The following is a 57,671-nucleotide window of genomic DNA, read 5'->3' on the forward strand; positions in this document are numbered from 1 at the left end:
AAAACTGAATTGAAGCAATATTTTGGCTGTTCTAGAATTCGTATTTCATGAATTAGAATTCGTGCATTTTTAGTGCAATTCCTATTTTAACGGATTGATTTCAGCATTTAAAAGTTTAGTTGCATTTATGACTTGATTCCAGCATTTAATACTAATTCTGCCTTGAAATTACTATACAATAAAATGAAAACAAATCTAAAACAGAAAAATCCGCTTTAAAACGGATTTTTAAAATCGATATTCGTAAAAAAAATTACGTTAAATTAGTCTTTTATACGATTGTTTGTGTAGTTGTTGTATTGTCTGCTAAACCACATGAATGTGAAGTGCTTCTACAAGAAGAAAGACAAATAATGCCTAGAATACAAACTAGTATAAATAATAATTTTTTCATGCTATTTTTATTTAAAATTTAATTTTATAAATTTTTGATGAAATCTCCTGAATTTCTCTTCTCATTGATAACGTTAAATTTTATCATTTTATTTTGAATGCGAGTAATTAAGTTTTTAGTGATAGGAGAACCATCATTCCATTCCGTAATTTTTAACCAGTCTTGAATGTCTTCTAATTGTTGCTTGTATCTCTTTGCCAATGTTTTATCAATAGCATCAATTTTTTTAAAGTCTTCTGTTTCACTATTTATAATCGCTAAAACTTTTTTTATTTCATCAGAATTATTTTCTAAAACTTCATTTCTAACAGCAATTACAAAACAAGGCCAAGGAGTTGGACAATCATCAATCCTTCTAAAAGTACCATTATCTACAAACGGTTTTGTTGTAAAATGTTCCCACATAAAATAGTCTGCCTCCCCATTTGTAAGTGCATCAATTCCTCCTTGCAAATTGCCAATGACTTTAAATTTTAATGCATCAATATCCCACCCTTGATTGTGTGCGTTTACGATTGCCATTAAATGAGAGCCCGAACCAAATCTACTAATTGCAATCGTGGCATCCTCTAAATCTTCAATTTTTTTGAAAGTAGATGATGCGTTTACATGGATTCCCCAAATTAGAGGAGTTTTTACATACGTTTGTACAATTTTAGACGGATTTCCATCAGCAATATCTTTAATAATTCCCTCTGTTAAAACAATCGCGATATCAACAGAACCATTTCTTAACGCTTTGCACATTTGTCCGGTGCCCCCATGATAATCTTGCCAACGAAGATTGATATCGTGTTTATGATACTCTTTATTTTTAAGGGTAATGTACCAAGGATAGTTAAAATGTTCTGGAACACCACCCACTTTAAGGTTCGTCATTTATTCAACTAATTTTTGCAATGTATATTCAATTAAATCTATAACAATTTTACCAGGGTTCTCACTAAAAGTACCATTTGCTCTATTCGCAATAATTGCATTCATAGAAACAGCATTGTGCCCCAATAATTTACACAAGCCATAAATTGCAGAAGTTTCCATCTCTAGATTCGTAATTTTATTTCCATTAAAATTAAAACTATCAATTTTATGATTTAAATTCGGATCTTGAATTGCTAACCTTAAAACCCTACCTTGAGGGCCATAAAAACCACCTGCAGTAGCGGTAATTCCTTGATATACTTTTTTTGATGCCATCTTATTTGCTAATGTATCACCATTAGAAATTACTATAGGATAACTTTTTTTAGAACTCCAATTGGTATGTTTTACAAAAGCAGCTTCAATTTCAGGATTAGAAATTTCATCTATTTGATAAGAATGAAGCAATCCATTTAAATCTAAACCATGAGAACTTAACAGAAAAGAATTAATAGGAATTTCTTTTTGGAGAGAGCCAGAGGTTCCGATTCGTATAATATTTAAGGAGGTATGATTTTTCTTGATTTCTCTAGTTTCTAAATTAATATTCACCAAAGCATCTAATTCATTTACAACAATGTCTATATTATCAGGACCAATACCCGTAGAAATTACCGTTAATCTTTTTCCTTTATAGTGGCCTGTAGCTGTTTTAAACTCTCTTTTTTGAGTTGTAAATTCAATAGAATCAAAATATTGTGTAATTTTATCCACACGATCTTGATCTCCTACAAAAATAATAGTCGAAGCAATATGCGCTGGTTTTATATTTAAATGATAAACACTTTCATCAGGATTTAATATTAATTCAGATTGTTTTATCGGCATTTATGAAGTAATTTGTAAAAGTTTTTTGGATTCGTTTTGGTATAAGAAACTATATTTTTTTGAGCCTCCTAGATAAGAAATATCATTTCTTATTTGTCCATAAAAATTAAGCTGATTTTCTAAAACTTCTTTTCCTTTTTGCGAAAGCTTTACCGGATTAAAGGAAGAAAAAAGTTTACCTAAATCATTGATGCTATGCTCATATTGAATATCACCAAAACCAAAAACGTTTTTTTGTTTTGTTAAAATAGAAATGAATTGTTTTTTTGAAGTAATTTTTTGATTATCTGCAGTTTTTAAAATAGTGTTTTCAATAGTATTCAGTCCGTTTTTGATAGATGGAAACCGTTGTAAGTGAGCCTCTATTGCCGATGCTAAATATTGAAAAGGTGACATCGGATTAAATTTATAAACCGTTTCTAAGCGCAAAGGAGAATCAGAACAATATAATTGCCAAATATAATCTGCATATGCAATGTCATCTTTTGTAAGCTCAATTCTATTTTTAAAATGACTTTGTATTTGTTTTTCATTCAGTTCAGATAAACCAAACATTTTTTTTGAATTTCCAACTTTTCCGCTGCAAACTAAAGAAATATGATATCCTTCTCGGTAGCGTTTTAGCCAACTAATTATGGCTAGCATGTTTATTTGACAAAACAAGTCATACTCAAACCACAAAACAATTTCTTTTGGATTCTTTTTCTTACAAAGGCTTCTATATTCTTTTAAAGTATAATCTATAAATTTTTGTTTACTAACTTTATAAGTAGTTTTAAAAAAATCGAACCTATTTCTCCAAAAATCTTCACTTCCAACATCACTAGTTGTTTTTCCTTCGCAAAGCATTTCTCTCCAAGTAATAAAGTCTCCTGAAAACTTTAATTTCTTAAGATAATTGGTTGTACTATCTCCGTTTGTTATGTGCAAAATTGAACTCTTCATAATCTAAAAATAATGATTGTACTATTATACTGATATGTATTGCTGATCATCAGCCACCAACACGTTTTACTTTAAAGCCTTTATCCTTTAATAGGGTCATTATTTGATCCCTAAAATCACCTTGAATAATTATTTTATCATCTTTAAAACTACCACCAACAGAAAATTTTGTTTTAATTTCTTTTGCTAATATTTTAAAGTCTGAAGTTGCCCCCGTATATCCTTCTATAATAGTAATCGGTTTTCCTTTACGTTTTTCATACTTGCAAAGAATTGGGTCGTCTTGTAACCATATTGTTGATTTTTCGACTTCTGGTTCAATCGTTTCCTCATGATCTGGAAATAAATTTTTTAACTGATCTTTGAAATCCATAATAGCTATTTTAGTTTCCTCGAAGGAAAAAAATCATAATATAGTACTCATAATTTAAATGAGATTATTGTCTTTATTTTTATTGTAAACCTACGTGTTCCTTTGCTCGCTGAGAAAAAGTTAGGATGGTCGTAAACCTAATTCTTTTAAACGTTCCTCTAAAAATTCTCCTGCAGTTATATCATCAAACTGTTTCGGATTTTTTTTATCAATACAATTCTCTAAAACATCTAGTTTCATTTCAGAAACAGGATGCATAAAAAACGGAATAGAGTACCGCGAGGTTCCCCACATTTCTTTTGGCGGATTCACCACTCTATGAATCGTAGATTTTAATTTATTGTTACTATGTCGAGATAACATATCTCCCACATTAATCATCAACTCATCGGGCGCTGCCATAGCATCAATCCAATCTCCTTCAAGATTCTGAACTTGCAATCCTTTTCCTTGGGCGCCCATTAATAAAGTTATTAAATTAATATCTCCATGCGCTGCTGCTCTTTCGGCACCTTTTGGCGCTGTTTTTATAGGCGGATAATGAATAGGTCTTAAAATACTATTGCCGTTTTTAATATACGTATCAAAGTAAGTTTCTTCTAAGCCTAAATGCAATGCCAAAGAACGCAAAACAAACTTGGCTGTTTTTTCTAACATTTGATAGGTTTCTTTGCCAACTTTATTAAAATTTTGTAATTCTTTTACCTGAACATTTTCAGGATATTCTTCTGAATATTTAGATTCCGAGTCTACATACTGACCAAAGTGCCAGAATTCTTTTAAATCACCCTCTTTTTTTCCTTTTGCAGATTCTTTTCCGAAAGAAACATAGCCTCTTTGCCCTCCAATTCCTGGAATTTCATATTTTTCTTTTATTGAAGTTGGTAAATCAAAAAATTGCTTAATTTCTGAATATAAACTTTCAACCAATTCATCATTTAAAAAATGACCTTTTAAAGCTACAAAGCCAATGGTTTCATACGCATGACCAATTTGGTCTATAAATTTTTGTTTTCTGCTTTGATCATCCGATAAAAAATCGGCCAAATTAACGCTAGGTATTTTGTTCATTCTAGTTTAAATTTTGAAAACCTTAAAGTTACAAAAAAAAATGATTTTTAAATTTATAAATATAATAAAGCTCTTAATATGTTTTTATTTTGAAAAATTTAGAGATTTTCTTGGGTATTATTTTTTTGTAAACGGAATTAAATAACTTAAAGTGTAATTAAAACCAAAGCCCGTTCCACTTTCAAAAATTCTATTAAAGCCAGGGGAATACAAGGTTTTAAAGTTTTCAGGTTCTTTTACACTCATTAAAATTTTATATGAAACACTGATACTTACAAATAAATTATGATAAGTTTCTACTTTAAGACCTACTAAAAATTCTGACCATTGTGCATTTAATGCAGATGCTGTGGTGGGCGTTAAAATTGTATTTGCAGGAAAATAATTGGTGTTTACATTTGGGGTATAACTGTTTAAAGTCTGATCAAAAAGACCAATCCCGTAACGATAACCCGTAAAAATTTCGTTATTCATATCTAACCAATTCTCATAGGCATTGTAGTTAAACCCTACCCGAAAGTAATTTCCTTTTGCGGTTGAATTTGTATAATCTTCAATAGATGTTTTTTCCTCAAAACCAAATTCTGCAGCAATATAAAATTTTTTAGAAATACGATAATCACCAACAATTTCCAAACCATCATAAGCACTGGAGATACTCCCTAATATGGGTTTACTAATATCAATTCCTAAACGAATTCCGTAAGGAGATTTATAAATAATAGAATCTTTAGGGATGGGTAATGTTTCTTTTTTTTGTGCTTGCCCCATTACATTAACAACCACAAAAAGAAAGAGAATACTAATGAAATATTTGTACATGAGCTTCATTTTGCTGGTCTATTGTTGTTAAAGTTTCTGGAGTAAAATCGGTAATCCAAGTGTTATCCGATGAAAACCTCAAATCATTAAAAATCACTTTAAAACCACAAGAGCGAGAAACATATTCCTCTTGAGGAGTATATTGTACTGTAAACTGATTCACAACATTATTTTTAGAGAAATTATAAATAGTTTCTGTTGCCAATCCATTTAAAGGAATTACCAAAGAATCTGTGCTTATATCACTAAAAATACTGTCTTTTCCTTCTGCCCAAACATAAAAAGTATTCACCTCTTTTAATGTTTCTCTATTGCTTGCATCATAAAAACGAACAATTAATTTGGGAGTAATCGGATTTTGAATACAAAAATCATCTTTTTCACAAGCTGAAAAAATGATAAAAATTAGGAATATAAAAAGCAGAATTTTTTTCATAAGATTAGTCTTCCTCTTCAACTTCTACAATTAGATTAATGGCCTCCGCTAGTTTAAAATCTAATTCGGTTACACCATTGGCATCATGCGTAGTTAAAGTAATGTCTAAGGTATTGTAAATGTTTGTCCATTCCGGATGATGATTTAAAGCTTCACATTCAAAGGCAATTCTGTTCATAGCAGACATACAATCTTTAAAGTTGTCAAACTCAAAATCGGTATGCAAAGCATCATCATAATACTCCCAATCTATAAGATTTTCTAATTTTTTGTTTATTTCGAATTCTGTAAGTTTTTTCATTTTTAATAAATTTTTATTTGATTGGCTATTTAATGATACCTTTAATGATTCTATATTTTTATTTGTTTCCTTTTGAATTTCTTGACAAATTTACAAATTTGATTAGTTTTCTAATTTTTTATCTTCCTAAAGTGTCATGATTTTAAGAAATAAACCTTAATCCTTTTTAAATTATAATGTCATTTAACACTTCTTAAACAAAACCACCGTTTCTATATGACTTGTATGCGGAAATTGATCTACCAAACTTATTTTTTTAATTTGATATCCCGCTTCTCGCAATAGCTCTGTATTTCTAGCTTGCGTTGCTGGGTTGCAAGAAACATACACCATTCTTTCTGCATATAAATTGATGATTTTTTGCAACGTTTTTGGTGCAATTCCTGCTCTCGCAGGATCTAAAATAATCGTTTTTATTTTATTTTTAAATGTTTTGGCATATCTCTACTTCCATGCAATACTCTAATAATTATTAAATTATTGATGTCTATTTTATAAAAGATAATATGTTTTTTAATAGGGATACTAAATACGTTTTCTTTAATGTCATTTCTTAATCTTCCTAAATTTGGTTGTTTGCATAACTTCAAAAATAGATCTTCAATATTTAATAAATATACTATCGCTTGTTCTTGGTTATGCCTTTGTTCTGTATAATCAAAGATATCTTCTAAATCAGCATCCGTTTCATTTGTTAACTCATAATTTTTGATAATAGGCATACTATTTATTACGTTTCGAATCTATAATATCCTGAACAGTACGTTTACTTATTCCACTTTCAAACCCTTTGTCAATAGCTGCTTTTAAATCGTTGATAACTTTATTTCTATAAATTGTATGAAGACGTAATGCATCTCTAATAACTTCACTGTTATTTTGATACTCTCCAGATTTTACTTGAGTAGTTATGTATTCTTCTTGTTGCTTTGTAAAACTAATATTCATAATGTTAACTTATTTGAGCTATAAAAATAGGAATAATATCTATATTTAGCAAATATGGATATTTTTTCGATTTAAAATTTTATTTCTAAACCAATAAACATTTAACACTTCTCAAACAATACTACAGTTTCTATATGACTTGTATGCGGAAATTGATCTACCAAACTTATTTTTTTAATTTGATATCCTGCTTCTCGCAACAATTCTGTATCTCTGGCTTGTGTTGCTGGGTTGCAAGAAACATACACCATTCTATCCGCATTTAAATTGATGATTTTTTGCAACGTTTTTGGTGCAATTCCTGCTCTCGCAGGATCTAAAATAATCGTTTTTATTTTGTCTTGATATTCTGGATGCGCCGTTAAGAATTTCCCAACATCCGCAGCATAAAACTTTAAACCATCTATATTGTTTCTTTTAGCATTTTTTTGAGCATCTTCAATAGCAGATGCCACAATATCAACGCCTACTATTTTTGCATTATTGCTTTTAGAGGCTACAATTTGTCCGATAGTTCCTGTTCCACAAAATAAATCCATTACAACAGTATTGTCAACTTTAGTAGTGTCTTCTAAAACATATTCAACAACTTTATGATATAATTTCTCTGCACATTTAGGATTGGTTTGAAAAAAGCTTTTCATACTGATTTCAAAATTTAAACCTAACAATTCTTCTACTATTTTGTCTTTACCATAAACAAGGTTTACACTTCCTGAGGTTGCGATGGTTCTATCGCCAGTTTCGTCATTAATAGTATGCAACAAACCTGCTAAACGTTTTCCGAAAATTTCTTTTAGAAAGTTGGCAAATTTATCCAAATCAAACTTGTTTAAATCTGCAGAAGTAGTCACCAAATTACATAACAACTCGTCTGTTTTAAAAGATTTACGAACTACAAAATATCGAAAGAAACCTGTTTTTTTTGGTCCATGCCAAGGTTCTAAACCCGTTTCTTGGCAATATTTTCTAATATCTATAAGATGATCCTCCATTTGTTTATCAAACAATCCAGAATCTTTGTTTAAATTATCGCCCATCCACCAAACACCACGTCTTTTAAAACCGAGTGTAAATTCGTCTTTGTCTGTTTTGTTAATTCTATCATAACCAATGGCAGAGAAACCATATTCCATTTTATTTCGATAATGAAACACGTTCGGCGATGCTATAAATTCATCAAATAAATCTTCAATATTTTCAACCTTACCAATACGTTTAAATAAAGATAACGTACTTTCTTTTTTATATTGATGTTGTAATTCTATTGGCAATTGAATATAAGGTGCACCAGGAATATCTTGAAAAGGAACTTCAACTTCATCTTTCGAAGGCTCAAGAACATCAATTAATTTAGCTTCTGCATAATTTTTGCTCGTCTTGCTAATTTGCGCTTTTACCAATTGACCTGGCAATGTATTCGGAACAAAAACGACAAAGCTACCTTCGTCAGATTTTATTCTTGCAATTCCTTTTCCTCCAAAAGCGTAATCCTCAATTTGTAATTCTAAAACTTGATTCTTTTTTACAAATTTATTTCGTTCTCTACGTGGCATTTTCTGTTATTTATAGGCTTGCAAAATTAGGTAAAATATAGTGTGATAAAACAAAAAAACTACTCAATTGAGTAGTCTTTTTTACCGAAGAAATCTTTTATTTATTGTTTTACTTCTTTTTTAGCTTCTTGAATCATTTGTTCATTGGCAACAATGGCAAATTCTACACGTCTGTTTTTACTTCTACCTTCCGCCGTTTCATTTGTTGCAATAGGATCATTAATCCCCATTCCTTTTGTTTCAAATCTAGCAATATCAATACCATTGGATGCCAAATAATTTTTTACGGAGTTTGCTCTTTTTCCTGAAAGCACCTGATTAAATTCAACAGGACCTGTGCTATCCGTGTAGCCGTAAATAATAATATTTGTATTTTCATAATTGTTAAAAACAGGAACTAACTTCATCAAATTTGCTTTTGATGTTGATGATAAAGTTGCTTTATTGGTGTCAAATCTAATGGCGTTTTCACCTAAAGTTAACATAATACCTTCGCCAACTCTTTCTACTTCCGCTCCTGGTAAAGCTTCTTTAATTTCGCGGGCTTGTTTGTCCATTTTGTTACCAATAATACCACCAGTAACGCCACCGATAACGCCCCCCAATATAGCACCTAATTCAGAATTTTTTTTGTTACCAACATTGTTGCCAATGATACCGCCAATAATTGCTCCTGCTGCGGTGCCAATACCGGCACCTTTTTGAGTGTTATTTGCATTTTGAATAGCTTTACAAGAAGTAAATGTGCTTGCTGATAAAAGTAAAGCAACAAAACTATAAATTATTGTTTTTTTCATGATGTGTTTTTATTAAAATTATTTTCTTCGGAATGAATAGGTTATGTTTTTTAGATCGCCTGCAACGTTAATGGTATCCACTAAATCAAAACTGGTTGCTGTTACATTTTTTACAGCTAAGACAAAACCGTTGTTCACTTCTTTTGCCTTGTAAGTGTTAATTATTTTTAAGATAAAATTTCCATCTTTGTTGATGTACCAAGTGATGGGAGAACTAAAATCTTTACAGTTACTATTCATGCTGTTCAATTTCATTTCACCTTTGTTGTTATTAGAAATAAAGCTCCAATCGCTGCCAATAAAACAATTAGAATCTTCTAAATTAAATGAATTTACCTTTAGATAATCCGATCCTGGAAAATTTATGGTGCTAATAGTCCAATTTCCTTTTAACATTCGCTCAGTTTTTTGATCTAATTTAGTATTTACTGTAGATGTTGATTTACAAGCAACAAATGCCGTTAAAAGTATCAAAATACATAATTTTTTTTTCATCATTTTTAATTATATTATTTTTTAATTATTATATAAGTATAATACGTCTTTTTTTTAGATTTAGCACTAGAACACAGAAAATATAAATAGTTAATTCAAAATTGTTTAATTATTGAATTATGCATGTTTAATGTAGTTGTTGAATTTAGAATACTTTTTATTTTAATAAGTTCTTTTTCCATGAAATCCCCTTTAAAACAATAATTTTATCTTCTTTTTAATGGTTAATCTTTTACAAGTCAATTATTTCTGTAATAAGCAGAAAAGAAGCCAAAAGAGTATGACTACTTTCAGAGAATATTTAGACTTAAAAAAACGGAAATCAACTTTTTTTTGACAAAGATAAGAAGTCCTTTGCTTCAGTAATGTTGGATACACTTTTTTTTTATTACTTTTGTTAAACTCCGAGGATGATTTCTTTCCCACGCTGAATTTTCGAAACTTTCGAAAGGATAAAGGTAGAACAGGAATGGTTATTTCATTATCTATATTTAAAACTTAAAAAATGACTGTTTTAGACAAACTAACTTCGAAAGAAGCAATTGAATTAGAAAACAAACACGGCGCGCACAACTACCATCCACTTCCTGTAGTGTTGAGTAGAGGAGAGGGCGTATATGTTTGGGATGCAGAAGGTAAAAGATATTATGATTTTTTATCGGCATATTCTGCTGTAAATCAAGGGCATTGTCATCCTAAAATTGTGGATGCCATGACAAATCAAGCAAAAACATTAAGCTTAACTTCAAGAGCTTTTTACAATGATATGCTCGGTAAATATGAAAAATTTGCAACCGAACTTTTTGGTTTCGATAAATTATTACCCATGAATACAGGGGCAGAGGCTGTAGAAACTGCTTTAAAAATTGCTAGAAAATGGGCATATGAAGTAAAAGGAATCGATGAAAATAAAGCGGAGATAATTGTTTGTGAGAATAATTTTCACGGAAGAACAACTACCATTATCTCTTTTTCTAATGATGCAGTTGCAAGAAAAAACTTTGGTCCTTATACCAACGGATTTATCAAAGTAGAATATGATAATTTGAAAGCGTTGCAAGACGTATTAGAAAATAATAAAAATATTGCAGCATTTTTAGTAGAACCCATTCAAGGTGAAGCGGGTGTTTTTGTTCCTTCTGAAGGATATTTGGCAGCAGCTAAAAAAATGTGTGCAGATCATAATGTATTATTTATTGCAGATGAAGTTCAAACAGGAATTGCTAGAACTGGGCGTTTATTGGCAACCTGCGGAAATTGCGCCTGTCCTGATAAAAATTGTTCTGGTACACCAGAAGTAAAACCAGATATTTTAATTTTAGGAAAAGCTTTAAGCGGCGGGGCATATCCTGTTTCTGCTGTTTTGGCAAACGATGCGGTGATGAACGTAATTGGTCCTGGAAATCATGGTTCTACATTTGGTGGAAACCCTATTGCTGCTGCGGTTGCAATTGCTGCATTACAAGTAGTAGCTGATGAAAAATTAGCCAATAATGCAGATAAATTAGGTGTTATTTTTAGAGAAGAACTAACTAAATTTTGTGAGAACAACGACTTAGTAAAATCCGTTAGAGGTAAAGGTTTGTTAAATGCAATTTTAATAAATGACACTGAAGACAGTTCTACTGCTTGGGATATTTGTATAAAATTACGTGATAATGGATTGTTAGCTAAACCTACTCATGGAAATATTATCCGTTTTGCACCACCTTTAGTCATGAATGAAGAACAATTAAGAGAATGCATTGCTATTATTACCACTACAATTTCTGACTTTAATAAATAAATTTTTAAACAACGAAAATTAACAAAGCTGCAAACTTTTTCTATAAGAGAGAGTTTGTGGTTTTTTTATTATTTTTGAGAACACAAATTGAATAAAATCATGCCAAATCCTATTACACAATTAGAGCAGTTAACCTTAAATTCAAATTCTAAAAGTTTTTTAAGAGAAATATCTAAATGGACTTTTTTCTTTGCTATTTTGGGTTTTTTAAGCAGCGCATTTTTAATAATCGCTGCAATTTTAATCGCTACAATGTATGCGCCAATGTTTGAAGTATTAGGACAACAACAGGGCATTCCATTTTTAGGGTTCGTAGGGGCTGCTATCTATGCAGTTTCTGGTATATTGTATGTGGTACCTGTTTGGTATTTATTTCAATTTTCTAGAAAAATGAAATTAGCTTTAGCCACTAAAAATGACGACACGCTTGCAGATGCTTTTATGATGTTAAAATCTCATTTTAAATTTATCGGAGTTTTTACGATTATAGTTATTTCTTTGTATGTGCTTTTAATTGTTTTTTCTTTGGTAGTCGGTTCTCTCATATAGTTTTTTGAACGCAGCTCAATAGCAATTACTTAACTACCGGTTTCTATCAATTTATTCTTGTTTGCCTTTTACAGTATCTTTTTTCTTTTTGCCAAAAAGTCCACCTAAAACGTCTTTAACTTTGTCTTTTGTTTTATCATGGGTTGTTTTTGTAGAATCTTTGGTTGTAGTGCCAATTCCTAATAAATCGGTTAATTTATCTTTTCCCTTATTGAGTAAGCTTTGCTTTTGTTTTTCAACCAAATCTTTTATCAAATTAGAAGTAGCATCTTTTATATTTGTTGCTAAAATCGGATTCGTAAAACTTCCTGTTAGATTTGCTTTTACAGGTACACTTTTTATTTCGGCAGCATCTTTTGATGATAATTTTTTGAGTACCCCTGTTACTTCAGATCCTAAATATTTTACAGGAACATCAAACACAATAGTATAATTCATTGAATTGTCAAAACTATGATTTCCAGATATTTCCATCCCAATATCTTTATATTTTAACGGAATTGGTTTTACCGTTACTTGTCCGTTATCAAAAGACAAAAAAGCATTAATGCCATCTAAATTTAATTGATTTACATCTAAAAAAGATACTTTATTACTCAATAAACTTAATGCTTTAGAGTTGCTTGCTTTTAAAGCAGGATTTAATAATTTGCCAAATAAATCACCAGAAATGGTTTTTAAATTTGGGGTCATATTTTCATTTAAATTTCCAGCAACTTTAATCGTAGAATTTATTTTGCCTTCTATGGTTTTAGCAATAGGCGCAATCGATTTTAGCATTTCTAAGTTTCCAAAGGACTCTGCAATATTCAGTTTATCTAATTTTAAATCCATTTTAAAGGTTGATGTTTTTCCCTTGGTAGACACTTGTCCGTCAAAACCAATCTTTCCTCCGAAAACATCAGACTTTAAATTTTGAAGCGTTACGGCTTCGTCTTTTACATACATCGTTCCAGAAACATTGTTTAAAGTAATGTTATCATAGATTACTTTTTTTGCATTTGCCGTAAATTTGCAATCTAAAAACGCAGGAATTTTTAAAGAGGTTGTGCTAGTTTTAGTTTCTTTTTTATCCGTGGCTAAAAAATCAGAAACTTTAAAGTTGTTAGAATTTAAATTAAAATTTCCTTTTAAAACTTCGTCATTAAATAAGAAGCCATAAAAATTATTTAAATTCCCGTAGATGGTCAAATCAGAACTTCCTGTTTTAGCATCAAACTCATTAAGTTTAATTGTATTTGTATTAAAACTGATAGCGGTTTTATGAATGTAAAAAGGATTTGCAACATCTTTATCGTCATATTCAAAATTAGTAACGGTAATAGTACCTGTATTTTTTATGTTTTCATAAGCTTCTTTTTCAATAGAATTCATATCGAAACTAGTGGTAATATCAGCGTTTAAAATGCCAGCCAACTTATTTTTTAATGCACCTGCATATACTTTTTGAATATTTTCCAAATTTATAATTCCTTTTGCAGTTAAATTTACTTTCGGATTCGTGGTTAAATTATGCATATTGGCATTGGCAGAAAATACATCTTCATCAATTTTAAAATTTAACTTTTCAATTTGTATTGAGGTGTTTTTAGCATATCCTGTTTTGTTAAAAATTGTTGCATCGATGTTGATGTTTTGTACCGATTTTGGTAAATCATCATATTTAAATAGGGCGTTTTTTGAGGAAAAAGAAATGTCAAAAGCAGGAATTGTATTTGCAGACAAAACACCTTTTACGGTGCCTTTTAAATCGAAATTACCTTCGGTTTTTATGGTTTCTAAATTACCAGAATATTGTTTTGGCAAAAGTGCTAATAAATTTTTAAAAGAGGAAGTGGGCGTTTTAAAATTTAGGTCATATACTTGGTTTTCATTCACTAATTGAACAAAACCATCAAATTCTAAAGGCAGTTGATTGATGGTTCCTTTATTTTCTTTAAACCTAAATTTGCTGTTTTTTAGATCAATTCCTAAAATGGCATCCAAAGAAATAGCAACATTGTTTATATAATTTACGTCTCCAAAATCAAACGATAAATTTGCTTTAGAAGTAGTCTCTAAATCTAAAATATCTTTGGCGAAATTTCCTTTTCCTGTATGATTGATATTTTCTAATTTCAGAGTCATATGGCTACTTCGGTCAATATACCTAAAGGTCATGTTTTTAAGTGCATATTCTTGAATATCAAGTGAAAAAGACTCATTTGTTTCGGCAGTACTTGTATTTTCTTTTTGAATAGCAATATCATAATTCCCAATATCTTCTTTATTAAAAATAATATTTACTTGTCCGTTTTGACTAGTAATACTATTTAATGCAATGACTTCATCGGCATTTTTAAAAAGTTCTGTAATTTTCATGCTAAAATTTAGTGATTTTGCACTGTATAGCGTGTCGCCTAAAAAAGGTGCTTTATTTACAACTGCAATGTCAGCAACGGTAATACTTGCTAAAGGAAAATCTTGAAACAAACTTAAATCTACTTCCTTAAAAGTAACGCTAGCGTTAATGCTGTTGTTAATTGTATTGGAAACCATTTGTACAATTTTATCTTTAAATAAAAAAGGAATGGAAACTAGTCCAATTATTAGAATTAGTAAAATAGATATTACCCATTTTATATTTTTTTTTCCTGTTGATTTTTTCTTATTTTTTATATTCATTCTTTTAAAATAGATGCATTTGCATGAAATACAAAATTACAATATCTGTTTCAAATACAGTATTGAATACTATTTATCATTTAAAATTATAGGTATAAGTTTTATTATTTAGGCTATTACCTTGATTTTTAATCAAAAAAAACCTTCTAATAAAGAAGGTCTTTATGATTTCTAATAACGTTTAGCGTGTAAATAAATTGAACTATTTTTTTGATTTATTGAAATTAAAAAATCATGATCGTACCATTTGTTAAGGTGATTTTTTACATAAAAAGTAACCGAAAAAGATACTTTTTTGTGATCTTATGTATCTTAAATTAAGTAAGTTAAGTATTTATAATATGATCAGCTTCAAGAAGTAATTGAATGCTATTTGATTTTAATCTTAGCCTTTGAATTGCTCTAGAATGCTATTAAAATCTTCCATAAAAACATCCCAATCCATTGTTAAAAACTTATATATGTTGAATGCAAAATAAAGACCATTGATAATTAAAGTAATCATTGCAAAAGTTTTTGCAGTTGACATGCCATTTATATCATCAATATCATATTCTTCTGGATTTAAAGTAGCTTCTTTTAATTTTTTATGAGCAATTAAAAAAGAAGGAAGCGCTAACAAAATACCAAGACCTGCAAAGCAGCAACATAATAAACTTATAGATGATAAAATATAAATTAGGGTAGTTTTCAGCTTTTTCATATGATTTTTTTTAAAGATTTAGCTTTATCAAGTAACTAATAATCATAATAGATAAATTTAAATACGCTAAACTGCTAATTATTTTTTTTGATTTTTGAAACTTTACTTTCGTATTAATAACAATAAATAAAAATAAAGCGATTAAAGTAAAAATAGCAGGATACATTTTAAATGCAGCAATAAAATCGCCATGAATAACCAATAGAAGAGATCTTTGCAACCCGCACCCCAAACAATCAAACCCAAAAAAGGTTTTGCTTAAGCAAGGCAACATATATTCTTCTAAATTAAAATTCATACAATTTTACTTAAATAAATCCATTCCAGGAATATCAGGCATTCCGTTTTTTGCTGCAGCTGCCATTTCTTGTTCATTCATTTGAGCGGCTTTTGAAAGCGCTTTATTTAAAGTAATAACTAAATAATCTTCTAATTCTTCTGCATCTGCAAGTAAAGAATCATCAATGGTAATTGCTTTTATCTCGCTATTGGCAGTCAATTTAATTTTTATTTTTCCGTCTACAGAAGCTTCATCAATCAAAACCGAGTTTAATCTTATTTTTGTTTCTTCTATTTTTTTTTGTGCATCTTCTAATTTCTGTATCATTCCAGACATGTCTCCAAACATACTATTTCTTTTTTAAAATAATGAAGTACAAATTTAGTGAAATCAACAAGAATTTTTGTCTTTCAAAAATGAAAAATATTTCTTTTATCCTTATTTATTAGTCTTATTTTTACAGCCGCTTGTAAAAATAATACGACAATGATGAAGAGTACCGATGCAAAGTTTCCTTTAGCAGAAAAAATACCCACTGAATTAATCAAACATGATGATGTAAGAATAGACAACTATTTTTGGATGCGTTTGTCTGATGATCAAAAATTAGCAGAGATAAAAGATGACCAAACTCAAAAAGTAGTTAATTATCTAGAAGCTGAAAATGAGTATTATGATAAATTAACAGCGTATACAAAGACTTTTCAAGAGGGATTATTTCAAGAAATGAAAGGTAGAATTAAAGAAAACGATTCTTCTGTGCCGTATAAAGACAATGGTTATTTTTATATTACACGCTATGAAACCGGAAAGCAATATCCTATTTATAGTCGTAAAAAAGAAACTTTAGCAGCAGATGAAGAAGTTCTTTTTAATGTAAATGAAATGTCTAAAGGCCATGATTATTATCAATTAGGTGGTTTAAATATTTCTACGAATAATAAATTAGTTGTTTTTGCAGTTGATACGGTGAGTAGAAGGCAATATATTCTACGGATTAAAAATTTAGAAACAGGAGAAATTTACAAAGATATTATTGAAAATACCACGGGAGGTTCTGTTTGGGCAAATGACAACAAAACCATTTTTTACACGAAAAAAGATCCTAGAACGTTAAGAAGTGAGCGAATTTTTAGACATATTTTAGGAACACCAACTTCTCAAGATATTGAAGTATATCACGAAAAAGATGAAACTTTTGGAGTCTATGTTACAAAATCTAAATCTAAAAAATATATTTTTATTGGTTCTTATAGCACGCTTGCTACGGAGGCACAATATTTAGATGCAGACAACCCAACAGGGCAATTTACCATACTACAAAAACGTGTTAAAGATTTAGAATACAGTGTGGCGCACTATAAAGATCACTTTTATTTTTTAACGAATAAAGACGGTGCAACAAATTTTAAGTTGATGAAAACCCCTGTGTCTAAAACAACCAAAGAAAACTGGACAGATGTTATTCCGCATAGAGCAGACACGTTGTTAGAAGATTTTTCTATTTTTAAAGACTATTTAGTTTTAGAAGAACGTGCTGGTGGCTTAAATAAAATTCGCATTAAACGTTGGGACGAAAAAGAAGATTATTATTTGCCTTTTGATGAAGAAACGTATGCTGCTGGGGTTTATGGAAATCCTGAATTTGATACCAATATTATAAGATATTCCTATAACTCTTTTACCACACCGAGCTCTGTAATCGATTTTGATATGAGCAATCAATCTAAAGAAGTTAAAAAAGAACAAGAAGTTTTAGGAGGTAAGTTTCATAAAGAAAATTATATAAGTAAACGTGTTTGGGTAACTGCAAGAGACGGCAAAAAAGTTGCTGTTTCTTTAGTATATCATAAAGATACAGCGTTAAACGAAAACACTCCATTAATGCAATATGCTTATGGTTCTTATGGTGCAACAATTCCAGATAGCTTTTCTACCACACGCTTAAGTTTGTTAGATAGAGGTTTTGTATTTGCTTTGGCGCATATTAGGGGTGGTCAATATTTAGGACGTGAATGGTATGAAGGCGGTAAAATGCTCAATAAAAAAAACACCTTTACAGATTTTATAGACTGTTCTAAATATTTAATTGATAATAAGTATACTTCGGCAAAACATTTATATGCCATGGGAGGCTCGGCAGGAGGATTATTAATGGGTACGATAATCAATATGAATCCAGAATTGTACAATGGTGTTATTGCGGCGGTTCCTTTTGTTGATGTTATCTCTACAATGTTAGATGATACTATTCCACTAACCACCGGAGAATATGACGAATGGGGAAATCCGAATGAAAAGGTCTATTATGAGTATATAAAATCTTATTCGCCATACGATCAGGTAACCGCAAAGGCATATCCTAATATGCTAGTAACTACTGGTTTTCATGATTCTCAAGTACAATATTGGGAACCTGCTAAATGGGTTGCCAAATTGCGCGAACTAAAAACTGATAATAATATATTAATGTTGCATACCAATATGGAAACAGGTCATGGTGGCGCTTCCGGACGTTTTGAGGCTTTAAAAGAAACGGCGCAAGATTATACGTTCTTTTTAGCATTAGAAAATAAATTAGACTTGGATACGATTAAGCCTTAAAATGAATTCCTAATTCAATAAGGTTGTGTATTTTTGTCCCCGGTTGTAAAAAAAGAATTGTCTTTCAAAAGGTGATGAAGCAATCCCTAAAATATAAAAAATAAATTCGTCATTTTTACTGAAATCAATTTGGTATAAATTCTATAAATGACGTTTATTTTATGAAATATTGGCATGACAAGAAATCAAGGAATTAGTAAAAATATATTAGAATTAGTAGGAGAAACACCCTTAGTACAACTCCATACAATTACCAAAGATTTAAAAGGTTCTTACTTTGCAAAATTAGAATCTTTTAATCCTGGTAATTCTCAAAAAGACAGAATAGCCCTACATATCGTAGAAAATGCAGAAAAAAAAGGCATTTTAACAAAAGGAGCTACGATTGTAGAAACCACTTCAGGCAATACAGGCTATAGTTTAGCGATGATTAGTTTGGTAAAAGGCTACAATTGTATTTTGGCGGTTTCAGATAAATCATCACAAGATAAAATAGATTTGCTAAAAACAATGGGAGCAGAGGTACATGTTTGTCCGGCAAATGTTCCTCCAGACGATCCAAAATCTTATTACGAAGTTGCAAAAAGAATTGCCAAAGAAACCCCCAATTCTGTTTATATTAATCAATATTTTAATGCCTTAAATAGTGAGGCACATTACAGAACTACAGGTCCAGAAATCTGGAAACAAACAGAAGGTAAAATTACCCATTTGGTGGTGGCAAGTGGTACAGGAGGTACCATTTCTGGAACAGGAAAATACTTAAAAGAACAAAACCCCAATATTAAAATTTTAGGCGTAGATGCTTATGGTTCTGTGTTAAAGAAATATCACGAAACAGGTAAACTTGATTTAAATGAAGTATCACCCTATAAAATAGAAGGTTTGGGCAAAAATTTAATTCCGACTGCTACAGATTTCGATATTATTGACGTGTACGAAAAAGTAACGGATAAAGAAGCTGCTTTAACCGCTAGAGAAATCATCAAATCAGAAGGTATTTTTCCAGGATATACTTGTGGTGCAGTAGTGCAGGCTACCAAACAATATGCAAAACAAAACCAATTTTCTGAAGATAGTTTTGTGGTGCTTATTTTTCCTGATGGGGGGGCTCGGTATATGAACAAAATTTATAATGATAAGTGGATGCGGAAACAGGGTTTTATTGAGTAAGATTCTAAATAAAAGGCTATAAATTAACGAATTGTTAAAATTGTTAATTTTTGCTAACTTTGCAGACTTCAAAACAAAAGATAAAAATGACGACAGATTTATTTGATAGAATAATTAAGGACAAAGGTCCTTTGGGAAAATGGGCTGATCAAGCAGAAGGATATTATGTTTTTCCTAAGCTAGAAGGTCCCATTTCTAATAGAATGTCTTTTAATGGCAGAAAAGTAGTTACTTGGAGTATTAATGACTATTTAGGTCTCGCCAATCATCCAGAAATATTAAAAGTAGACGGAGAAGCAGCATCAGAACATGGAATGGCATACCCAATGGGCGCTAGAATGATGTCTGGTCACACACCTTTTCACGAACAATTAGAAGTTGAATGTGCGGAGTTCGTTGATAAAGAAAAAGCGTATTTATTAAATTTTGGATATCAAGGAATTATGTCTGCAATAGATGCTTTGGTGACCAAAAATGATATTATTGTGTATGATATGGACACGCATGCGTGTATTATAGATGGCGTGCGTTTGCATTCAGGAAAGCGTTTTGTATATCGTCATAATAATATGGAGAGTTTTGAAAAGAACATAAAACGCGCTGCTAAAATGGCAGAAAAGACGGGTGGCGGAATTTTAGTAATTTCTGAAGGAGTTTTCGGAATGCGCGGTGAGCAAGGTCGTTTAAAAGAAATTGTGTCGTTTAAGAAAAAATATAATTTTAGATTGTTAGTAGATGATGCGCATGGATTCGGAACGCTTGGAGAAGGTGGTAGAGGAACTGGTTTTGAGCAAGGCGTGCAAGATGATATCGATGTGTATTTTGCAACGTTTGCAAAATCAATGGCAGGTATCGGTGCTTTTTTAGCAGGTAATAAAGACGTAATTCAGTTTTTGCAGTACAATATGCGTTCACAAATGTTCGCTAAATCATTACCAATGGCCATGGTAAAAGGCGCTTTAAAGCGTTTAGACATGTTGCGTACCATGCCAGAATTAAAAGAAAAATTGTGGGAAAATACAAGAAACTTACAATCAGGATTGCGTAACGCTGGTTTCGATTTAGGAACTACACAAACATGTATAACTCCCGTGTTTTTAAAAGGAGATATTCCGGAAGCGATGGCAATGGTAAATGATTTAAGAGAAAATCATGGAATTTTCTGTTCTATTGTAGTATATCCAGTAATTCCGAAAGGATTAATTATCTTAAGATTGATTCCTACTGCAACCCACACTCAAGAAGACATCGATGAAACGATTACAGCTTTTTCGGCGATTAGAACAAAGTTAGAAAACGGAACGTATAAAAAAGTAGCGGCAGCAATTGCTTAGTTATTACTGTTTTTAATACCAATTTAAAGATATAATTAAGTGATCTTGTCTTTCTTATAGAACAACCTTGATAGAGAAATCTATTAAGGTTTTTTTATGTTTAAAATTGTATTGATGCCAAATAAACATTACTTACTGACTAAATTGGTTTCTAATTCAAGATGTAATCTCTAAAACGGTATATTGACTTTTTTTATGTTTGTATAAAAGATATGTGGATCATAATAATCTTTCTTAAAAAACTTCGCTTACTTTCTATCTAAAAAATCTTGATATGCATTTTGTGTAATCGCCTTGCCTAAAGAGTCTAGTTTTGCAGTGTTTTTACCTTGGCTTAAAATAGGTTGATTACTGACAAAATCGTAGACAAAAATTCCGTTTTTATCAAGGGTACCGTATCCTTTATTAAAAGTATAATGTGCAAACTGCTCATCAGAATTGTTGAAGATATTTTTACTAAACACAAAATCCTTGTTATCGCCTTTTAGCAGTTCTAATAAAGTGTATGAAAAATCAACCTGACTAGAAAAGGTGGCTATTTCTTTCATATTTGGATTGACGGCGCCTCCTAACCACAGCATAGGAATTCTAAATTTTTTAGGAGAAAAATAAGGACCTTCATGTTTAGGAGAAGTATGTCCATGATCGGACATAATTACAATGACGGTATTTTTATACCAAGCTTGTTGTTTGGCAAAAGCAATAAAGTCACCAATCACTTGATCTGTATATGAATGAGCACTTCTAAATTTGTTGTCTTCAGTGTCCTTTCCAAATTTATAGGCGCCTTTAATTTCATAAGGCTCATGACTTGTTAAGGTTAGTGCAATTTTAAAAAAAGGTTCTTTTTGCCGTGTAGATAAATCTTTGGCAAAACGTTTCATAAAAACATCATCATAAGCGCCCCATTTAGAATTCCAATCTTTTTTATCGAAAGCACTGCCATCAACAATATCATTAATTCCGGCATTTCTTAAATAGGTATTCATATTCCCGAAATTTAAATCACCTCCATAATAAAAAGAAGTATGGTAGCCTAGTTTTTTCATTTCTTTGGGCAACATTGGTAAGCTTCTTGTTTTATTTGGCATGCGCATAATTCTCTTTACAGGTGGCGGATAATAGCCACTTAAAACAGCCGGAATTCCTTTGTCTGTTCTATCTCCGTTGGCATAAAAATTGGTAAACAAAAGACCTTCTTTAGATAGTTTGTTTAAATTAGGAGTCACATTGGGTTCGCCTCCTAAAGCACCTACTACTTTTGCAGGTAAACTTTCCCAAAGAATTAAAATTACATTAGGTTTTGTGGTTGTTAAAATTGTATCAGTATCAGCTTCTAAAAGCTTGTTTTTTGTTTTGTTGATGCGCTTTAATGCCGTTTCTGCATCAAAATAAGCATACGGATTTGTACCATCGGATTTGTGGGTAATGGTGTTCGAAAAGTTCCAAATAAAATTAATTGCAGCATGATTGGCAAACATTTGATCTGAAAAATATACATTGCTTTGGTTTACAGGAATGGTTTGAAAACCGCCTCTTACCGGGACGATTAAAGTGGCTGTAATCAATACAAAAAACGGAATTTCTAGCCAAGATCCCAAGGCTATTTTAGTAGTGCTTGTTTTATGAATTTTGTCAAATAATCGAATAAATAGAAAAGAAATAAGCAACCAAGAAAAGACTCCACTCGCCAACTGAAAATTCGAGGCAGAAGAAATCATTAATGTTGGTGTATTTAAATAAGGCAGTAGGGAGGCATCTAAACGAATGCCCCAAGCTTGGTACAAACCAGCATCAATCAATAACAATAAACTAATGCAAAGCGCCACAAAAATAGTGTATCCTTTAATTACTTTTAAAATGACTTTAGGATTGATGAAAACCGATAAAATTATGAATAAAAACGGAATAAAAGAAAGGTAGGCTGCGAATGAGGCATCTAACTGCACCCCATATAAAAAAGTTTTTAAAGTCGTTGAAATGCCTAATTCTTGCGTTTTATCAAAATAATAAGCGAGAAAAAAGAAACGAGCAAAGACAAAGTAAACAATCCAAAATAGAAAGTAATTGAGGTTGAATAATAATCTGTTTTTGAAATCTTTCAATTGATTTGAATTTTATTGGGCAATGAATTTTTTAAAACGTGGTTTCAAGAATCATTCAAGTATTTAAATCGTTATAATTCTTGTTGCAGATGCTATTCTGTGACTTTTAAACGCGCTTTTGCCGTAATAGAGATATCAGCATAATCGTTCTTCAGATATTTTAAATATCCAGTAATGGCAATCATAGCGGCATTGTCTGTAGTGTATTCAAATTTAGGAATATAGGTAGTCCAACCCAAATGCTTTTCTGCCAAGTTTAATCTTTCTCTAATAGCTGAATTTGCCGAAACACCACCCGCAATAGCAATTTGTTTAATGCCTGTTTGTTTGACAGCGTTTTTTAATTTATCCATTAATATTTCTACAATGGTAAACTGAATGGAGGCACAAATATCATGTAAATTTTCTTTGATAAAATTAGGATTTACTCTTTGTTGCTTTTGTATAAAATACAAGATTCCTGTTTTTAAGCCGCTAAAACTAAAATCTAAATCGCCTACTTTAGGCTTCGTAAATTGATAAGCTTTTGGGTTTCCTAACTGCGCATATTGATCAATCAGCGGACCTCCAGGATATGGTAATCCTAAAATTTTAGCAGATTTATCAAAAGCTTCGCCAACAGCATCATCAATCGTTTCGCCTAAAATTTCCATTTCAAAATGATTGGTCACTTTTACAATTTGGGTATGTCCGCCACTAATGGTTAAACAAATAAAAGGAAACGTAGGAATTTTAGTGTCTTTATCCTTTATAAAATGTGCCAAAATATGGGCTTGCATGTGGTTTACTGCCAATAACGGAATTTGTAAACCTAAAGCCAAAGACTTTGCGAAAGAAGTACCGACTAATAGAGATCCCATTAATCCTGGACCTCGAGTAAATGCAATGCCAAACAATTGTTCTTTGGTAATATTTGCTTGCGCCAAAGCTTGTTGCACTACTGGTACTATATTTTGCTGATGCGCTCTAGATGCAAGTTCGGGGACAACGCCGCCGTATTTTGAGTGTACTTCTTGATTTGCAATTACGTTACTTAACACTTTTCCATCGCAAATAACTGCAGCACTAGTGTCATCACAAGAAGATTCTATGCCTAAAATATAAATTGGTGTATTCATAAAACGAGTTAAAGTACTGCAAAATTAAGTATAAATTTATGCATGCTTCTGTTTTTTAAGAATAGAAATTTAATAGTTTGTTAAATTTTGCATGTTAATTGTATTATGTGGCAATATTTTTGTTGAAACTTATGTAAATTTACAAAGACTTTAAATATTCTTACTATCAAAAACGTTGGAAAAAAAATACTAAAATGGTTGGGGTACTTGTTGCTCTTTTTACTATTGATGAGTATCTTACTTTCAATTCCGGCAATTCAAACAAAATTAGGCAATCAACTAACGAATAAAATTAACAAAGATTTTGGCGTTAATTTAACGATTAAAAAAGTCGATTTATCTTTTTTAGGAAGCGTACAGTTAAAAGGTGTGGAGATTAGAGATCATCATCAAGACACCTTAATTTTTGTAAATAAAGTAACCACATCCATAAGTAATGTAAGGCGAATTTTAGAAAATGAGGTAACCCTAAAAAGTATTTATTTAGAGGATGCTTACTACTACATGAAAACGTATACAGGCGAAGAAGAAGATAATATGAGTGTCTTTATCAAATCATTTGATAACGGAAAACCCAAAGATTCGCTTGCCAATCCGTTTACTCTAAAAACTTCGAATTTGTATGTAAGCAATCTCAATTTTAGATTAACAAATGCCAATAGAAAAGATTCAGTAAATTATGCGGCAACCAATGCAGGCGGAAATTTTCAAGATTTTTCACTTGTAGGATCTACTATTTCTTCTAAAATAAGAGGCTTGTATTTGCTAGACAAATTTGGATTAGAAGTCACCAATTTAACAACCGATTTTTCGTATTCGAACACCGAAATGCATTTTAAAAAAACCACGTTACAAACTAAAAAATCTACTATAAATGCAGACATAGCTTTTACCTATAAAAAAGAAGAATTATCAAATTTTAATAATAAAGTACAAATAGATGCACACTTCGATAAAAGTACGGTAGCTGTGCAAGATATTAAGAACTTTTATAAGGAGTTAAGTGGTAATGATATTATGAATATAAGAGTCGATTTTTCAGGTAAACTGAATAACTTCGATTTAAAAAAATTAAAAATATCATCCAAAAAAGGGTTAAAAATAGCTGGAGATTTATCATTTGTAAATGCCGTTAACACAGAAAGAGGTTTTATTTTTGAAAGCAATCTTAAAAATTTAACAGCTACCTACAGAGGACTGAAAAATATATTGCCTAATGTTTTAGGAAGCAGATTACCTTCTGAATTTGAAAAATTTGGTAAGTTCAATTTAAAAGGGCGTATTAAGGTTACACCCACGCAAATGGAAGCCACTACTTCTGTGAATTCTGAAATTGGTTCCTTAGTTTCAGATTTGTTAATTTCTAATATTGATAAAATTGACCATGCTAATTATTATGGGGAAATAGCGTTGAATAATTTTAATATTGGTACTTTTTTTAATGACCCTTTATTTGGCGAAATTTCCTTAAAAGGAGATGTAAATGGAAGTGGTTTTACGTTAGATAATGTAAATACATCCTTTATAGGCAAGGTTTCAGAATTGCAATTTAAAGGATATAGTTATCGTAATATTGTAGCAAACGGTCAATATCAAAATAATAAGTTTGATGGTGAGTTAACCATTAATGACGAAAATTTTAAAATGAATTTTAGTGGTTTAGCAGATTTATCTTCTGAGGTACATAAGTTTGATTTTAAATCAGATATTGCCTATCTAAATTTAAAAAAAACCAATCTTTTTGTAAGAGATAGTATTGCGCACTTAAAAGGTATTATAAACCTAGATGTAGAAGGCAATACTTTTGATGATATTGTTGGAAATGCTATTTTTAAAGATGTTTTTTATACCAATCAAAAACAAGAATTTAGTTTTAAAGAGTTTAAAGTTTCTTCTTCTTTACAAGATAGTATTAAAAGTGTCGAATTAATATCAGAAGACATTGCAAAAGGATATTTAAGGGGCAAGTTTACATTCTACGAAGTATCTAAAGTAGCACAAAATGCTTTAGGGAGTATTTACACCAATTATGAACCTTATAAAGTAGCACCCAATCAATTTTTAGATTTTAATTTTACCATTTATAATCAAATTGTAAATGTATTTTTTCCAGAAGTTTATATTGATGATAATACCAAGATAAAAGGAAAAATACAATCGGATACGAATCTGTTAAAATTAATGTTTTCATCGCCTAGAATAGATGCTTATGGCAATGAGTTAAAGGATATGTTGTTGAGAACAGACAATCAAAATCCGCTTTATAACTCACATTTAACGGCGTCAGAAGTAAATACAAAGTACTACAACATTTCTAAATTAAATCTTTTAAATAGGACTGAAAATGATACTTTATATTTTAAATCGGTATTTAACGGAGGTTTGAATAATAATGAAAATTTTAATTTAGATTTTTTCTATACGATTAATGAGGATAAAAAATCTGTTTTAGGTTTTGAGAAATCTACTTTTGTATTTAAAAATACAGCTTGGAATATTAATCCTGATGAAAACAATACTCATAAAATCACCTTCGATTTAAAGAACAATGATTTTACGTTTAGTCAATTTAAATTGGTTTCAGGAGCACAAAAAATTGAATTTACCGGAAAATTGCAAGGCGATACAGAAAAAATACTAGCAGCAGATTTAACGAAGGTAAAACTTCAAAGTTTTTTGCCAGAAATAGATAGTTTGGTCTTAAAAGGTAGTGTTTCTGGTCACCTAGATTTTATCCAAAAAGAAAATGTATACAAACCAAAAGCGGCCTTGATAATTCAAGATTTTCAAGTCAATAAATTTAAACAAGGCGAATTGGCTATCAATATTATTGGCGATAATTCTTATGAAAAGTACAAAGTAGATTTATCAATAAATAATGACAAAGTAAAAAGTATTGACGCCACAGGGGTATTAGATTTTTCAAAAAAAAGACCCTTAATTGATTTACAAGTTTTTTTAGAAGATTATAATTTACAGGCATTTAGTCCATTAGGAAAAGATGTAATTTCTAAATTAAGAGGCAGTGTTTCTGGAGATTTTAAGCTCAGAGGATTTTTAATCAACCCAGATATGCAAGGCACTTTAACATTGCAAAATGCAGGTTTAAAATTCCCTTACTTAAATGTTGATTATGATTTTGAAGGCAAATCTACCATTTTATTAGATCAACAATCCTTTATTATTGAAGATGTAAAATTATCAGATACCAAATACAATACGAAAGGAAGATTATTAGGAGAAATTACACATCAAAATTTAGAACTTTGGTATTTAAATTTAGAAATAGTTACAGATAATTTAGTCGCTTTAGATACGAAAGATTCCGACGAAGCCTTGTATTATGGAACAGCTTTTATAGATGGTGCGGTTGGTATTACTGGTTTAACAGAAAAATTATCCATCAATATTAATGCGAAAACAAACCCAGGAACAAAATTCGTAGTGCCCTTAAAAGATGTAGAAACTGTAGATAGTTATCGATTAATTCATTTTCAATCGGATAAACTTAAAACGACAGATCGGCAGAGAGAAATTGCGCAAGAAGCTCTTAAAGGGGTGTCTTTAAATATTGATTTAGAAGTTACAAAAGATGCAGAAGCGCAGGTAGTGATAGACGAAGTTAATGGAAGTCAATTAACGGGTAGAGGTTCGGGAAATCTGGAAATAATAATTAATACCAGGGGTAAGTTTGATATGTTTGGAGATTATAGGATTAATAGTGGAGTCTATGATTTTAAATACGGAGGCATCATTAACAAACCGTTTATCATTCAAAAAGGAGGTACCGTTGCTTGGGACGGAAATCCGTACGAAGCTAATTTAGATGTAACAGCAATTTATAAGGCAAAAGCAAATCCTGGCGTTTTATTGCAAAATTTTAATTCTAACAGAAAAGAAGAAATAGATTTAGTCACAAGAATTACGGGAGGTTTATTTAGTTCTAAACAAGAATTGGATATTCAGCTTACAAACGTAGATCCTACCATCGCTAGTGAACTAGAGTTTATTTTAAATGATAACAATATAAATGAAAAAACAACACAATTTATTTCATTATTAGCATTCGGTTCTTTTAGAAATCCGGATAGAGTAAGTTTTGATGTAAATAATACACTTACAGGAACTGCATCGAGCGCAATTGCGGGAGCTTTTTCTAATTTATTAAATACACCCGATAGTAAGTTTCAGTTAGGGGTAGATTATCAACAAGGAGAAAGTGGCAATGATATTGATCGATTAAACATTGATAATCAAGTTGATGTTTCTGTAAGTACGCAGGTTAGCGACCGAGTTATTATAAATGGTAAAGTTGGTGTGCCAGTGGGCTCAGAAACACAGTCTAGTGTTATTGGTGAAGTAAAAATTGAAGTATTATTAAATACTGAAGGTAGTTTTAGAGGTGTTATTTTTAATCGTCAAAATGAGATTCAATATTCTCAACAAGAAGAAGGCTACACGCAAGGCGTAGGTTTGTCTTACCAAGTAAATTTTAATACGTTTGCCGAATTACTTTTTAAAATTGGTCTAAAAAAAGCTATTAATAATAATACTAATAAAGAGTTTAGTAAAAAAGATAGTATAAAACCAAAAAATAAAAATTTAATTAATTTTTCAGGCGATTAAAATGTTCGTGTTTTGGTGTTTTTTATTTATCACAAAATAAAAACACTTTAGTATCTGAAACATTATTATTTCCTTTTAAAATTAGGAGGTTTAAGCCTAAAACGATTTCGTAAATTTATTATGTTTAATCACTAAAAAGAATTATTTTTACACTGTAAAATTATGGAGAAAATTAAAAAAATAGGCGTTATGACTTCTGGAGGAGATTCTCCAGGTATGAACGCAGCAATAAGGGCAGTTGTAAGAACTTGTGCTTATTATAAAATAGAGTGTGCGGGAATTTATAGAGGCTATCAAGGAATGATTGAAGGCGATTTTGTGAATTTAGATGCACGAAGTGTAAAAGGAATCATCAATAAAGGAGGTACTTTTTTAAAATCTGCAAGGTCTATTGATTTTATGACTAAAGAAGGAAGAAAAAAGGCTCATGAATCTTTAAAAGCAGCGGGAATAGATGCTCTAGTGACAATAGGAGGAGATGGAACCTTTACGGGTGCATTAATTTTTAGTCAAGAATTTGGTTTTCCAATAATGGGAATTCCAGGAACTATTGATAATGATATTGCTGGTACTTCACACACTTTAGGCTATGATACAGCTCTAAACACCGTTGTTGAAGTTATTGATAAGATTAGAGATACTGCATCCTCACACAATCGATTATTTTTTATCGAAGTAATGGGAAGAGATGCCGGGCATATTGCCTTAAATGTAGGTGTTGGTGCAGGTGCAGAAGAAATTTTAATTCCTGAAGAAGATTTAGGTTTAGAGCGTTTATTAGATTCCTTAAAAAGAAGTAGAGAATCTGGAAAATCATCGAGTATTGTAATTGTTGCAGAAGGTGATAAAACAGGTAAAAATGTTTTTGAATTAAAAGATTATGTAAATGAGCACTTACCAGCATACGATGTGCGCGTTTCTGTGTTAGGACATATGCAAAGAGGAGGTTCTCCTTCTTGTTTTGATAGAGTTTTAGCAAGTAGAATGGGCGTTAAGGCAGTGGAATGCTTATTGGAAGGGAAATCTAATTTAATGGTTGGCTTATTAAACGATAAAATAGCGATTACACCTTTAGAAAAAGCCATAAAAGGTCAATCAAAAATAAATAAAGAATTAATTCGTGTGTCAGATATTATGACCACATAATAGTTTAAATTAAGATAAAATGATAAAAGTAGGAATTAACGGATTTGGAAGAATAGGAAGATTGGCATTTAGATCATCTGTATTAAGAGATAATGTACAAGTAGTTGCAATTAATGATTTATTAGATGTTGATTACTTGGCATATATGCTTAAATATGATTCAGTTCATGGCGCTTTTGATGGCACTGTAGAAGTGAAAGATGGCATGTTAGTTGTAAATGGAAATGAAATCAGAATTACTGCAGAAAGAGATCCAGCAAATTTAAAGTGGGATGAAGTAGAAGCTGAATATGTAATAGAATCTACTGGATTTTTCTTAACGGAAGAAACGGCAGGAAAGCACTTAGAAGCTGGAGCTAAAAAAGTAGTATTATCTGCACCTTCTAAAGATCATACACCAATGTTTGTTATGGGTGTAAACAACAAAGAACTAAAAGCAGATCAGCAAATTTTTTCTAACGCATCTTGTACAACAAATTGTTTAGCGCCAATTACAAAAGTTTTAAATGATAACTTTGGTATCGTTGAAGGTTTAATGACAACTGTACATGCAGCAACCGCTACTCAAAAAACAGTAGATGGTCCTTCTATGAAAGATTGGAGAGGTGGCCGTTCTGCAATTCATAATGTAATTCCGTCTTCTACAGGTGCTGCAAAAGCAGTAGGAAAAGTAATTCCTGCAATGAATGGTAAATTAACGGGTATGGCATTCAGAATTCCTACAATGGATGTTTCTGTAGTAGATTTAACTGTAAAGTTAGAAAAAGCAGCAACTTATGAAGAAATTTGTGCAGCTATGAAAACGGCTTCAGAAAGTGAAGAAATGAAAGGTGTTCTTGGGTATACCGAAGATATGGTGGTTTCTCAAGATTTTGTTGGAGATACAAGAACTTCAATTTTTGATGCGAAAGCAGGAATTGCTTTAAATGATAATTTTGTAAAAGTTGTTTCTTGGTATGATAATGAAATGGGGTATTCAACTAAAATTGTTGATTTAATTGAATATGCAGCTACTTTGTAATTAAAGAGTAGTATTTTAAAATATAAAACCTGATAGTAATCATCTCTATCAGGTTTTTTGTTTTACATCAATTTAAGTTTATACTATTGTGAAAATAACCTGAGACAAATTATGAATTCGTTTCGTACTCTTTACGGTAACTTTTCACTAAAATCTACTCGAAAAAGAAATGATATCTTTATACAATATTAAGTCTAATACCATGTTAAACCTATAAATAGATATAAGATAGTATTATATAGTTTAGTATTTAACGGCAATCATGCTAATTTCTACATTTACAAATTTTGGTAAGTTGGCAACTTCTACAGTTTCTCTTGCAGGTGCGTTTTCTTCATTAAAATAGTTTCCATAAATGCTATTAATTTCTGAAAAATTATTCATATCAGAAATAAAGATAGATGATTTTACAACATTTTCAAAAGTCATGTCGGCTGCGGCCAAAACTTCTTTCATATTTTCCATTACTTGTTTTGTTTCTGCTTTAATAGACGCTAAAACGAGTTCTCCAGTTTCTGGATGCAAGGCAATTTGGCCAGAAGTGTATAAAGTATTTCCGCTTAAAATTGCCTGATTATAAGGACCAATAGGAGCAGGAGCCTTTGAGGTTTTGATTATTTTTTTCATGTTTTATTAAATTTTAAATTTCCAAAAGCTTTAACGTTGATAAATTTTAAAGAACTATCAACAAATTTATGATAATTGAACCACCAATTAACCATTAAAACAACCTTCTGTCTGGTGGTTTATTTTTATCCCATTTTAAATCTGCCAACGTAGAAGATTTTACACCAATAAAAAATGTGTAAGAAGAATTTGTACCAAAAGGCACCCAATTAAAGTTGAATTGCCAACTATCTAAATCTCTATTAAAATTAAATCTTGAAAATGACAAGGCCCCATTCTTTATATCATAACCAGAAGAGTACCCAACTTTCCATTTGGGTGACAATTCTATATTACCACTAAAGCCTAAAGTATGCACACCAATACTACCTGGGTTTAACCCATTTCTAGTATAATTAGCAGAATAAACTAAGTTTAAAGTCCAAGGTATTTTTGCCCTATATAAGTCAGTTTTCGTGGTTTTGTTATCCGTATTAGATTGATTTTGTCCACCCCTTCTATTGGTAGGGTCTATATTTGCGCCCATAGTATCCGTTGGGTTATTTGCACCATTTCCGCTTTTATTTTCGTTCTCTTCTTTAGAATCTTTTTTACTTTTATCAAAATCACTGCTAGAAATAGAGTAATTAGCCGTTAAATTGGCGTTGGTTAATCTAAAAATATTTGGATTAAATTTATTGATTCTAACAGCATTTCCATTGACATCTATAACTTGGTAGGGATCTAAAGATCCATTTAAATTTAACGCTAATTTGTCCTTAAATAATCTTGTTCCGGCATTAAAAGAAACATTAGACCATCTTAAACTGTCCCTTGTAATATCGTAAGCACTACTAAAATTTAAATTGTTTAAAAGTGTAATTTTTTCATCCTCTTCATCACTATCCGGGTCTTTAGGAGCCACTTTTGCTTCTAAAACATTATTTATCGAAATTCCAATAGAATTACTTAATCCCGTAGAAGGTGCTCTATATAAACTTTGATCAAAAATTGTATAATTTGCTAGGTTCAAAGGGTTTTCACTTTGTTGTACCTGTCTTATATATTTTGTGCCAAAATCGGGTCTATAACTATAAGATATTGTTGGTCTTAAAGTATGTCTTATAGCTTTTAGTCTACCTTTTTTAAAGTTAAAGCTTCCGTAGATATTTGTAGACAAACTAACGCCCATATTATAAGTTCTATAGGTTTTAAGACCCGTTAAAGTATCTGTAACGACTGTATTGGTATCCTCATCATAGTTTTTTTCAATATAATTAAAATTCCAGGTTTCTTCGTAATTAGCACTTGGCGATAATGTAAAATATTTAAATGCTTTAATATTTGTATTGGTACCTGTTTTTTGGCGAACACCAGATTTTGCCGTTGCAAACATTCTACTGGTCATAAAATCATCATCGGTAGTATTTATTAAATATTGCCCTTGCATATTATAGTTAAAACCTAATTTTTGAATTGGGTTGTTTTTAACACCTCCTTTACCAGCAAAAGGATAAATTCTATTCATATTTACCGTTAAAGATGGTAATGTCATTGAGATGCTTTGCGTATTTGTATTTTGTTGATGCGACGCCGTAACAGCCATATTAAAAGGAGTTCCCACAAAGGTTTTACTGTAATTTATAGAGGAATTAAAGGTGTTGTTTTGCGTTTGAGCAACATTAAATTGGTTTAAAGATTCTCTAAAAAAACGACTACTACCTAAATTTACAGAAGCCGTAAATCTTGAATTAGGACTTGCTTTGGCATCTTGACTATGACTCCATCTTACGTTAAAATTATTAGATTTAGAAAAATTATCGAAACCTCGAATACCATTAATAATGTTTTCAAAATTGAAACTAAAATTACCATTAAATCGGTAGCGTTTGCTGTAGTTTGAATTTGTTCTTAATCCCCAACTTCCATTAGACCAAGCATCTCCAGTAAGGGTTAAATCTGCATAATCACTTAATGCAAAATAATATCCTCCGTTTTGAAAACCAATTCCTCGGTCGCTACTTCCTGTGTCAAAAGCAGGAATTAAAAAACCAGAAACACTTGTTTCTGTCATAGGAAAATAGGCAAAAGGCAAAAATAATGGAGTGGGTACATCTGCTAAAACCAAATTACTTAACCCTACAATAATTTTTTTACCGGGCACTAATTTTGCTTTATCTGTTCTAATATAATAGTCGGGTACTTCTTTTTCGGATGTTGTAAATCGTATTTTTCGAATATAGATTGTAGAGTCATTTACGCGTTTTGTTTTTTCGCCATAGGTAAACATTTCTCCTTGTTTTGTTTTTAACCCATAAATTAAAGCCCGTTTACTTTTAAAGTTATAAATGATAGAATCTTGCTCTGATTCCTGTCCTCCTTGTTTAAAAATAGGTTTTTGTGTATATCCTGTGCTATCAACAATTCCCTTTGCAAACAATCTGTTTTTATTGTAGTCAATAATTATGATTCCAGCTTTTAAATCAATATCCGTATATGTAATATTTGCTTCATTATATAACGTTACCGTTTTGTTTTTAGCGTCTTGAATTGTGTAATCTTTTGCAGTATGAACAATAAGATCTTCTAGAGTTTCTTTAGGTTTTATGGAATCTAAAGCGATAGAATCTTTATTTTTTATGAGTAAACTATCTTTTTTAATACTAGGTAAGGAGTTTTTTTTCTTAAAAAAAGTAGTGTCTTTTTTTACAGCTGGAACAACAATTTTTTCTGTTGATTTAATATCTTGCGAAAACCCAATCTTCACAAAAAAGATGCAGCAAAATAAAAGTAAGTATGATAGGTTTGATTGCAATGCTATAAATGCTATTTTTGTAAGTGAGTAAAAGTATGGCTCAATATTTGAAACTCAAAATTAATGATGCCAAAATTAGTTAAATTTTATTGATGAATTTTCTACAAAACAACAAATTTAATACTAAACTAAAAAATGTATTTTTTTTAGTGTTTTCGATGTTTCTTTTATGCTCTTGTTTTACCACATTTGCTCAAAAAAAATATACCATTGTGCTAGATGCCGGCCATGGAGGCAAAGATCCAGGGAATCTAGGAAACGGTTATAAAGAAAAAGATATTGTTCTAAAAGTTGCTTTAATCGTTGGTGAAAGTTTATCAAAGAATAAAGATGTTAGAGTAATTTATACAAGAAAAGGAGATACATATCCAGATCTATGGAAAAGAGGTGAAATTGCAAATACAGCACAAGCAGATTTATTTGTCTCTATTCATTGTGATTCGCATACTTCTAATGCCTACGGCGCAGGAACTTTTGTTTTGGGTTTACGAGGAAACAAAAAGAATTTAGAAATTGCAAAAAGAGAAAACGCATCAATTCTACTATACGAAGATAATTATAAGGAAAAATATAAAGGTTTTGATCCAAATTCAGCAGAGTCCGTTATTGGTTTGTCTCTTTTACAAGAAGAAAATCTAGATAAAAGTTTAGAGATTGCAAGCTTAATTCAGAATAATTTTACCTTTAAATTAAAAAGAAATAATAGAAAGGTAAAACAAGATAATTTTCAAGTGCTAAGAGAAACGATTATGCCAAGTGTTTTGGTAGAGTTGGGGTTTTTAACTAATAAAACCGAGGGTCGTTACTTAAATTCTAAAAAGGGGCAACAACAAATGGGAAAATCAATTGCAGATGCCATTACCAATTACATTGGCAATTTAAAAATGAATACAGTAGTTGAAGAAGTAGTTCAGAATACTGAAATTGATGCTGAAAGTACTCCTGATATTGCACAAAAAGAAGTGGAGTTTAAAGTGCAGATAGCTTCGGGTAAAAATAAAATTCCAACAAAATCGTATAATTTTAAAGGATTGAAAAATATCCAAAGAGTAAAACTAGGGAGCTATCACAAATATTATTACGGAGTTTCTTCCTCTTATCAAGAGGTGCAAAAGTCTCTATTAATCGCTAAAGAAAAGGGCTATAAAACAGCATTTATAGTTGCATTTAAAAATGGCGAAAAAGTATCTGTAAAAGAAGTTAATAAAATGCCTTAATTTTGGCAGTTGCAACCAAATATTATTAGTAATTTTGTTGCTAAATGTCTATGTATGTCTAAAGAATTAAAAACAGGAATTATAGTAATCATCGTCATTGTTGCTTTTATATGGGGCTTTAACTTTTTAAAAGGGCATGATTTATTAGATGGTGAAGCTCGTTATTTTAAAGTTGAATATTCTAAAATAGGAGGTTTAAATAAAGCAAGTTCTGTAACCCTAAACGGTTTAAAAGTTGGCAAGGTTAACGAAATTACATTTAATGAAACGCCCGAAAAAAGAGGTCATTTAATTGTTCGTTTTTCGGTAGAGAATGATTTCGAATTCTCTAAAAAAAGTATTGTTAAAATATATTCACCGAACCCAATATCAGGTTCAAGTTTGGCAATTATACCCAATTATGAAGGTGAAATGGCTGTTTCAGGAGACACGTTAGAGGGGGAAATGGAAGAGAATTTATTTACTTCTATAGGAGAGCGTTTAGATCCGCTGCAAGAAAAATTGGAGAAAATTATGGTAAGTGCCGACACTTTATTTGGTGGTGTCAATAAAATTTTGAATCAAAATACCATCAATAACGTAAATAATTCTGTAAAAGATATTGCACTAATTCTTCAAGATTTTAAAAAAACCATTAAATCAGTAAACAGCTTGGTCATTGAAAATAAAGAAAGTTTAAAAGCTACGCTTGACAATACTAAGAATATGTCAGATAATTTTAGTAAAGTATCAGATAGTTTAGCCAGTATTAATATCAAACAAATTCTTTCAAAAGCTGAAAGTGCAGTAGATAATTTTAATCAATTATCAATGAAATTGAATTCAGATGAAGGTTCTATTGGTAAGTTAATTAATGACGAAAAGTTGTACGATAATATTGAAGCTGCTACCAAAGAATTAGAAGAATTATTAAGAGATTTAAAACTAAACCCTAAAAGATATGTTCATTTTTCACTATTTGGTAAAAAACAAAAAACGTTTACAGCTAGCGAAAAGGAAGATAAATAATTCAATAATTAGTAGTTTAAATAATTAATATGCAATACTTACCCAATATACTTTTTGCGCTAGCTCTTATTTTTGGTATTGGTTTTTTTGTGATGAATATCAGAAAATTATCAAGAAACATCAAATTAGGAAAAGATGTAAATAGAACCGATAAAAAACCTGAGCGTTTAAAAAATATGATAATGATTGCTCTTGGGCAATCTAAAATGGTAAAAAGACCTTTTTCTGGGCTTTTACATGTCATTGTTTATGTTGGTTTTGTAATTATCAATATAGAAGTTTTAGAAATTATTATTGATGGTTTAGCCGGAACTCACAGAATTTTTCAAGGTATAATTAATGAACGCGTCTACGCTTTTTTAATCGGAACTTTTGAGGTTTTTGCAGCATTGGTATTTATTGCCGTTATTTTATTTTGGACAAGAAGAAATGTGGCAAATATTAAGCGCTTTATGAGTTCAGAAATGAAAGGTTGGCCAAAAAATGACGCCAATTATATCATTTATTTTGAAATGATTTTAATGACTTTGTTTTTGGTGATGAATGCCACCGATATTGATTTTCAAAAAGCAGGAATAGGAAACCCTATAAGTCAATTTATTGCCCCTTTATTTAATAGTTTTTCTCCAGATACTTTACATATAATAGAAAGAACCGCTTGGTGGATTCATATTTTGGGAATCTTAACCTTCTTAAATTACTTGTTTTACTCAAAACACTTGCACATTTTATTAGCATTTCCGAATACATATTTTGCCAATTTAAATCCTAAAGGGCAATTCAATAATTTAGAATCAGTGACCAACGAAGTTAAATTAATGATGGATCCAGATGCAGATCCATATGCTATGCCTGCTGAAGGAGCGGAAGAAGTGGTTCCAGAAAAATTTGGCGCATCTGATGTTGCAGATTTAAATTGGGTGCAATTATTAAATGCTTATACCTGCACAGAATGTGGTAGATGTACATCTGCTTGTCCTGCAAATTTAACAGGTAAAAAACTTTCTCCTCGTAAAATTATGATGGACACTAGAGATCGTTTAGAGGAAGTGGGTAGAAATATCGATGCGAATAAAGGTACTTTTGTAGATGATGGAAAGCAATTATTAAACGATTATATTTCTCCAGAAGAATTATGGGCTTGTACAAGTTGTAATGCCTGTGTAGAAGAATGTCCCGTAAACATAGATCCATTGTCAATAATTATAGATATGAGAAGGTATTTAGTCATGGAAGAAAGTGCTGCACCACAAGAATTAAATATGATGATGAACAATATAGAGAACAATGGTGCACCTTGGCCTTATAACCAACAAGATAGATTAAATTGGGCTCAAGAGGAATAATTATTTGAATACGTATATGATTAGGAATAAAGATTTTAAAAAATTTTAGATTTCAATATTTAAATAAAACTGAATTATTTACGTATTTAATTTACGCTTTTGAAGAAATTATTTTAGTTGTAATCAGAATTCTAGTAGCTGTTTATATGAAGAATGAAAATGAAGCATGAAAACAGTAAAATGAATTAAAAAACGTTTTTAAAATCATTAAAAGTGATTTAAAAAACGAAATAACAGAAGCCAATTTTCTTTTATCAACAGAAAGAAAAAAGAAAAAATTTTATAATCGTTTTTGATATAAATTTATCTGTAAATGATTAGAAAGAAAAATAGAAGTTAAGGAAATTAATATTTGGTTATGATGAAATATCTTTTAATAAGAGAGGTTTTAAATTATTAAATGAATTTAAAGATATTGATAACTCGAATGATAGCTTGTTTATAAAAATCATCGAAATTTATACACACAGAATTGAAGAAGTTCTTGCAGATGATGAATTAAGAGATTTAGAATGTAAACAAAACTATAATTTTTGGAAAAAGTAAGATTGATGGCTGGCATTTGATTCAGACTCAAAAGATAACAAGGATTTTAGCTCTGATAAATTTATTGATTACGCTTTAAACAGTTAAAATTATAGAAATAGAGTAAGGTCTTGGCATTTTATAAATACAAAAGTATTTATACCTGAAATAACCAGGTTTATAAAAGAAGCAGAAGAAGTAGTTTTCTCAATAGGGCACAAACAATTAAACGAATAAACGTTTCAACACTAAAATAATACCACATGAACGTACCAACAATGGCAGATATGATGGCTCAAGGTAAGCAACCAGAAGTGTTGTTTTGGGTAGGCGCAGCCGGAAGTTATGATGATAGAGCAAAAAAAATATCAAGAGCATTTGTAAAAATTTTACAGCAAGCGAATGTAGATTTTGCAGTTTTAGGTGTAGAAGAGTCCTCTACAGGTGATGCAGCAAAAAGAGCGGGAAATGAATTTTTGTTTCAAATGCAGGCCATGATGAATATTGAGGTTTTAAACGGATATGAAGTAAAAAAAATTGTTACTTGTGATCCTCATTCGTTTAATACCCTCAAAAATGAATATCCTTCTTTAGGCGGAAAATACGAGGTGTATCATCACACTCAATTTATACAAAATTTAATTAAAGAAGGACGTTTACAAATAGATAATACTGTTTTAAAAGGAAAAAGAGTTACCTTTCATGATCCTTGTTACTTGGGTAGAGCCAATGAAGTATATGAATCTCCAAGAGATTTAATTAAAAGGATGGGCGTTAATTTAACAGAAATGAAACGACATAAATCAACAGCTTTGTGCTGTGGAGCAGGTGGGGCGCAAATGTTTAAAGATGCCGAAAAAGGGGATAAGGAAGTAAATATTTTAAGAACAGAAGATGCCCTTGAAACAAAACCACAAATTATAGCAACAGGTTGTCCCTATTGTAATACAATGATGACCGACGGAATTAAATTTAAAGAAAAAGAAACCGAAGTTGTTGTAAAAGATATTGCAGAATTAATTGCGGAAGCTAATAAACTTTAACAAATGAAAAATATAACCACTTTGCTTCTTTTTTTAGTACTTGTTTTTTCTTGTACAAAAAAAGAAACTAAACCAGAAAATAAAGAATTCTTAGAACCCGTTGTAAAAGATACAATTCTACAAGTAGATGATGAAAACCCAGAGGAAATTTCATCGCTTATTTTTACAGTTCAGATTGCTGCATTAAGAAAAGACAATGAACCATTATCAAATATTTCTGATGTAAGCTTGTATCAAGAAGATTCATTAACAAAATATAGATTAGGTACTTTTGAAACTTACAAAGAAGCTAGAGCATACAGACTAAAAATTTTGAATACTTATAAAGGTGCCTTTGTACAGGCTTTAAAGAATAACGCTCCTATTTCTATCACAGAAGCTTTACAGCAATAGTTTTTATGACGGATACTTTTCAAAATAATGTGGTAAATGATTTTCCAGATATTGTAGAAGTGGAATTTGAAAATATTGATAAAAACTATTTAAAAGTAATTTATATTAATTTTCTATTGGTTTTTATTCCCTTTTTAGTAGGTATAATTGTATTGCATCAATTGGTTTTTCCGGAGAAAATTAATGAGTTTATAGTTCCTATTTATATTGTTTTTTTTGTTCTTTTCGGATTTATTTTAGCATACTTAGTCGCAAGTTTTACAAAAAGAAAATATGTTTTAAGAGAAAAAGATATTTCTTATAAATGTGGCTTGTTTGTAAAGACTTTAACCACAGTTCCGTTTTCTAGAATACAACATGTAGAAACTGATGAAAAACCAATTTCAAGAATTTTTGGTTTGTCTTCTTTAAGTGTTTTTACGGCCGGAGATAGTAGTGACGATTTAGTGATTAAAGGAATTACCAAACAAAAAGCATTACAAATAAAAGAATTTATTACCACAGAAATAAATGAATAACGCTTTTGATTTTTCTGTTTTCTCTAGACAATCACCAAAAGGGATTTTAGTCATTTATATTCATCTTATTTATAAAGTAATTAAAGTATCTTGGATTTTACTTTTTTTAGTTCTTAAAGATTTCTCTAGAATATCAAAAATTGGTGAGAATTACATCTATCTAAGTTTAGCCGTTATTTTAATTTTTTTATTAATTCGGGCTTATTTAATTTATAAAAATTTTCAGTTTAAAATAGCCAATGAGCATTTTATTTTAAAACAAGGAATTATAAAAAAAACAAGTACTTCTATTCCTTTTCATAGAATTCAGAACATCAATTTTAAACAAAATATAATACAACAAATTATTGGCGTTTATGAGGTTAATATTGAAACTGCGGGTTCTAGCAAGGCAGAAATTTCTATAAAAGCGTTATCTTTTCTTAAAGCAGAAGCTTTAAAGGAAATTATTTCAAAAAGTACAGACTATACCCATGAAATTATTGAAAAAGACAAATCAAAACCCATACTTAAAATAGGGGTAAAAGAACTTTTTAAGGTGAGTCTTACCGAAAATCATCTTCAAAATTTAGTGCTTTTTTTAGCGCTTATTCTTGGGTTTTTTCAGCAAATAGAACAGGTAGTAGATAGTTTAGGAAGAACAGCATCTTTAGATGGTTTTATAGAAGAAAGTACAAATGCGCTTTCTGCTAGTTTTTTCTTAGTCACTATTCTATTGATTTTTTTAACGATAATTGCCTTGATGAGTTCTTTTGTTAAAATATTTTTAATCCATTTTAACTTAACAGCTTATTTAAAAGAAGATGCTTTTGAAATTAACCAAGGTTTATTAACAAAAAAATCGATTGTATTAAAAAAACAAAAAGTTCAAAATATTACAGTTTCTACAAATCCTTTAAAACGCCTTATCGGAATTTCCTTTATCACTTTTAAGCAAGCTATAAGTGGCAGAGTCAAGGTGAAAAAAGATAAATTAATACGTATTGCAGGTTGTAAAAAAGACCAAGTTGATGTTATTAAAACAAGTTTATTTGATGTCACTGAAGTAGAAAACAAAGAAAAAAAATATCCAGATACCTATTACAAGCGTAGAATATTTATTTTTACTTTTCTGTTTCTAACCATTTTATATTCAGCTATATATTTAGTTTTTAAACAGGTAGAAATTTTCTATTCAACTCTTTTCGTTCTTCCTGTTACTATTTTGTTAATCCGAAAGAAAGTTAAAAAACGTTTTTACAAAATAACAGATTCTATGTTATTAATGAGCAGCGGTTTATTAGAAACGCATTTAATATATTTTGAAATTTTTAAAATTCAGAATATAAAAATGAAACAGACTATTTTTCAAAAAAGAAGCAATGTGAGCGATATTATTTTTCAAACCGCTTCCGGAAAAATAAAAATACCTTGTATTCAATCTGAGGATGCTGTAAAAATTTATAATCACACTTTATACAAAGTAGAAACAAGCAAGACTTCATGGATGTAAAAAGTTTTATAAAAGCAGCACGTTTAAGAACTTTACCGTTATCTGTTGCTGGAATTATTGTAGGTAGTTTTTTAGGAAATAATGATTTAACCTTTGCTAATACTGTAAAGGTTACAATTTTGGAAACTCCTATTTTTTGGTTAGCAATTTTAACCACAATTGGCTTTCAAGTATTATCGAATTTTGCCAATGATTATGGAGACGGAATTAAAGGTTCAGATAAAAACAGAACGGGAGAAGCAAGAATGGTGGCTTCGGGAGTAATTACTCCAAAACAAATGAAATCAGCAATGATATGGACTACAAGTATCACGTTAATTATTGCTTTTATGTTGATTTATGTAGCTTTCGGAAGTGATAATTTTGGGTATTCCATCTTATTTTTTGCATTAGGAATTGCCTCCATTACTGCAGCCATAAAATATACTGTAGGTAAATCTGCTTATGGTTATAGCGGGTTTGGTGATGTTTTCGTGTTTGTGTTTTTTGGTTTGGTAAGTGTGGTTGGTAGTTATTTTTTGTATACAAAATTCATCAATTTTGAAATCTTTTTACCCGCAATTTCTATCGGATTATTAAGCACAGCAGTTTTAAATTTAAATAATTTAAGAGATCGAGAAGAAGATCTTAAGAATGATAAAAACACTCTTGTTGTAAAATTAGGTACAGAAAAAGCCAAGAAATATCATTATTTTTTAATTATTGGTGCGTTAATATCCGCTTTAATTTATGTGTTTTTAGATGTTAAAATGGTGTATCAATTTATTTTTTTAGTCGCTTTTATACCGCTATTTAAAAACATTAAAACGGTTGCAGCAAATAGCATTCCTGCAGCATTAGATAGTGAATTAAAAAAAGTAGCTTTAAGCACATTTTTGTTTGCAATTTTATTTGGAATTGGACAGATATTATAAATAGTATTTTATGAAAACAGTCAAAATAATTATCAGTATTATATCCGTATTAACTTTAGCTTTTTTTGCGACAGGCATTATTATTAAAGAAACTACATATACAGCCAAAGTTACTGTTAATAAACCCATTGCCTTGGTTTTTAAAGAGTTCAATAAGCATGAAAACGCTAAAAATTGGATTCCAGAAATAAAATCTTTTGAGACGGTAAATGAGAATTTCGGAAAAACGGGAAGTGTCTATAATGTTATCATAGAGAATCAAGGTCAAGAAATTAAAATGACGCAAAGAATTTTGGCGTATGTGCCCAATGAAAAAGTAACTTTTTATTTTGATGCTGAAAATATGCTAAAAAAAGATGATTATCTTTTTACAGAAAAAGACGGAGTTACAACAATTAATTTAAATGCTTCTTGTAATAGTAAAACGTATATAATGTCTTGTATGTTGCCTTATTTTAAAGGGAAATTAGAAAATCAAAGTCAAGAGTATTTAAATAATTTTAAAGAATTTTTAGAACAATAAAAGTCTATTGCTTATAGTTTTTAGGCGTTTTGGCCTCACAAAAAAAAGATAATATTGATGTAAATTACTTTGATTTTTTACATTTAAATTAGGAAGTTAAAACATAGACTAAGAGAAAAACATGATAATTATTTTAAAATGAATTTCAATACTAGTTTTTTATAAAATAGTTAAGATAATTTAAAATGATAAATTATACAAACCTTTAAAATTAGTTTTATTTTGATACAAGCGAATTATAAAAAATACATTCTTAATTTTAAAAACCCGAGTGGAACATCGCGTGGAGTTTTAAGAACGAAAGAAACTTGGTTTATCATCTTACAGGCAAACGATAAAATAGGTATTGGAGAAACCGGACTTTTTAGAGGCTTAAGTATTGATGATGTGCCTAATTACGAGGAAACATTAACTTGGGTTTGCGAACATATTAATTTTGGTTTAGATTTTTTGTTGAAAGAGCTCCGCGAGTTTCCGTCTATTCAATTCGGATTAGAGCAAGCTTTTTTATCTTTAAAAAGTAAAGATAAATTTAAGTTGTTTCCTTCAGAATTTACAAAAGGAACCGCTGCAATTAATATCAATGGTTTAATTTGGATGGGGGATAAACAGTTTATGAAAGCCCAAATTAAAGAAAAATTAAAATCAGGTTTTTCATGTATTAAAATGAAAATTGGTGCGATAGATTTTGATACAGAACTTGAATTATTAAAAGCGATTCGAAATGAATTTTCATCTCAAGAAATAACCTTAAGAGTGGATGCGAATGGCGCATTTAATCCAAAAAATGCTTTAGAAAAACTACAAAGATTATCAGCTTTAGAAATTCATTCTATAGAGCAACCTATTCAACAAGGTCAGCCTCAAGAAATGGCAGAATTATGTTTAAAAACACCTTTGCCAATTGCTTTAGATGAAGAATTAATTGGTGTATTTTTATCCGAAGAAAAGAAAAAAATAATACAAACAATAGCTCCACAATATATCATTTTAAAACCAAGTTTAGTGGGGGGGGTTGCAGGCACAAAAGAATGGATTAATTTTGCAGAAGAAAATAATACTGATTGGTGGATTACATCTGCATTAGAAAGTAATATTGGTTTGAATGCAATTGCTCAATTTACGCATACTTTACAGAACAAATTACCACAAGGTTTAGGAACGGGCGAATTGTTTACAAACAATATTAAAAGTCCGTTAAAAGTTAAAAACGGAACATTACAATACAATCCAACATCAAACTGGGATTTTAACAAGATCTAAAAAACAATACCTTGATCATACTTTAAAGGTTACAACAAAAAATGAACTACATACAACAAGGATATAAGGGTAAAAGTGATTGGTTTTATTGGCTAATTACTGTTTTATTAGTGTTTTTTGGTTGGCAAATTTTAGGCGGTCTTCCTTTATTAGCGGTAGGTTTTTCTTATTCAAAGGATTTAGAAGAGTTTACATCCGCAGGTTTAAATAATTTTATGGGTTTAGGAATTGATAAAAATTTATTTCTAGTTCTTATTATTCTTACTTTTGCCATAGGGTTATTATTTCTATATATTAGCATAAAATTTGTTCATAAAAGAACATTTACTTCGCTGGTAACGAGTAGAAAAAAAATTGATTGGAAACGTTTTTGGGTTGGTTTTTTAACTTGGGGAATTTTAGTTGTTATTTTTACTTTTGTCGGTATTTTAATAGAGCCAGAAATTTACACCTATAACTTTAATGCAAAACCATTTTTTATTTTAGTTGCTATTTCTTTCATATTACTTCCCCTTCAAACGGGTTTTGAGGAATTGTTGTTTCGAGGTTATTTTATGCAAGGAATCGGAATTTTAGCTAAAAATAGATGGGTTCCATTAATTATAACTTCGGTTTGTTTTGGCTTGTTACACGGAGCAAATCCAGAAGTTCAAAAGTTGGGTTACATTTTAATGGTTTTTTATATTGGTACAGGTTTCTTTTATGGCATCACTACTTTAATGGATGAAGGCACAGAATTAGCTTTAGGTTTGCATGCTGCCAATAATGTTGTAGCCGCTTTTTTAGTTACTACAGACTGGATGGTTTTTCAGACAGATGCCTTATTTGTAGATACTTCAGAGCCTGCTTTAACCTTAGAAATGTTTATACCAGTCATTGTTTTATATCCATTAATGTTGCTGTTTTTTTCAAAAAAATATAAATGGACGCACTGGAAAGAGAAACTTACTGGTCGAATAGAAAAACCGATAATTATAGAAGAATAGGATAGAATTTTAGAAAATAGTGGTACAAAATAAATTTCATAAAAATTTTCAATTCAATAGTATTTCATTCTCTTCGTCGGATGATTTATTGGCATATACAAAAGTTTTTTCTGAAGAAATTCATCATTTTTTAGAAAATTGGTTTTCTAAAAGTAATGTCATAATTGTGCAAACTTCGGGTTCTACTGGTACACCAAAATCAATTTCACTTCAAAAGAAATTTGTAATCAATTCAGCAAAAGCAACGGGTGCCTTTTTTGATTTACAAGAAAATACAACCGCATTATTGTGCTTACCAATTCAGTATATTGCGGGTAAATTAATGTTGATTAGAGCACTTACTTTAGGTTGGAAATTAGATAGTATTGAATCCAATTCGAATCCCTTAAAAAAAGTTGAAAAACAGTATGATTTTTCTGCGATGGTACCTTTACAATTAGAGAACTCACTTTCTAAAATACATTTAATTAAAAAACTAATTGTTGGCGGAGGCGTGGTGTCTATTTCGCTTCAAGAAAAATTACAAACAGTTTCTACGGATGTTTTTGCAACCTACGGAATGACAGAAACAATTACGCATATCGCCGTTAAAAAACTGAACCATTTTGCTTCATTGCATGGAAAAATGATGATTCAATCTTATTATCAAACACTCCCGAATATCACTATTTATAAAGATGATAGGAATTGTTTGGTAATTGACGCCCCTAAAGTGGCTGAAGAAATTGTTTTTACAAATGATGTTGTAGAACTTATTTCAGATAGGCATTTTAAATGGATAGGTCGTTTTGATCATGTGATTAATTCGGGTGGTGTAAAATTACATCCAGAAAAAATAGAAGAAAAATTAGCTAAAATCATCTCAAATCGTTTTTTTGTCATCGGAATTCCAGACGAAAAACTAGGAGAAAAACTAATTTTACTGATTGAAGGAAATCAGAAAGAAATAAGTTTTGAAAGTAGCAACCTTACAAAATTTGAAATTCCGAAAGAAATTTATTTTCTAGATCAATTTGTAGAGACAGCATCAGGAAAAATCCAAAGAAAAAAAACATTCGAAAAATTTTTTACTCAGTGATATTTTTTAATCCTTAAAAAGTAATTTTCATTGATTCTTTTTTTTAAAAATTACATTGATTCTTAGGTTTATGCTAAATTTAAAACAGCGCTGGATTAAAATGAAGCATAAAATGCATATAAAATTAGTGAAAAATATTAGGGGAGAAGGTAAACTTGGGCATAAATCAGAATTTAAAAGACTCATAAAAAGAATCTACCATAAAATTAGATGGGGTTTTAACGCAATCTTTTTTAGTACTGAAACATCAGTTCTAACGTTAAAGCATCTAAATAACCGTCTGCTAAAAGATTATTTTGTTCTTCAAATCTTTTAATGGCATTTAATGTTTCTACTCTATAAACTCCGTCTAACGTAATATTAGCGCCATTATTATTAAGTTCTTTCTGAACCTCATAAATAATAGCATTTTTTTCGCCATTGTAGAGCTTAACATCAGAATTAAATAGGCTTTTTATTTTCTCGTATCTATTTCTTTTTCGAAATGTTTTTAAATCAATGCCATTTTCTTCAATAAATTTAATTTCGATATTAGAAAGGCCTTTTTCTTTTAATTGCAAAGAATTATTAAGAACAGTTTCATAGTATTTAACTTTTGCTAATTTTTTAGCATATAAATCTATCGCTACTTTAGTATTGAGATCCTCTTTTTCTGGAGTTCGAACATCAATTTCATTTGCCGACCACTGTAACATTATGTAACTATCTAAATTCTCAATCGACTCATAATAGTTTAAAAGTGTCTCCTGATTATGATAGCTTACATCGATTTCTTTAGTACTTTGATAATTGACTTCTGGAGAAGAATATCTTTTGTAATCGCTATATTTTCCGTAACCAATAATCAAAGCAATAATCAGAAGTAAAAATAATATTATTTGTTTCATTATTGTAAGAGCATAAAATTAATTAACTTAAAAACAAATGTATAAAATCTTTTAGGAAAATATGAGGTAATTGAAGGTTACTATAATTTTGAAAATTATAAAAAACGCGTTCTTAATTGTATTTCAGAATAATAGAAAGTTATAGTTTGATGTTTCTGTATAAGTAAATGATGATTTCTTTGCTTTTACAGAAAGAAAAAATAAAGTAGAACCTAGGTTTAAGTTTCTTTTATTGAAATAAAAAAGGGAAAAAGATGTTTTATGACAGTTATTTTAAATGATAAATGATACAATTTTAATCTTTAGATATTTTGTATAAAATTAGAACATTTTTAATGTGTTAATATATAAATCAAAAAAGACAATTTTACGCAAAATACTATAATATCTTTGTATTTAAATTGATTGATGTTATGACGGCAAAAAAACAACATAAGCAAAAGTTCCGTCTTTTTAGAAGAACCTTAAGAGTTCTTCTAGGGTTTGCAGTAGGCTTGTTTTTTTTAGTATTGTTTATAAGAAGTCCTTGGGGGCAAAACATCATTATTCACAAGGCAGTTTCTTATATTTCTAATAAAACGGAAACAAAAGTTACGTTACACAAAATGTACATTACCTTTGACGGAGCATTACAAATAGATGATCTTTTTTTAGAAGATAAAAATAAAGATACACTACTATATTCTAAATCTTTAGAGGCAAATATTCCGCTTTGGTCAATGATTAAGGGGGATGCCATTGGTGTAACTAATTTAAAATGGAAAGGTTTACGCGCTAATATCATCCGAAAAGATAGTATTTCAGGATATAATTTTCAATTTTTAATCGATGCTTTTGCGTCTGCAAAGAAAGCTGAAAATGTTCAAGACACGTTGGCAAAATCAAAGAATATTTTGATTGGTACTATCAATCTAAACGATCTTCATGTGGTTTTTAATGATGCCGTTTCAGGAATCTATAGTTCCTATAAAATTGGAAATTTTAACGCTAAAATGAAAACAGTGAATCTTGAGGAAATGATTTTTTCTGCAGATGCGATAGCGCTTTCTAATTCTAAAATCAATTTTATTCAAAATCCAATTGAGTTAATCACAAAAACATCTAAAGGAATTTCGGCTATTTTATCTGCAAATTCAATAACTTTAAAAAATGTAAATGCTTATTATGAATCTCCACAAAAGAAAATAATTGTAGAGGCAAAAATTAAAGATTTTTATACCGAAATTCCTGAATTTAACTTAGCAGACCAGTTTTTTCGTTTCAATGATGTTCGACTTAAAAATTCTGATATTTCTTTAAAAATAGCCGCAAAAACTAACTTAACGAATCAAAAAACACTGCATCCAAAGAATACTTCAGAAATTATTTGGCCTGCTATGCGTTTAGAAGTGAATACCATCGATTTAGAAAATAATACTGTTCGTTATGCTGTTGAGAATGCAAAAACTCATCGGGATAAAATAAATTTCAATGCCATCGCTTTAAAAAATCTAAATTTCAAGGCTACAAATCTCTATCTAAAAGATAAAAAAGCTGGAGTTCAAATTAAGGAGTTTAATTTTCTGGAAAAATCAGGATTTCAGTTAAACAGATTTGCAATTAATGCAGCGATTTCAGATAAAGCAATACAACTCTCAGAAATCAATATAAAGCTAAATAAGAGTATGCTTACTGGTTCTACAAAATTAAGTTATACTTCACTTTATCAATTAATTACATCGCCAGAAAACACGAATGTTCAATTAAAAATTTCATCTTTTCAGGTTGGGTTACAAGAGTTTTTTAAGTTTCAACCCAACCTTAAAGAAAACGAATATATTCGAAAATTAAGTAAAAAATTGTTGACAGGAACTTTAGATATACAAGGTTCTTTGGCAAAAATGAATATATCAAAAACGAATATAAATTGGGGGAAATCGACTAAAATTTCGGTATCTGGAACAGTTAAAAATGCAACAAATTCAGATTTATGGTCTTTAGACATTCCGAAGTTTAAAGCAGTAACAAAACGTTTAGATTTATTACAAATAGTCGATGAAAATAAATTAAATATTGAGTTACCTGAAGAAATTATAGTTGCAGGAAATATAAAAAGTAATTTAAATTCTTGGGTTGTTGATCTGCAAGCAAACACAAGTCAAGGTGAAGCAAGAATCAACGGAAATTTTATAAACAAAGAATTAATTTCTTATGATTTTATCGCGAATTTTAATAAGTATAATCTTGGAAAATTGCTAAAAGACACGAGATTTGGTGCGTTATCAGCAGCTTTAAAATTTAAAGGAAGCGGAATAATCAGCAACCAATTAAATGTAGCTTTAGACCTTAATATTTCTAAATTTCAGTTAAATAATTATCAACTTAAAGGGTTAGCATTTCATGGTGATATTAAAAACGGAAAAGGAGAAATTACGTCTACTTATAAAGATGAAAATCTGAATGTGAAATTAAATTCATTTTTAGAATTAGATTCAATAGCGCCTAAAGCAACAATAAATTTAGAGTTGATTGGAGCAGATTTGGCAGGTTTAGGGGTGATAAATCGTCCTATAAAAACAGGAATGAATCTTATGGCAGATTTTAAGGGGAATTCAGAAAAATTTAGTATCGAAACTTATATAAAAGATGGCGTGTTTGTCTACGATAATAGAACGTATTTACTCGGATCGGTTTTTGGAAAAGCCTATGTAGATAAAGATACTACTGCGGTTACTATTAAAAATAAATTGATAGATTTAGAATTAGAATCCAATACAGATCCGGCAACATTTAGCAAAGTTATAAAACGTCATATATCGAGTTATTTTTATAAAAACATCCAAGTTTTAGATACCATTTTGAATCCTGTAATTTTAAAATTAAAAGCCAAAGTTTCTCAAACGCCGCTTCTAAAAGATGTTTTTTTTATCAATATTAAAAATCTTGACACCGTTAATATAGCAGTAAATTTTAACGAAAAACAACAAAGATTAAAGGCTAATATTGCAGCTCCATACATTAATTATAGTAATAATAAGTTAGATAGTTTGTCTTTTTCTATGTTCACAGATCGTGATAATTTTAATTTCAATTTAGGTTTTAAAAGCATCAAAGCGGGTCCTTTTGATATTCCGAAAACAAGCATTACTGGTCGTCAAAATAATAACGAACTATCATTAAATTTCTTAGGACTTTATAACGATGAAAAGTTACTAAATGTACAAACCAAAATAACAGGCAGTAAAGATCGATTGGTGTTCACTGTAAATCCTGATAGTTTACTCTTAAACAGAAATCTTTGGAAAATTCCAGAAAATAACGAAGTTATTCTAGCTGATAAAAAATTACAGTTTAGAAACTTTAAAGTAACCAAAGAAAATCAATCTATTGAAATCACCAATAAATTATCGGAACTTTTTAAAGATTATATGGCTATTGATTATAGCAATTTTAAAATTAGTGAATTTTTTAACTATTTAAATCCGACGACAGAGATTGCAAAAGGAACTTTAAATGGAAATTTTTTGATAGCGCAGCCCTTTGAAGATGCGGAAAGCATTGCAAATTTATCGGTAAGCACCTTAGAAATATTAAAAACTGATTTTGGTACCTTAAAAGTGGATGCAAGATATTTAGGAAATAATAACTATAATTTCGGAGCAAAAGTAAGTGGCGGTTATCTTAATTTGAATGTACAAGGCGATTATTATAGAACGGGTGATGACACTAATTTAGATGTAAATTTAATAATTAATGAGTTTAAAATAAAAGCTTTAAATGCACTTTCTTTAGGCGAAATTAATGAGGGCAATGGAAGTTTATCTGGAGATTTTAAAGTGTCTGGAACTACTTCTGATCCTCAATATAGCGGAAAATTACAATTTAAAAATGCAGCCTTTAAAATTAAAAAATTAAACTCAAAATTTTCGCTCCCAAATGAAACCTTACAGATTGATAATAGCCTGCTTTCAATGTCTGAATTTACCATTTTAGATGCCAAAAAGAATTCTTTAATATTTTCGGGAACAATGGTAACAAAGAATTTTTTTAATCCTACATTTAATTTAAACATTAAGGCTAAAAACTTTAACGTTTTAAATGCTACTAAAAAAGAGAATGAATCTTTATTTGGAAACTTAGCTTTTAATGCAGATGCAAAATTAACAGGGAGTTTACGAATTCCGAAATTGAATGCACAACTTGCGGTAAGCCCAGAGACCAACCTAACCTATGTTTTGCCAACAGCCTATGCAAAAATGGAAGAGAGAGCAGGGGTAGTTGTATTTGTAAATAGAGAAAACCCTGATGCCATTTTAACACAAACAGAAAAACAAACTGCCATAATTACTGGTTTTGATATCTATGCGAATCTAAAAATCGATAAACAAGCAGTTGTAAATATTATTCTCGATAAAGAAACAGGAGATCACTTTAAAGTATCTGGTGATGGCGATTTCGTAGTTGCAATGAAACCCAACGGAAGTATTTCTTTAACAGGAGTTTACGAGGTTTTTGAAGGGCATTACGAATTGAATTTATATAATTTGGTCAATAGAAAATTTTACTTGGCTCCAGGAAGTCGAGTTTCTTGGTCGGGTGATCCATTGGATGCAAAACTAAATGTAAGCGCTTTTTACAAGTTACAAACATCTGCACTGCCGTTAATGGCTTCTCAAATTTCTGGAGAAGATGCTGCTATCAGAAATAAATACAAACAAAAATTACCATTTAATGTCTATTTAAATATTAATGGCGAACTATTAAAACCTAAAATATCTTTTAATTTAGATATGCCAGAAGAAAATCAAGGTGCTATTGGAGGGCAAGTTTATGGTCGTGTGCAACAAGTAAATCTGCAAGAAGATGAATTAAATCGTCAAGTTTTTTCATTACTAGTTTTAAATCGATTTTATCCAGATGCAGGCAGCGATGGTAGTTATGGCGGTTTTGCAACGATTGCAAGAGATAATTTAAACGATGCAGTTTCAGAGCAATTAAATGCTTTTTCCGATAAAATTCTTGGAGGTTCTGGGTTAGAATTAGATTTTGGTTTGCAAAGTTTTACAGATTATCAGGGTGATGCACCAACAGATAGAACACAATTGGATATTGCGGCACAGAAAAAATTATTTAACGAAAGATTAATTGTAAGAGTAGGGAGTGAAGTAGATCTTCAAGGAAGTAGTGCAAATAGAGAAAAGACTCCTTTAATAGGAAATGTTAGTTTAGAGTATAAAATTACAGAAGATGGAACGTATAGAATTCGAGGTTTTAGAAAAAGCGAGTTCGAAAATGTAATTGATGGGCAAACCATAGTCAGTGGAATTGCTTTAATTTTTACAAGAGAATTTAATGAATATTACCAACTTTGGGATGCTATTTTTCGTGCAAAAAAAAATGTAAAGAGCAAGAAATAAAATTACCAAAAACAAGCGATAAAAAATTTATAAAAAAGGAAAACCATAAAAAAGGAAAACAATAAAATTTGAAAGCAATATTTAAACATAGCGGTATATTAATGCTATTGATCCTTTTTTTGGGTTCTTGTAGTATACAAAAGTTTATTCCAGAAAATGAGCGTTTGTATACAGGGGCAAATTTAAAAATAGAAGCAGACTCAACTGTGCAAAATTTAAGTAATTTAAGAGAAGATTTAAAAACACTGATAACCCCTAAACCAAATTCAAAGTTTTTAGGCATGTATATAGGGCTTTTTTATTATTATAAAAATCAAAAAGAAAAGACAAATTTCATCAACAGGTGGTTGTTTAAAAAATTAGGTCAAAAGCCTGTATATCAATCTGATGTAGATGAGTTGGAAGTAAAGAAAATTTTAAGAAATCGATTAGAAAATCATGGGTTTTTCTATAGTTCTATAAGTTCTAATTTTATAGAAAAAAAGAAGAAAGCTTCTATAATGTATCGCATAAAAGTTCCTGCTCCTTATAAAATGGCTACCTATAAAATAGATAGTATGATGATGCCAATTTATAATGAAATTAAAAAGTTAAAAGCAACTTCTCCTTTTAAAAAAGACATGCGTTTCGATTTAAATAGTCTAAAATTTGAACGTCAAAGATTAAATTCAGAATTAAAAGAAAAAGGATACTATAATTTCAATGATGATTTTTTAATTTTTGAAGCCGATACAAATCAATATAAGAATAAAAAATTTGATTTATTTCTTAGTTTAAAGGCCAATGTTCCTAGAAAATCGACCATTCCTTATAAAGTGCAACGCATTAATGTATATCCAAATTACAGTTTAAACGATTCCGTTGCAATACTTGAAACTCGTTTTAAAAATAAAAGTTATTATCAAGATGCAATCAAATTTAAACCAACATATTTAGACGAATTTATAACCCTAAAAGAAGGTGATTTTTATAGTCCGATGGCATCAAAAACAACTTCTAGGAGACTCTCTACAATTGGGACTTATAAATATGTAAACATTCAATATAAAGAATTAGATACAATTATTAAAGATAGTGCAGGTAGCTTAGAAGCTAATATTTTCTTATCACCTTTAACAAAAAGAGCGGTTCGGGTTGCATTACAAGCGGTTACAAAATCTAATAATTTTGCAGGACCAGAATTAGAAATAACGACTAGTAACAGAAATTTATTTAAAGGAGGAGAAACATTAAATATTAGTGCTAATATTGGCTACGAAACCCAACTTACAAGCGGAGATAATACGGGTTTAAGTAGTTTAGGACTGGGATTAAAAGGTTCGTTAATTTTTCCAAGAGTTATCACACCATTTTCTATCAAGGAAGATTTTTTTGAATATTCTATTCCGAAAACCAAAATGAGTTTAGGTCTTACGTATTTAAACAGAAGTCAATTATACACGCTGTTATCAGGTAGTGCTAATTTTGGATATCTTTGGAATGCAAATAAATATATCACGTATGAATTCAATCCAATTACGATAAATTATGTCCGTTTATCAAATTCAACGCCAGAGTTTGAAGAAATATTAAGCAATAACTCTTTTTTACAACGTAGTTTTAATCAACAATTTATAAGCGGATTAACGTTTTCTTTTACGTATAATGAAATGTTGGATATTACAAAACCGCATCAATTTTATCTACAATCTACCATAGATATTGCAGGGAATTCTATAAGTTTATTTGATAAAGAAAAAAAGTTAGGAGAACCAAAGCAATTTTTAGGTTTAGAATATGCACAATATGCAAAAGTAGATATTGATGCCAGATACCACTTCAATTTCGGGAAAACTAATGCACAAACTATTGCTGCAAGAATCTTTGCTGGTTATGGTTTAGCGTATGGAAATTCTGATGTAGTTCCGTTTGCAAAACAATATTTTTCAGGAGGACCCTATAGTGTAAGGGCCTTTAATATTAGGTCTTTGGGCCCCGGGACGTATAGTGAAGATACTACGAATGTGCAACCTATAGGTTCTTTTTTTGATAAAACAGGCAATGTTCGTTTAGAGGCAAATATTGAATATCGTTTTCCTATTTATTCTTTCTTTAAAGGCGCCATTTTTGTAGATGCTGGAAATGTATGGAACACCGTTGCCAACCCTATTTTTGAAGGTAAAGATACATTTTCATCTAATTTCATCAACGAATTAGGAATTGGAGCCGGAATAGGATTAAGAATTGAGGTGCAAGGTTTTGTACTCCGTTTTGATTTAGCAGCGCCTTTTCACAATCCTGCTTTCATAGAACAAGGAACAAATTGGAATTTTAGAATTGACGAACCTGTCTTTAATTTTGCCATAGGATATTCTTTTTAAAGCGAATTTAAAATCCTGATGCAATTTTTTCTAATGCTTTTTTATCAATAACAGCAATAGATTTTCCATCAATTTTTATGGTTTTTTTCTTTTTAAATTCAGAAAGTAATCGAATTGCAGACTCTGTTGCAGCACCAATTATATCTGCAAAATCTTCACGAGACAACTGTATATCTATATACTCAGTGTCTTCTGAAAGAAAATTTGCATCAAGATACAACAAAGTTTCAGCCAAACGCTGTTTTGTTGTTTTTTGAGCCATGTTTACCACTAAATTATCGGATTGTTTTAAGTTATCTGCCATTGATTTTAAGATACTCATCGAAAACTTTGGATTTTGTTCAAGATCTCCTAAAATTTCTTCTTTGGGTATAAAGCAAACTTCCATATCATTTAGGGCGATTGCTTTTAGGTTAGAAGGCTCATCCGAAATTAAATTCCGTTCGCCTAACATATTTCCTTTATGGATTAAATCAATAATTTGATTTCGACCGTTTTCACTCATTTTAGAAACTTTACAAACTCCTTTTTTAATACAATAAATCCCATTTATATGGTCGCCTTCGTTAAATAAAGCTTCTCCTTTTTTAACTATTTTAACGGTTTTACAAGAAGATATTCTTACTAATTCTTCCCTAGAAAGTTCGTTTAAAGAATTAAATTTACGCATCATGCATTGTTCACATTTGCTCATAGTACAATTTTTTGGTGATGTGAAAACAAATATATAGAAAAGCTGACAAATATCATATTTTAAATTTACTTCTTATCGCAAATTTGCAAAAGGCAAAAGAGTAAATATGAATACCACAAATTGTTATCATTGTGGAGATTCTTGTAGCAATGATAGTATAAAGATTGAAGAGAAAATTTTCTGTTGTAATGGTTGTAAAACTGTTTATGAAATTTTTTCTGAGAATGATTTGGCATGCTATTACGATTTTCAGGAAAATCCAGGTGCAATTCCCGAAGAAATTAAAGGAAAATATGATTTTCTTGAAAATGAAAGTATTTTAGAGAAATTACTAGATTTTAATGACGAAAATACACAAATTGCAACCTTGTATATTCCGCATATACATTGTAGTTCATGCATTTGGGTGTTAGAAAATTTACATAAATTAAATCAAAACGTTTCTGTATCGCAAGTAGATTTTCCCAAGAAGACCGTAAGAATAACCTACAATTCAAAAACAACGTCATTAAAAGAAATTGTATTGTTATTAAGTGCCATTGGTTATGAACCTTATATTAGTTTAGAAGATTACGAAACAGGAAAAAAAGGAGTAGACAGAAGCTTAATATACAAATTAGGAATCGCAGGTTTTGCTTTTGGGAATGTAATGTTTCTTTCTTTTCCAGAATATTTTCAAGTAGATGGTTTTTGGATAGAAAAATATAAAAATGTATTTCGATGGTTGATGTTTTTCTTCTCGTTACCGGTTGTTTTTTATGCCGCTAATGATTATTTTATTGCCGCTTACAAAGGCTTGCGATCTAAGATTTTAAATATTGATGTACCCATTGCACTTGGAGTTTCTGTGCTGTTTATTAGAAGTACCATTGAAATTATTTTTGATTTGGGTACTGGCTTTTTTGATAGTTTAACGGGGTTGGTTTTCTTTTTATTATTAGGAAAGTTTTTTCAACAGAAAACTTATAATTTTTTGTCTTTTGAACGAGATTATAAATCGTATTTCCCGATTGCAGTTACAAGGATTACTGCACAGAAAGAAGAAAATGTACAAATTTATGAGGTCGTAAAAGGTGATCGATTATTAATTAGAAATCAAGAATTAATTCCTGTTGACGGAATTTTAATCAATGGAAATGCTCAATTAGATTATAGTTTTGTTACTGGAGAGGCAGAACCTGTTTCTAAAAAATCTGGCGATAAATTGTTTGCTGGTGGTAAACAATTATCGGGTGTTATAGAAATGGAAGTTTTAACCTCTGTTTCACAAAGTTATTTAACGCAACTATGGAGTAACGATGTTTTTCAAAAAGATCATAAATCGAACTTTAAAACCATTACAGATAAAATCAGTAAAAACTTTACGATTGCCGTTTTATTGATTGCTTTTTTTGCGACCACATATTGGTTGTATTTTGATGCTAGCAAGGCATTAAATGTATTTACAGCAGTCTTAATAATTGCCTGTCCTTGTGCAATTGCTTTGGCAGCTCCGTTTACTTTAGGCAATATGTTGCGCATTTTTGGCAAACAAAAATTTTATTTAAAAAACACTACAGTTATAGAACAACTAGCAAAAATTGATACACTTATTTTTGATAAAACTGGCAC

General features: G+C 30.2%; 46 protein-coding genes and 1 pseudogene (1 of these 47 only partly in view). 23 read left to right on the top strand and 24 right to left on the bottom strand.

What is annotated here, in order from left to right; genetic code table 11:
• Positions 1-418: 418 nt before the first annotated feature.
• The 14 genes and pseudogenes from K8354_RS05590 to K8354_RS05655 all read right to left on the bottom strand — a co-directional run bounded on the left by K8354_RS05590 (position 419) and on the right by K8354_RS05655 (position 9,890).
• Positions 419-1,273 carry a substrate-binding domain-containing protein gene (locus K8354_RS05590; RefSeq protein WP_223446138.1) on the bottom strand — a complete coding sequence of 285 codons (855 nt, stop codon included), beginning with the start codon at positions 1,271-1,273 and terminating at the stop codon, positions 419-421.
• Entirely contained in the window at positions 1,274-2,143 is an 870-nt protein-coding gene (locus K8354_RS05595; RefSeq protein WP_223446140.1) for a nucleoside phosphorylase, read from the bottom strand.
• A complete protein-coding gene (locus tag K8354_RS05600) occupies positions 2,144-3,088 on the bottom strand; it encodes a DUF1835 domain-containing protein (protein ID WP_223446142.1) in 945 nt (314 codons plus the stop codon).
• Positions 3,089-3,137: 49 nt separating this feature from the next.
• Positions 3,138-3,461 (bottom strand): translation initiation factor, encoded by a 324-nt coding sequence (locus tag K8354_RS05605; protein ID WP_223446144.1) that lies wholly within the window; start codon positions 3,459-3,461, stop codon positions 3,138-3,140.
• 120 nt (positions 3,462-3,581) lie between these two features.
• Entirely contained in the window at positions 3,582-4,532 is a 951-nt protein-coding gene (locus K8354_RS05610; protein WP_223446146.1) for an isopenicillin N synthase family dioxygenase, read from the bottom strand.
• A gap of 117 nt (positions 4,533-4,649) precedes the next feature.
• Positions 4,650-5,354: a DUF6048 family protein gene (locus K8354_RS05615; RefSeq protein WP_223446148.1), complete on the bottom strand. Its 705-nt coding sequence runs from the start codon at positions 5,352-5,354 to the stop codon at positions 4,650-4,652.
• Positions 5,335-5,790: a DUF6452 family protein gene (locus K8354_RS05620; protein ID WP_223446150.1), complete on the bottom strand. Its 456-nt coding sequence runs from the start codon at positions 5,788-5,790 to the stop codon at positions 5,335-5,337. Before K8354_RS05620 ends, K8354_RS05615 begins: the two co-directional genes overlap by 20 nt.
• Positions 5,791-5,794: 4 nt before the next feature.
• Positions 5,795-6,091, bottom strand: a complete 297-nt coding sequence (locus K8354_RS05625) for a 4a-hydroxytetrahydrobiopterin dehydratase (RefSeq protein ID WP_223446152.1) — start codon at positions 6,089-6,091, stop codon at positions 5,795-5,797.
• 183 nt (positions 6,092-6,274) lie between these two features.
• Positions 6,275-6,520 (bottom strand): annotated as a pseudogene (locus K8354_RS05630) (23S rRNA (uracil(1939)-C(5))-methyltransferase RlmD); the annotation flags it as partial.
• Positions 6,505-6,813, bottom strand: a complete 309-nt coding sequence (locus K8354_RS05635; protein ID WP_223446154.1) for a type II toxin-antitoxin system RelE/ParE family toxin — start codon at positions 6,811-6,813, stop codon at positions 6,505-6,507. The pseudogene K8354_RS05630 and the gene K8354_RS05635, both read right to left, overlap by 16 nt.
• A 1-nt stretch (position 6,814) precedes the next feature.
• Positions 6,815-7,039 carry a type II toxin-antitoxin system ParD family antitoxin gene (locus tag K8354_RS05640; RefSeq protein WP_223446156.1) on the bottom strand — a complete coding sequence of 75 codons (225 nt, stop codon included), beginning with the start codon at positions 7,037-7,039 and terminating at the stop codon, positions 6,815-6,817.
• A 101-nt stretch (positions 7,040-7,140) separates the two neighbouring features.
• On the bottom strand, positions 7,141-8,595 hold the full coding sequence (gene rlmD / locus K8354_RS05645) for a 23S rRNA (uracil(1939)-C(5))-methyltransferase RlmD (RefSeq protein WP_223446158.1): 1,455 nt from the start codon (positions 8,593-8,595) through the stop codon (positions 7,141-7,143).
• Positions 8,596-8,696: 101 nt separating this feature from the next.
• Positions 8,697-9,392, bottom strand: coding sequence for a YiaD family glycine zipper/OmpA-like lipoprotein (locus K8354_RS05650; RefSeq protein WP_223446160.1), 696 nt, complete (start codon positions 9,390-9,392; stop codon positions 8,697-8,699).
• An 18-nt stretch (positions 9,393-9,410) separates the two neighbouring features.
• The gene (locus K8354_RS05655; RefSeq protein WP_367890422.1) at positions 9,411-9,890 is read right to left on the bottom strand and encodes a hypothetical protein; all 480 of its coding nucleotides are present in this window, start codon (positions 9,888-9,890) and stop codon (positions 9,411-9,413) included.
• Positions 9,891-10,392: 502 nt separating this feature from the next.
• Here K8354_RS05655 and rocD point away from each other — a divergent pair.
• Positions 10,393-11,673 (top strand): ornithine--oxo-acid transaminase, encoded by a 1,281-nt coding sequence (gene rocD, locus K8354_RS05660; RefSeq protein WP_223446161.1) that lies wholly within the window; start codon positions 10,393-10,395, stop codon positions 11,671-11,673.
• A gap of 99 nt (positions 11,674-11,772) precedes the next feature.
• Positions 11,773-12,222, top strand: coding sequence for a DUF5362 family protein (locus tag K8354_RS05665; protein ID WP_223446163.1), 450 nt, complete (start codon positions 11,773-11,775; stop codon positions 12,220-12,222).
• A 51-nt stretch (positions 12,223-12,273) separates the two neighbouring features.
• Here K8354_RS05665 and K8354_RS05670 read toward each other — a convergent pair whose 3' ends face one another.
• The 4 genes from K8354_RS05670 to K8354_RS05685 form a co-directional block, all read right to left on the bottom strand.
• A complete protein-coding gene (locus K8354_RS05670) occupies positions 12,274-14,886 on the bottom strand; it encodes an AsmA-like C-terminal region-containing protein (RefSeq protein WP_223446165.1) in 2,613 nt (870 codons plus the stop codon).
• Positions 14,887-15,271: 385 nt separating this feature from the next.
• Positions 15,272-15,589 (bottom strand): CCC motif membrane protein, encoded by a 318-nt coding sequence (locus K8354_RS05675; RefSeq protein ID WP_223446167.1) that lies wholly within the window; start codon positions 15,587-15,589, stop codon positions 15,272-15,274.
• Positions 15,590-15,599: 10 nt separating this feature from the next.
• The gene (locus K8354_RS05680) at positions 15,600-15,887 is read right to left on the bottom strand and encodes a DUF2752 domain-containing protein (RefSeq protein WP_223446169.1); all 288 of its coding nucleotides are present in this window, start codon (positions 15,885-15,887) and stop codon (positions 15,600-15,602) included.
• Positions 15,888-15,893: 6 nt separating this feature from the next.
• On the bottom strand, positions 15,894-16,217 hold the full coding sequence (locus K8354_RS05685; protein ID WP_223446171.1) for a YbaB/EbfC family nucleoid-associated protein: 324 nt from the start codon (positions 16,215-16,217) through the stop codon (positions 15,894-15,896).
• Positions 16,218-16,358: 141 nt separating this feature from the next.
• Between K8354_RS05685 and K8354_RS05690 the strand changes: the two genes are divergently transcribed.
• The 3 genes from K8354_RS05690 to capB all read left to right on the top strand — a co-directional run bounded on the left by K8354_RS05690 (position 16,359) and on the right by capB (position 20,980).
• Positions 16,359-18,473 (top strand): S9 family peptidase, encoded by a 2,115-nt coding sequence (locus K8354_RS05690; protein WP_223447602.1) that lies wholly within the window; start codon positions 16,359-16,361, stop codon positions 18,471-18,473.
• A 174-nt stretch (positions 18,474-18,647) separates the two neighbouring features.
• A complete protein-coding gene (gene capA, locus K8354_RS05695; RefSeq protein WP_223446174.1) occupies positions 18,648-19,646 on the top strand; it encodes a cysteate synthase in 999 nt (332 codons plus the stop codon).
• 86 nt (positions 19,647-19,732) lie between these two features.
• On the top strand, positions 19,733-20,980 hold the full coding sequence (gene capB / locus K8354_RS05700) for a cysteate-C-fatty acyltransferase (protein ID WP_223446176.1): 1,248 nt from the start codon (positions 19,733-19,735) through the stop codon (positions 20,978-20,980).
• Positions 20,981-21,228: 248 nt separating this feature from the next.
• Here capB and K8354_RS05705 read toward each other — a convergent pair whose 3' ends face one another.
• A complete protein-coding gene (locus K8354_RS05705) occupies positions 21,229-23,085 on the bottom strand; it encodes an LTA synthase family protein (RefSeq protein WP_223446178.1) in 1,857 nt (618 codons plus the stop codon).
• A gap of 92 nt (positions 23,086-23,177) precedes the next feature.
• Entirely contained in the window at positions 23,178-24,203 is a 1,026-nt protein-coding gene (gene tsaD, locus K8354_RS05710) for a tRNA (adenosine(37)-N6)-threonylcarbamoyltransferase complex transferase subunit TsaD (RefSeq protein ID WP_223446180.1), read from the bottom strand.
• Between the two features lie 228 nt (positions 24,204-24,431).
• Here tsaD and K8354_RS05715 point away from each other — a divergent pair, with 228 nt between their 5' ends.
• The 3 genes from K8354_RS05715 (at position 24,432) to gap (ending at position 30,996) form a co-directional block, all read left to right on the top strand.
• Positions 24,432-28,829 (top strand): translocation/assembly module TamB domain-containing protein, encoded by a 4,398-nt coding sequence (locus K8354_RS05715; protein ID WP_223446182.1) that lies wholly within the window; start codon positions 24,432-24,434, stop codon positions 28,827-28,829.
• A 159-nt stretch (positions 28,830-28,988) separates the two neighbouring features.
• On the top strand, positions 28,989-29,975 hold the full coding sequence (gene pfkA, locus K8354_RS05720) for a 6-phosphofructokinase (protein WP_223447604.1): 987 nt from the start codon (positions 28,989-28,991) through the stop codon (positions 29,973-29,975).
• 19 nt (positions 29,976-29,994) lie between these two features.
• Positions 29,995-30,996, top strand: coding sequence for a type I glyceraldehyde-3-phosphate dehydrogenase (gene gap, locus K8354_RS05725; protein ID WP_223446184.1), 1,002 nt, complete (start codon positions 29,995-29,997; stop codon positions 30,994-30,996).
• A gap of 243 nt (positions 30,997-31,239) precedes the next feature.
• On the opposite strand, the gene K8354_RS05730 is transcribed toward gap, so the two are convergent.
• Entirely contained in the window at positions 31,240-31,623 is a 384-nt protein-coding gene (locus tag K8354_RS05730) for a RidA family protein (protein ID WP_223446186.1), read from the bottom strand.
• A gap of 94 nt (positions 31,624-31,717) precedes the next feature.
• Entirely contained in the window at positions 31,718-34,369 is a 2,652-nt protein-coding gene (locus tag K8354_RS05735) for a putative LPS assembly protein LptD (protein WP_223446188.1), read from the bottom strand.
• A 140-nt stretch (positions 34,370-34,509) separates the two neighbouring features.
• Between K8354_RS05735 and K8354_RS05740 the strand changes: the two genes are divergently transcribed.
• The 12 genes from K8354_RS05740 to K8354_RS05795 all read left to right on the top strand — a co-directional run bounded on the left by K8354_RS05740 (position 34,510) and on the right by K8354_RS05795 (position 46,723).
• On the top strand, positions 34,510-35,634 hold the full coding sequence (locus K8354_RS05740) for an N-acetylmuramoyl-L-alanine amidase family protein (RefSeq protein WP_223446190.1): 1,125 nt from the start codon (positions 34,510-34,512) through the stop codon (positions 35,632-35,634).
• Between the two features lie 54 nt (positions 35,635-35,688).
• Complete coding sequence (locus K8354_RS05745; protein WP_223446192.1) at positions 35,689-36,642, top strand: MlaD family protein; 954 nt, start codon at positions 35,689-35,691, stop codon at positions 36,640-36,642.
• A 29-nt stretch (positions 36,643-36,671) separates the two neighbouring features.
• On the top strand, positions 36,672-37,988 hold the full coding sequence (locus K8354_RS05750; protein WP_223446194.1) for a 4Fe-4S dicluster domain-containing protein: 1,317 nt from the start codon (positions 36,672-36,674) through the stop codon (positions 37,986-37,988).
• 788 nt (positions 37,989-38,776) lie between these two features.
• Positions 38,777-39,556: a (Fe-S)-binding protein gene (locus K8354_RS05755; RefSeq protein ID WP_223446196.1), complete on the top strand. Its 780-nt coding sequence runs from the start codon at positions 38,777-38,779 to the stop codon at positions 39,554-39,556.
• Positions 39,557-39,559: 3 nt separating this feature from the next.
• The gene (locus tag K8354_RS05760; protein WP_223446198.1) at positions 39,560-39,949 is read left to right on the top strand and encodes an SPOR domain-containing protein; all 390 of its coding nucleotides are present in this window, start codon (positions 39,560-39,562) and stop codon (positions 39,947-39,949) included.
• Between the two features lie 5 nt (positions 39,950-39,954).
• The gene (locus K8354_RS05765; RefSeq protein ID WP_223446200.1) at positions 39,955-40,467 is read left to right on the top strand and encodes a PH domain-containing protein; all 513 of its coding nucleotides are present in this window, start codon (positions 39,955-39,957) and stop codon (positions 40,465-40,467) included.
• A complete protein-coding gene (locus tag K8354_RS05770) occupies positions 40,460-41,959 on the top strand; it encodes a PH domain-containing protein (RefSeq protein ID WP_223446202.1) in 1,500 nt (499 codons plus the stop codon). The genes K8354_RS05765 and K8354_RS05770 overlap by 8 nt, the downstream gene beginning before the upstream one ends.
• Positions 41,950-42,873 carry a 1,4-dihydroxy-2-naphthoate octaprenyltransferase gene (gene menA / locus K8354_RS05775; protein ID WP_223446204.1) on the top strand — a complete coding sequence of 308 codons (924 nt, stop codon included), beginning with the start codon at positions 41,950-41,952 and terminating at the stop codon, positions 42,871-42,873. The genes K8354_RS05770 and menA overlap by 10 nt, the downstream gene beginning before the upstream one ends.
• A gap of 10 nt (positions 42,874-42,883) precedes the next feature.
• On the top strand, positions 42,884-43,396 hold the full coding sequence (locus K8354_RS05780) for an SRPBCC family protein (RefSeq protein ID WP_223446206.1): 513 nt from the start codon (positions 42,884-42,886) through the stop codon (positions 43,394-43,396).
• Between the two features lie 222 nt (positions 43,397-43,618).
• Positions 43,619-44,659: an o-succinylbenzoate synthase gene (locus tag K8354_RS05785; protein ID WP_223446208.1), complete on the top strand. Its 1,041-nt coding sequence runs from the start codon at positions 43,619-43,621 to the stop codon at positions 44,657-44,659.
• A 41-nt stretch (positions 44,660-44,700) separates the two neighbouring features.
• Positions 44,701-45,645: a CPBP family intramembrane glutamic endopeptidase gene (locus K8354_RS05790; RefSeq protein ID WP_223446210.1), complete on the top strand. Its 945-nt coding sequence runs from the start codon at positions 44,701-44,703 to the stop codon at positions 45,643-45,645.
• 19 nt (positions 45,646-45,664) lie between these two features.
• Positions 45,665-46,723: an AMP-binding protein gene (locus K8354_RS05795; RefSeq protein WP_223446212.1), complete on the top strand. Its 1,059-nt coding sequence runs from the start codon at positions 45,665-45,667 to the stop codon at positions 46,721-46,723.
• A gap of 233 nt (positions 46,724-46,956) precedes the next feature.
• Here the strand turns inward: K8354_RS05795 and K8354_RS05800 are convergent, their stop codons facing one another.
• Positions 46,957-47,610, bottom strand: a complete 654-nt coding sequence (locus tag K8354_RS05800) for a peptidoglycan-binding domain-containing protein (RefSeq protein WP_223446214.1) — start codon at positions 47,608-47,610, stop codon at positions 46,957-46,959.
• A gap of 413 nt (positions 47,611-48,023) precedes the next feature.
• On the opposite strand from K8354_RS05800, the gene K8354_RS05805 reads away from it, so the two are divergent.
• Together K8354_RS05805 and tamL are read left to right on the top strand one after the other, a co-directional pair.
• Complete coding sequence (locus tag K8354_RS05805; protein WP_223446216.1) at positions 48,024-53,006, top strand: translocation/assembly module TamB domain-containing protein; 4,983 nt, start codon at positions 48,024-48,026, stop codon at positions 53,004-53,006.
• Positions 53,007-53,107: 101 nt separating this feature from the next.
• A complete protein-coding gene (tamL, locus tag K8354_RS05810; RefSeq protein ID WP_223447607.1) occupies positions 53,108-55,366 on the top strand; it encodes a translocation and assembly module lipoprotein TamL in 2,259 nt (752 codons plus the stop codon).
• A gap of 7 nt (positions 55,367-55,373) precedes the next feature.
• On the opposite strand, the gene K8354_RS05815 is transcribed toward tamL, so the two are convergent.
• Positions 55,374-56,060: a Crp/Fnr family transcriptional regulator gene (locus K8354_RS05815; protein ID WP_223446218.1), complete on the bottom strand. Its 687-nt coding sequence runs from the start codon at positions 56,058-56,060 to the stop codon at positions 55,374-55,376.
• A gap of 106 nt (positions 56,061-56,166) precedes the next feature.
• Between K8354_RS05815 and K8354_RS05820 the strand changes: the two genes are divergently transcribed.
• On the top strand, positions 56,167-57,671 hold the 5' portion of the coding sequence (locus K8354_RS05820; RefSeq protein ID WP_223446220.1) for a heavy metal translocating P-type ATPase. The gene runs 868 nt beyond the window's last position; only the first 1,505 of its 2,373 coding nucleotides appear in the window; it begins with the start codon at positions 56,167-56,169; its stop codon lies off the right edge, out of view.

The sequence above is a fragment of the Polaribacter litorisediminis genome, from assembly GCF_019968605.1.
GTDB classification, from domain to species: domain Bacteria; phylum Bacteroidota; class Bacteroidia; order Flavobacteriales; family Flavobacteriaceae; genus Polaribacter; species Polaribacter litorisediminis.

Excerpts from the sequence above, each read along its gene's own strand:
- K8354_RS05755 (WP_223446196.1), top strand. The coding sequence starts at position 38,777 with ATGAACGTACCAACAATGGCAGATATGATGGCTCAAGGTAAGCAACCA.
- K8354_RS05670 (WP_223446165.1), bottom strand. The coding sequence starts at position 14,886 with ATGAATATAAAAAATAAGAAAAAATCAACAGGAAAAAAAAATATAAAA.
- K8354_RS05815 (WP_223446218.1), bottom strand. The coding sequence starts at position 56,060 with ATGAGCAAATGTGAACAATGCATGATGCGTAAATTTAATTCTTTAAAC.
- capA (WP_223446174.1), top strand. The coding sequence starts at position 18,648 with ATGACAAGAAATCAAGGAATTAGTAAAAATATATTAGAATTAGTAGGA.
- tamL (WP_223447607.1), top strand. The coding sequence starts at position 53,108 with ATGCTATTGATCCTTTTTTTGGGTTCTTGTAGTATACAAAAGTTTATT.
- K8354_RS05760 (WP_223446198.1), top strand. The coding sequence starts at position 39,560 with ATGAAAAATATAACCACTTTGCTTCTTTTTTTAGTACTTGTTTTTTCT.
- K8354_RS05635 (WP_223446154.1), bottom strand. The coding sequence starts at position 6,813 with ATGCCTATTATCAAAAATTATGAGTTAACAAATGAAACGGATGCTGAT.
- K8354_RS05610 (WP_223446146.1), bottom strand. The coding sequence starts at position 4,532 with ATGAACAAAATACCTAGCGTTAATTTGGCCGATTTTTTATCGGATGAT.
- K8354_RS05780 (WP_223446206.1), top strand. The coding sequence starts at position 42,884 with ATGAAAACAGTCAAAATAATTATCAGTATTATATCCGTATTAACTTTA.
- K8354_RS05765 (WP_223446200.1), top strand. The coding sequence starts at position 39,955 with ATGACGGATACTTTTCAAAATAATGTGGTAAATGATTTTCCAGATATT.
- K8354_RS05655 (WP_367890422.1), bottom strand. The coding sequence starts at position 9,890 with ATGATGAAAAAAAAATTATGTATTTTGATACTTTTAACGGCATTTGTT.
- K8354_RS05650 (WP_223446160.1), bottom strand. The coding sequence starts at position 9,392 with ATGAAAAAAACAATAATTTATAGTTTTGTTGCTTTACTTTTATCAGCA.
- K8354_RS05740 (WP_223446190.1), top strand. The coding sequence starts at position 34,510 with ATGAATTTTCTACAAAACAACAAATTTAATACTAAACTAAAAAATGTA.
- K8354_RS05690 (WP_223447602.1), top strand. The coding sequence starts at position 16,359 with ATGAAGAGTACCGATGCAAAGTTTCCTTTAGCAGAAAAAATACCCACT.
- capB (WP_223446176.1), top strand. The coding sequence starts at position 19,733 with ATGACGACAGATTTATTTGATAGAATAATTAAGGACAAAGGTCCTTTG.
- K8354_RS05805 (WP_223446216.1), top strand. The coding sequence starts at position 48,024 with ATGACGGCAAAAAAACAACATAAGCAAAAGTTCCGTCTTTTTAGAAGA.
- rocD (WP_223446161.1), top strand. The coding sequence starts at position 10,393 with ATGACTGTTTTAGACAAACTAACTTCGAAAGAAGCAATTGAATTAGAA.
- K8354_RS05730 (WP_223446186.1), bottom strand. The coding sequence starts at position 31,623 with ATGAAAAAAATAATCAAAACCTCAAAGGCTCCTGCTCCTATTGGTCCT.
- K8354_RS05750 (WP_223446194.1), top strand. The coding sequence starts at position 36,672 with ATGCAATACTTACCCAATATACTTTTTGCGCTAGCTCTTATTTTTGGT.
- K8354_RS05790 (WP_223446210.1), top strand. The coding sequence starts at position 44,701 with ATGAACTACATACAACAAGGATATAAGGGTAAAAGTGATTGGTTTTAT.
- K8354_RS05800 (WP_223446214.1), bottom strand. The coding sequence starts at position 47,610 with ATGAAACAAATAATATTATTTTTACTTCTGATTATTGCTTTGATTATT.
- K8354_RS05770 (WP_223446202.1), top strand. The coding sequence starts at position 40,460 with ATGAATAACGCTTTTGATTTTTCTGTTTTCTCTAGACAATCACCAAAA.
- K8354_RS05715 (WP_223446182.1), top strand. The coding sequence starts at position 24,432 with ATGAGTATCTTACTTTCAATTCCGGCAATTCAAACAAAATTAGGCAAT.
- K8354_RS05640 (WP_223446156.1), bottom strand. The coding sequence starts at position 7,039 with ATGAATATTAGTTTTACAAAGCAACAAGAAGAATACATAACTACTCAA.
- rlmD (WP_223446158.1), bottom strand. The coding sequence starts at position 8,595 with ATGCCACGTAGAGAACGAAATAAATTTGTAAAAAAGAATCAAGTTTTA.
- menA (WP_223446204.1), top strand. The coding sequence starts at position 41,950 with ATGGATGTAAAAAGTTTTATAAAAGCAGCACGTTTAAGAACTTTACCG.
- K8354_RS05675 (WP_223446167.1), bottom strand. The coding sequence starts at position 15,589 with ATGAAAAAGCTGAAAACTACCCTAATTTATATTTTATCATCTATAAGT.
- K8354_RS05665 (WP_223446163.1), top strand. The coding sequence starts at position 11,773 with ATGCCAAATCCTATTACACAATTAGAGCAGTTAACCTTAAATTCAAAT.
- K8354_RS05620 (WP_223446150.1), bottom strand. The coding sequence starts at position 5,790 with ATGAAAAAAATTCTGCTTTTTATATTCCTAATTTTTATCATTTTTTCA.
- K8354_RS05615 (WP_223446148.1), bottom strand. The coding sequence starts at position 5,354 with ATGTACAAATATTTCATTAGTATTCTCTTTCTTTTTGTGGTTGTTAAT.
- K8354_RS05595 (WP_223446140.1), bottom strand. The coding sequence starts at position 2,143 with ATGCCGATAAAACAATCTGAATTAATATTAAATCCTGATGAAAGTGTT.
- K8354_RS05605 (WP_223446144.1), bottom strand. The coding sequence starts at position 3,461 with ATGGATTTCAAAGATCAGTTAAAAAATTTATTTCCAGATCATGAGGAA.
- K8354_RS05625 (WP_223446152.1), bottom strand. The coding sequence starts at position 6,091 with ATGAAAAAACTTACAGAATTCGAAATAAACAAAAAATTAGAAAATCTT.
- K8354_RS05680 (WP_223446169.1), bottom strand. The coding sequence starts at position 15,887 with ATGAATTTTAATTTAGAAGAATATATGTTGCCTTGCTTAAGCAAAACC.
- tsaD (WP_223446180.1), bottom strand. The coding sequence starts at position 24,203 with ATGAATACACCAATTTATATTTTAGGCATAGAATCTTCTTGTGATGAC.
- gap (WP_223446184.1), top strand. The coding sequence starts at position 29,995 with ATGATAAAAGTAGGAATTAACGGATTTGGAAGAATAGGAAGATTGGCA.
- K8354_RS05590 (WP_223446138.1), bottom strand. The coding sequence starts at position 1,273 with ATGACGAACCTTAAAGTGGGTGGTGTTCCAGAACATTTTAACTATCCT.
- K8354_RS05600 (WP_223446142.1), bottom strand. The coding sequence starts at position 3,088 with ATGAAGAGTTCAATTTTGCACATAACAAACGGAGATAGTACAACCAAT.
- K8354_RS05745 (WP_223446192.1), top strand. The coding sequence starts at position 35,689 with ATGTCTAAAGAATTAAAAACAGGAATTATAGTAATCATCGTCATTGTT.
- K8354_RS05685 (WP_223446171.1), bottom strand. The coding sequence starts at position 16,217 with ATGTTTGGAGACATGTCTGGAATGATACAGAAATTAGAAGATGCACAA.